Annotated in this window: 63 protein-coding genes, 1 tRNA gene, 1 pseudogene and 1 other annotated feature (1 of these 66 running past the window's edge); of the genes and pseudogenes, 5 read left to right on the top strand and 60 right to left on the bottom strand. The window is 30.5% G+C overall.

Annotated features, from left to right (window positions below; genetic code table 11):
- The 3 genes from ABV008_RS03620 to ABV008_RS03610 form a co-directional block, all read right to left on the bottom strand.
- Positions 1–13, bottom strand: partial view of a TIGR01906 family membrane protein gene (locus ABV008_RS03620; RefSeq protein WP_352418452.1) — the 5' end (the start) only. Its footprint begins 665 nt before the window's first position; only the first 13 of its 678 coding nucleotides appear in the window; it begins with the start codon at positions 11–13; its stop codon lies off the left edge, out of view.
- A gap of 14 nt (positions 14–27) precedes the next feature.
- Positions 28–648, bottom strand: coding sequence for a DedA family protein (locus ABV008_RS03615; protein WP_352418451.1), 621 nt, complete (start codon positions 646–648; stop codon positions 28–30).
- Positions 649–786: 138 nt separating this feature from the next.
- A complete protein-coding gene (locus tag ABV008_RS03610; protein ID WP_352418450.1) occupies positions 787–960 on the bottom strand; it encodes a hypothetical protein in 174 nt (57 codons plus the stop codon).
- A gap of 161 nt (positions 961–1,121) precedes the next feature.
- Between ABV008_RS03610 and ABV008_RS03605 the strand changes: the two genes are divergently transcribed.
- Positions 1,122–1,292 carry a hypothetical protein gene (locus ABV008_RS03605; RefSeq protein ID WP_352418449.1) on the top strand — a complete coding sequence of 57 codons (171 nt, stop codon included), beginning with the start codon at positions 1,122–1,124 and terminating at the stop codon, positions 1,290–1,292.
- A gap of 71 nt (positions 1,293–1,363) precedes the next feature.
- Here the strand turns inward: ABV008_RS03605 and ABV008_RS03600 are convergent, their stop codons facing one another.
- From ABV008_RS03600 to ABV008_RS03530, 15 genes are all read right to left on the bottom strand, one after another.
- Entirely contained in the window at positions 1,364–2,299 is a 936-nt protein-coding gene (locus ABV008_RS03600; RefSeq protein WP_352418448.1) for an aminoglycoside phosphotransferase family protein, read from the bottom strand.
- A 41-nt stretch (positions 2,300–2,340) separates the two neighbouring features.
- A complete protein-coding gene (locus ABV008_RS03595) occupies positions 2,341–2,799 on the bottom strand; it encodes a hypothetical protein (RefSeq protein ID WP_352418447.1) in 459 nt (152 codons plus the stop codon).
- Between the two features lie 89 nt (positions 2,800–2,888).
- Positions 2,889–3,902 (bottom strand): aspartate--ammonia ligase, encoded by a 1,014-nt coding sequence (gene asnA, locus ABV008_RS03590; protein ID WP_352418446.1) that lies wholly within the window; start codon positions 3,900–3,902, stop codon positions 2,889–2,891.
- Positions 3,903–3,966: 64 nt separating this feature from the next.
- Positions 3,967–4,219: a binding site (T-box leader), on the bottom strand.
- Positions 4,220–4,308: 89 nt separating this feature from the next.
- Positions 4,309–5,475 (bottom strand): CD0519/CD1768 family membrane protein, encoded by a 1,167-nt coding sequence (locus ABV008_RS03585; protein WP_352418445.1) that lies wholly within the window; start codon positions 5,473–5,475, stop codon positions 4,309–4,311.
- A gap of 150 nt (positions 5,476–5,625) precedes the next feature.
- Positions 5,626–6,351 carry an amino acid ABC transporter ATP-binding protein gene (locus ABV008_RS03580; RefSeq protein ID WP_352418444.1) on the bottom strand — a complete coding sequence of 242 codons (726 nt, stop codon included), beginning with the start codon at positions 6,349–6,351 and terminating at the stop codon, positions 5,626–5,628.
- Positions 6,344–6,955, bottom strand: coding sequence for an amino acid ABC transporter permease (locus ABV008_RS03575; protein WP_352418555.1), 612 nt, complete (start codon positions 6,953–6,955; stop codon positions 6,344–6,346). Before ABV008_RS03575 ends, ABV008_RS03580 begins: the two co-directional genes overlap by 8 nt.
- An 86-nt stretch (positions 6,956–7,041) precedes the next feature.
- Positions 7,042–7,875, bottom strand: a complete 834-nt coding sequence (locus tag ABV008_RS03570) for an ABC transporter substrate-binding protein (protein WP_352418443.1) — start codon at positions 7,873–7,875, stop codon at positions 7,042–7,044.
- 299 nt (positions 7,876–8,174) lie between these two features.
- A complete protein-coding gene (locus ABV008_RS03565) occupies positions 8,175–8,387 on the bottom strand; it encodes a DUF3006 domain-containing protein (RefSeq protein ID WP_502929738.1) in 213 nt (70 codons plus the stop codon).
- Positions 8,388–8,398: 11 nt separating this feature from the next.
- Entirely contained in the window at positions 8,399–9,469 is a 1,071-nt protein-coding gene (locus tag ABV008_RS03560; protein ID WP_352418441.1) for a ComEC/Rec2 family competence protein, read from the bottom strand.
- A gap of 26 nt (positions 9,470–9,495) precedes the next feature.
- Positions 9,496–10,014 carry a hypothetical protein gene (locus ABV008_RS03555; RefSeq protein ID WP_352418440.1) on the bottom strand — a complete coding sequence of 173 codons (519 nt, stop codon included), beginning with the start codon at positions 10,012–10,014 and terminating at the stop codon, positions 9,496–9,498.
- Between the two features lie 18 nt (positions 10,015–10,032).
- Entirely contained in the window at positions 10,033–10,647 is a 615-nt protein-coding gene (locus ABV008_RS03550) for a J domain-containing protein (RefSeq protein WP_352418439.1), read from the bottom strand.
- Positions 10,631–11,518: a DUF5685 family protein gene (locus ABV008_RS03545; protein WP_352418438.1), complete on the bottom strand. Its 888-nt coding sequence runs from the start codon at positions 11,516–11,518 to the stop codon at positions 10,631–10,633. The genes ABV008_RS03550 and ABV008_RS03545 overlap by 17 nt, the downstream gene beginning before the upstream one ends.
- A gap of 287 nt (positions 11,519–11,805) precedes the next feature.
- The gene (locus ABV008_RS03540) at positions 11,806–13,620 is read right to left on the bottom strand and encodes a putative glycoside hydrolase (RefSeq protein WP_352418437.1); all 1,815 of its coding nucleotides are present in this window, start codon (positions 13,618–13,620) and stop codon (positions 11,806–11,808) included.
- A 128-nt stretch (positions 13,621–13,748) separates the two neighbouring features.
- A complete protein-coding gene (gene rnhA, locus ABV008_RS03535; RefSeq protein WP_352418436.1) occupies positions 13,749–14,207 on the bottom strand; it encodes a ribonuclease HI in 459 nt (152 codons plus the stop codon).
- A gap of 21 nt (positions 14,208–14,228) precedes the next feature.
- Positions 14,229–14,450 (bottom strand): YdbC family protein, encoded by a 222-nt coding sequence (locus tag ABV008_RS03530; protein ID WP_352418435.1) that lies wholly within the window; start codon positions 14,448–14,450, stop codon positions 14,229–14,231.
- 139 nt (positions 14,451–14,589) lie between these two features.
- Between ABV008_RS03530 and ABV008_RS03525 the strand changes: the two genes are divergently transcribed.
- A complete protein-coding gene (locus tag ABV008_RS03525; protein ID WP_352418434.1) occupies positions 14,590–15,069 on the top strand; it encodes a hypothetical protein in 480 nt (159 codons plus the stop codon).
- A gap of 242 nt (positions 15,070–15,311) precedes the next feature.
- Here the strand turns inward: ABV008_RS03525 and ABV008_RS03520 are convergent, their stop codons facing one another.
- The 13 genes from ABV008_RS03520 to ABV008_RS03460 all read right to left on the bottom strand — a co-directional run bounded on the left by ABV008_RS03520 (position 15,312) and on the right by ABV008_RS03460 (position 26,005).
- On the bottom strand, positions 15,312–16,487 hold the full coding sequence (locus ABV008_RS03520; protein ID WP_352418433.1) for a class I SAM-dependent methyltransferase: 1,176 nt from the start codon (positions 16,485–16,487) through the stop codon (positions 15,312–15,314).
- 26 nt (positions 16,488–16,513) lie between these two features.
- On the bottom strand, positions 16,514–16,825 hold the full coding sequence (locus ABV008_RS03515) for a DUF1294 domain-containing protein (protein WP_352418432.1): 312 nt from the start codon (positions 16,823–16,825) through the stop codon (positions 16,514–16,516).
- Positions 16,812–18,191, bottom strand: coding sequence for a CCA tRNA nucleotidyltransferase (locus tag ABV008_RS03510; protein WP_352418431.1), 1,380 nt, complete (start codon positions 18,189–18,191; stop codon positions 16,812–16,814). Before ABV008_RS03510 ends, ABV008_RS03515 begins: the two co-directional genes overlap by 14 nt.
- Entirely contained in the window at positions 18,188–18,463 is a 276-nt protein-coding gene (locus tag ABV008_RS03505) for an RtcB family protein (protein WP_352418430.1), read from the bottom strand. The genes ABV008_RS03510 and ABV008_RS03505 overlap by 4 nt, the downstream gene beginning before the upstream one ends.
- 133 nt (positions 18,464–18,596) lie before the next feature.
- On the bottom strand, positions 18,597–19,082 hold the full coding sequence (locus tag ABV008_RS03500; protein ID WP_352418429.1) for a YcxB family protein: 486 nt from the start codon (positions 19,080–19,082) through the stop codon (positions 18,597–18,599).
- Between the two features lie 46 nt (positions 19,083–19,128).
- The gene (aroQ, locus tag ABV008_RS03495; RefSeq protein ID WP_352418428.1) at positions 19,129–19,569 is read right to left on the bottom strand and encodes a type II 3-dehydroquinate dehydratase; all 441 of its coding nucleotides are present in this window, start codon (positions 19,567–19,569) and stop codon (positions 19,129–19,131) included.
- Positions 19,570–19,587: 18 nt separating this feature from the next.
- Positions 19,588–20,088, bottom strand: coding sequence for a shikimate kinase (locus tag ABV008_RS03490; protein WP_352418427.1), 501 nt, complete (start codon positions 20,086–20,088; stop codon positions 19,588–19,590).
- A 70-nt stretch (positions 20,089–20,158) separates the two neighbouring features.
- Positions 20,159–20,437: a chorismate mutase gene (locus ABV008_RS03485; protein ID WP_352418426.1), complete on the bottom strand. Its 279-nt coding sequence runs from the start codon at positions 20,435–20,437 to the stop codon at positions 20,159–20,161.
- Between the two features lie 12 nt (positions 20,438–20,449).
- The gene (gene aroC, locus ABV008_RS03480; RefSeq protein ID WP_352418425.1) at positions 20,450–21,526 is read right to left on the bottom strand and encodes a chorismate synthase; all 1,077 of its coding nucleotides are present in this window, start codon (positions 21,524–21,526) and stop codon (positions 20,450–20,452) included.
- On the bottom strand, positions 21,507–22,805 hold the full coding sequence (gene aroA, locus ABV008_RS03475) for a 3-phosphoshikimate 1-carboxyvinyltransferase (RefSeq protein ID WP_352418424.1): 1,299 nt from the start codon (positions 22,803–22,805) through the stop codon (positions 21,507–21,509). Before aroA ends, aroC begins: the two co-directional genes overlap by 20 nt.
- Before the next feature lie 33 nt (positions 22,806–22,838).
- Complete coding sequence (gene aroB / locus ABV008_RS03470) at positions 22,839–23,915, bottom strand: 3-dehydroquinate synthase (protein ID WP_352418423.1); 1,077 nt, start codon at positions 23,913–23,915, stop codon at positions 22,839–22,841.
- A gap of 30 nt (positions 23,916–23,945) precedes the next feature.
- A complete protein-coding gene (locus ABV008_RS03465) occupies positions 23,946–25,100 on the bottom strand; it encodes a DUF362 domain-containing protein (RefSeq protein WP_352418422.1) in 1,155 nt (384 codons plus the stop codon).
- A 77-nt stretch (positions 25,101–25,177) separates the two neighbouring features.
- Entirely contained in the window at positions 25,178–26,005 is an 828-nt protein-coding gene (locus ABV008_RS03460; RefSeq protein ID WP_352418421.1) for a DegV family protein, read from the bottom strand.
- A gap of 160 nt (positions 26,006–26,165) precedes the next feature.
- Here ABV008_RS03460 and ABV008_RS03455 point away from each other — a divergent pair, with 160 nt between their 5' ends.
- On the top strand, positions 26,166–27,326 hold the full coding sequence (locus tag ABV008_RS03455) for a YibE/F family protein (protein WP_352418420.1): 1,161 nt from the start codon (positions 26,166–26,168) through the stop codon (positions 27,324–27,326).
- Positions 27,327–27,356: 30 nt separating this feature from the next.
- Here the strand turns inward: ABV008_RS03455 and ABV008_RS03450 are convergent, their stop codons facing one another.
- From ABV008_RS03450 to ABV008_RS03385, 14 genes are all read right to left on the bottom strand, one after another.
- On the bottom strand, positions 27,357–28,550 hold the full coding sequence (locus ABV008_RS03450) for an NAD(P)/FAD-dependent oxidoreductase (protein ID WP_352418419.1): 1,194 nt from the start codon (positions 28,548–28,550) through the stop codon (positions 27,357–27,359).
- A 120-nt stretch (positions 28,551–28,670) separates the two neighbouring features.
- Positions 28,671–29,711, bottom strand: coding sequence for an ABC transporter substrate-binding protein (locus ABV008_RS03445; RefSeq protein ID WP_352418418.1), 1,041 nt, complete (start codon positions 29,709–29,711; stop codon positions 28,671–28,673).
- Positions 29,708–30,499 (bottom strand): ABC transporter permease, encoded by a 792-nt coding sequence (locus tag ABV008_RS03440; RefSeq protein WP_352418417.1) that lies wholly within the window; start codon positions 30,497–30,499, stop codon positions 29,708–29,710. Before ABV008_RS03440 ends, ABV008_RS03445 begins: the two co-directional genes overlap by 4 nt.
- Positions 30,493–31,326, bottom strand: coding sequence for an ABC transporter permease (locus tag ABV008_RS03435; RefSeq protein ID WP_352418416.1), 834 nt, complete (start codon positions 31,324–31,326; stop codon positions 30,493–30,495). Before ABV008_RS03435 ends, ABV008_RS03440 begins: the two co-directional genes overlap by 7 nt.
- A gap of 2 nt (positions 31,327–31,328) precedes the next feature.
- Positions 31,329–32,372, bottom strand: coding sequence for a spermidine/putrescine ABC transporter ATP-binding protein (gene potA / locus ABV008_RS03430; RefSeq protein WP_352418415.1), 1,044 nt, complete (start codon positions 32,370–32,372; stop codon positions 31,329–31,331).
- 18 nt (positions 32,373–32,390) lie between these two features.
- Positions 32,391–32,930: a helix-turn-helix domain-containing protein gene (locus ABV008_RS03425; protein ID WP_352418414.1), complete on the bottom strand. Its 540-nt coding sequence runs from the start codon at positions 32,928–32,930 to the stop codon at positions 32,391–32,393.
- 222 nt (positions 32,931–33,152) lie between these two features.
- Positions 33,153–33,605 (bottom strand): Fur family transcriptional regulator, encoded by a 453-nt coding sequence (locus tag ABV008_RS03420; protein ID WP_352418413.1) that lies wholly within the window; start codon positions 33,603–33,605, stop codon positions 33,153–33,155.
- Entirely contained in the window at positions 33,598–34,425 is an 828-nt protein-coding gene (locus tag ABV008_RS03415; protein WP_352418412.1) for a metal ABC transporter permease, read from the bottom strand. Before ABV008_RS03415 ends, ABV008_RS03420 begins: the two co-directional genes overlap by 8 nt.
- Positions 34,426–34,524: 99 nt before the next feature.
- On the bottom strand, positions 34,525–35,208 hold the full coding sequence (locus tag ABV008_RS03410) for a metal ABC transporter ATP-binding protein (protein WP_352418411.1): 684 nt from the start codon (positions 35,206–35,208) through the stop codon (positions 34,525–34,527).
- Position 35,209: 1 nt separating this feature from the next.
- Positions 35,210–36,163 carry a metal ABC transporter substrate-binding protein gene (locus ABV008_RS03405; RefSeq protein WP_352418410.1) on the bottom strand — a complete coding sequence of 318 codons (954 nt, stop codon included), beginning with the start codon at positions 36,161–36,163 and terminating at the stop codon, positions 35,210–35,212.
- A 198-nt stretch (positions 36,164–36,361) separates the two neighbouring features.
- Positions 36,362–37,144 (bottom strand): TPM domain-containing protein, encoded by a 783-nt coding sequence (locus ABV008_RS03400; RefSeq protein ID WP_352418409.1) that lies wholly within the window; start codon positions 37,142–37,144, stop codon positions 36,362–36,364.
- A gap of 12 nt (positions 37,145–37,156) precedes the next feature.
- Complete coding sequence (locus tag ABV008_RS03395) at positions 37,157–37,720, bottom strand: LemA family protein (protein WP_352418408.1); 564 nt, start codon at positions 37,718–37,720, stop codon at positions 37,157–37,159.
- Between the two features lie 114 nt (positions 37,721–37,834).
- The gene (gene thiI / locus ABV008_RS03390; protein ID WP_352418407.1) at positions 37,835–39,004 is read right to left on the bottom strand and encodes a tRNA uracil 4-sulfurtransferase ThiI; all 1,170 of its coding nucleotides are present in this window, start codon (positions 39,002–39,004) and stop codon (positions 37,835–37,837) included.
- Positions 39,005–39,009: 5 nt separating this feature from the next.
- Positions 39,010–40,167: a cysteine desulfurase family protein gene (locus ABV008_RS03385; RefSeq protein WP_352418406.1), complete on the bottom strand. Its 1,158-nt coding sequence runs from the start codon at positions 40,165–40,167 to the stop codon at positions 39,010–39,012.
- 450 nt (positions 40,168–40,617) lie between these two features.
- On the opposite strand from ABV008_RS03385, the gene ABV008_RS03380 reads away from it, so the two are divergent.
- A complete protein-coding gene (locus tag ABV008_RS03380) occupies positions 40,618–41,616 on the top strand; it encodes an asparaginase (protein WP_352418405.1) in 999 nt (332 codons plus the stop codon).
- A gap of 35 nt (positions 41,617–41,651) precedes the next feature.
- Here ABV008_RS03380 and ABV008_RS03375 read toward each other — a convergent pair whose 3' ends face one another.
- Complete coding sequence (locus ABV008_RS03375; RefSeq protein ID WP_352418404.1) at positions 41,652–43,010, bottom strand: hypothetical protein; 1,359 nt, start codon at positions 43,008–43,010, stop codon at positions 41,652–41,654.
- Between the two features lie 210 nt (positions 43,011–43,220).
- On the opposite strand from ABV008_RS03375, the gene ABV008_RS03370 reads away from it, so the two are divergent.
- On the top strand, positions 43,221–44,174 hold the full coding sequence (locus ABV008_RS03370) for a hypothetical protein (RefSeq protein WP_352418403.1): 954 nt from the start codon (positions 43,221–43,223) through the stop codon (positions 44,172–44,174).
- A 52-nt stretch (positions 44,175–44,226) separates the two neighbouring features.
- On the opposite strand, the gene ABV008_RS03365 is transcribed toward ABV008_RS03370, so the two are convergent.
- The 14 genes and pseudogenes from ABV008_RS03365 to ABV008_RS03300 form a co-directional block, all read right to left on the bottom strand.
- Positions 44,227–45,270 (bottom strand): HD-GYP domain-containing protein, encoded by a 1,044-nt coding sequence (locus ABV008_RS03365; protein WP_352418402.1) that lies wholly within the window; start codon positions 45,268–45,270, stop codon positions 44,227–44,229.
- A gap of 67 nt (positions 45,271–45,337) precedes the next feature.
- A complete protein-coding gene (locus ABV008_RS03360) occupies positions 45,338–45,796 on the bottom strand; it encodes a nucleoside recognition domain-containing protein (protein ID WP_352418401.1) in 459 nt (152 codons plus the stop codon).
- A 16-nt stretch (positions 45,797–45,812) separates the two neighbouring features.
- Complete coding sequence (locus tag ABV008_RS03355; RefSeq protein WP_352418400.1) at positions 45,813–46,289, bottom strand: nucleoside recognition domain-containing protein; 477 nt, start codon at positions 46,287–46,289, stop codon at positions 45,813–45,815.
- A gap of 101 nt (positions 46,290–46,390) precedes the next feature.
- Positions 46,391–47,371, bottom strand: coding sequence for an acyl-CoA dehydratase activase (locus tag ABV008_RS03350; RefSeq protein WP_352418399.1), 981 nt, complete (start codon positions 47,369–47,371; stop codon positions 46,391–46,393).
- Positions 47,346–48,455: an acyl-CoA dehydratase activase-related protein gene (locus tag ABV008_RS03345; RefSeq protein ID WP_352418398.1), complete on the bottom strand. Its 1,110-nt coding sequence runs from the start codon at positions 48,453–48,455 to the stop codon at positions 47,346–47,348. Before ABV008_RS03345 ends, ABV008_RS03350 begins: the two co-directional genes overlap by 26 nt.
- Positions 48,427–49,425 carry an acyl-CoA dehydratase activase-related protein gene (locus ABV008_RS03340; protein ID WP_352418397.1) on the bottom strand — a complete coding sequence of 333 codons (999 nt, stop codon included), beginning with the start codon at positions 49,423–49,425 and terminating at the stop codon, positions 48,427–48,429. The genes ABV008_RS03345 and ABV008_RS03340 overlap by 29 nt, the downstream gene beginning before the upstream one ends.
- Positions 49,426–49,583: 158 nt before the next feature.
- On the bottom strand, positions 49,584–51,029 hold the full coding sequence (locus tag ABV008_RS03335; RefSeq protein WP_352418396.1) for an S-layer homology domain-containing protein: 1,446 nt from the start codon (positions 51,027–51,029) through the stop codon (positions 49,584–49,586).
- Positions 51,030–51,117: 88 nt separating this feature from the next.
- Entirely contained in the window at positions 51,118–53,286 is a 2,169-nt protein-coding gene (locus tag ABV008_RS03330) for an N-6 DNA methylase family protein (protein ID WP_352418395.1), read from the bottom strand.
- An 82-nt stretch (positions 53,287–53,368) separates the two neighbouring features.
- A complete protein-coding gene (locus ABV008_RS03325) occupies positions 53,369–54,394 on the bottom strand; it encodes a ribonuclease H-like domain-containing protein (RefSeq protein WP_352418394.1) in 1,026 nt (341 codons plus the stop codon).
- Between the two features lie 190 nt (positions 54,395–54,584).
- Positions 54,585–56,255 carry an ATP-binding protein gene (locus tag ABV008_RS03320; RefSeq protein ID WP_352418393.1) on the bottom strand — a complete coding sequence of 557 codons (1,671 nt, stop codon included), beginning with the start codon at positions 56,253–56,255 and terminating at the stop codon, positions 54,585–54,587.
- Position 56,256: 1 nt separating this feature from the next.
- Positions 56,257–56,925, bottom strand: coding sequence for a response regulator (locus tag ABV008_RS03315; RefSeq protein ID WP_352418392.1), 669 nt, complete (start codon positions 56,923–56,925; stop codon positions 56,257–56,259).
- Positions 56,925–57,032: a PhoU domain-containing protein gene (locus ABV008_RS03310; RefSeq protein ID WP_502929739.1), complete on the bottom strand. Its 108-nt coding sequence runs from the start codon at positions 57,030–57,032 to the stop codon at positions 56,925–56,927. Before ABV008_RS03310 ends, ABV008_RS03315 begins: the two co-directional genes overlap by 1 nt.
- A 29-nt stretch (positions 57,033–57,061) precedes the next feature.
- Positions 57,062–57,277, bottom strand: a pseudogene (pstB, locus tag ABV008_RS03305) (phosphate ABC transporter ATP-binding protein); the annotation flags it as partial.
- 254 nt (positions 57,278–57,531) lie between these two features.
- Positions 57,532–57,607, bottom strand: a tRNA-Phe gene (locus ABV008_RS03300).
- Positions 57,608–57,671 lie beyond the last annotated feature (64 nt).

Here is a 57,671-nt window from a genome sequence, read left to right as displayed (position 1 = left end):
TAGCTTTTTTCATTTATATCCCCCATTTTAGTCAAGTAATCTTTTTTTCAATTGAAGCATTATTAAATATATAATTAAAACTACTATAGCTACAACAATTATATATCTATTGTATACATTCATTTTTCTAAAAATAATAGACCAATTTTCTCCAACTACTTTACCTAATAATATGAGAATAGAATTATGCAAAAAAGATATGACTACTATAGATAGGTATGCAAATCTTTTTCTTACCTTAAATACTCCAGCAGATAGTACTGCTAATGAAAAAATTCCAGGTATAAACTTGCTCATGATTATCACAAGAGCTCCTAATTTACTAAAGAGTCTATTTAACTTGTTAATCTTTTCAGTGGCAAATAAAAAAGTAATAATTTTAGAGTGCAAAATTCTCTCCTGTTTTCTTCTGCCTATGTTATACAAAAATATTGAAGAAAGGGATGTGGAGGCCACTGCATTGGCAACAACTAGATATATATTTAAATGAGCAACTTCTGATAAATAACCTTCTATTATCAATACCATATCTCCAGGATAAGGAGGAAACAGTATTTGAAGGCTCTGAGAACCAAAGAAAAACAGATAAGAAAATATAATATTGTCATTTACAATTCTTTGTGCAAAATCTATAATGAGGTTTTCCACAAACTTCACCCCTTTATTTCTACATATATCAGAATAATTTGATTACCTAAAAATATATTATAATATAAATATTATTACAATACCATAATATCATTATATGCTTTTTTCTTAACAAAAAAAACCCGAATATCGGGTTTTTTATGACATTGCTCTTTCTAATTTATCTAAATGCTGAATTGGGAACATTCTAAGTAGTTCCTTGAACTGCTCAACCGAAAGACCTTGTGTTGTAGTATATATCTCTATTTTTTCATTTAAATCTGCGCTTTGAAATCTTCTTTTTATGTCTTCAAAATTAACACCATTTTGCATAATATCGCTCCTTTTTATCTTATCATTTTAAAGCTTAAATTCATTAATAGTATGAATTATTTCTCTTCAAAATATTCTAAACAGCCATTAGTATTTTGTATTGCGCACACTATTTTTTTAATTTCATATTATATAGTGAATATATTAATGGAGGCGATACTATGAGAAGAATAATAAATAATGATCAAGAACATAAATATGAAAATGTCCATGAAATTGAATTTGTTGAAAGCATAGAAGAAAAAGTTTCTAATAAAGATAATGATTATTTTACAAACTGGTTTTTTATGATTGTAGTAATCATTTTTCTATTTTTGATAATAGGCTTTTAAAGAAAACTTATCAATATAAGCTGTTTTTATTAAACTACTTATAAAAAAAGTGGGAGAATAACCCCACTTTTTCATAATTTTTTATCTAATTTTTTTAATAGTTCTATCCCTTGTAAATAGTATTCTGGCGCTGCATAGTATGCCCAACTACAAATAAAAAGTCCTTTATTTAGTAGATAATAATTCATCTTTTGTTCTATGCTTTTTTCTTGAATATTCATATATTCACTATAGCCTTCAAAAAAACTCTTTTTTAACCATGGCTCATCTAAAAATACAGTATGATATAAGTCTGTAAAGTCTATATCAGAATCATCAGGATAGCAATGCTCAAAATCTATTATTCCGGATACTCTCCAAATATTATTTACCTTTTTGACTAATACATTTCTCGCTGAGTAATCGTGATGACATAATCTTGGAGAACATATAGATTTCAGATTCTCATAGTACTGAGTAAGTTTTTCATATGAACTATTTAACAACTCTTTAAAAGGTATGTCTTGTTTTCGTATATTTCTCATTATTGCTCTATCACTATCTTTCCTATACTCTAAGTAAATATGATGATTAAGTATAGAAGTTCCACATTTTTCCCAAATTCCATAGTAATCGTATTCGTAAAGACTGTGTATTTTACCTAAAATTCTACCCATTTCTTGCATAATGCGAATCTTATTTTCACTTGAAATCTCATTCCACACATTTTCAAGTATAACTCCATCAATCTTACTCATGAGCATCCACTCTAACTCAGTAAAAGCCTCTCCACTTTCTATTATTTTGGGACATTTTATTTTATCTGATAAAAGTTTAAGTCCAATTAACTCGTTACAAAACCTAAATGCCTTTCCGTATATTTTAAGAATAAAACTTCTGTTTTTTTCGTCTTCTATTAGAAACACTAAATGCCTGCCTAGTTTATGATGACCTATCTCAGTCACAGTATATTTACATCCAATATATTTATCAATTTGTTCAAAAACCTCACCTGTAAAACAAAGCATTTTTATTCCTCCAATATTAAAAACATTGGACTAGGATTAAACTAGAAATTTTTACCCGTTAGAACTTCAATTAAAAAATCATATTCCATTTTAGTTTCTAGTTCATATACACCATATTTAAATTTCTTTTGTATATCATTATCTATTACTTTTTTAGTGAATTCTTCCTTATCTTCTATTATTCCTTCTTTAAATAGTTTATCGACTATTTCTTCACTGTTATCACCTTTATTAATAATAAACTCAATAGTACGCTTATCCTCCACAAAATCAGAATCATTACTAGTTTTATTTGAAGTTTCTAGATTTTTTTCTTCTTTTTCTATAATAGATTCCTTTAAAGAAACCATTCCTAATTCTCTAGCTTTTTCAATTATTTGTGTTTCAGTATAAGAAATATACTTTGTTTTAGGATAAGCGATATTTAGCATGCTAGATACTAAAAGTCCTATTCCTATTCCCAAAATCAAGAAAAGCTTATTCATTTTATTAGTTTCCATAAGCATCTCCTTAAAATTAATAAATAATCTTACATATTATAATAGCATGAAAAAAATAAAATGTACATAAAGATGAGTTTATTGTGTTCTTATAATAAAAATATATTTGCAATATTACAATTTATTATCATATCATCTGGCCATGCAGATGCCTGTACTTCACCAATATGAGCTTTTTGAAGAAAAAACATGCATATTCTTGATTGTCCTATGCCTCCTCCTATTGTATAAGGTAATTTTTCATTTAAAAGCAGTTGATGGTATTCTAATTTCAGCCTTTCTTCACAATTGGATTTCTTTAGTTGTTCTAATAAAGCTTCTCTATCAACCCTAATACCCATTGATGACAATTCGATTTCTTGTTCTAATACAGGATTCCAAAAAATAATATCGCCGTTTAATTGCCAGTCATCATAATCCGGGGCTCTACCATCATGTTTTATTCCTGAATTCAACACATCGCCAATCTTCATTAGAAAAACTGCCTTTTTTTCTTTCGCAATAGCATACTCTCTTTCCTTAGGCGTAAGATAAGGATACATATCTTCAAGCTCTTGAGTACTAATGAATGTAATATTTTCAGGTAAAATCTTTTCTAATTGTGGGTAAATTCCTGTAATATATTTTTCTACTTTTAAGAAAACATTATATATTCTACCTACTATATTTTTTAAATAATTCTCTGTTCTTTCATGTTTTTCAATAACTAATTCCCAATCCCATTGGTCCACATATAAAGAATGAATATTGTCTAAATCTTCTTCTGGTCTAATAGCATTCATATCTGTATATAAACCTTTTCCAGGTTCAAATCCATATTTATCGAGAGCCATTCTTTTCCATTTTGCTAATGAATGTACAATTTCTAATTTTGCATCTCCATCGCATTTCATTCCAAACGAAACTGGCTTCTCTGTACCACTTAAGTTGTCATTAAGCCCTGTCTGTGGTTTAATAAATAGTGGTGCAGATACCCTAATTAAATTTAGCTCTTTAGCAAGCTCGCCTTCAAAATAATCTTTTAGTTTTTTTATTGCTATTTCTGTGTCAATGACATCTAAGCTTGATTTATAGCCATTAGGCACTTTTAATCCTTTTATCATAGGTTTCTCTTCCTTTCATATATATTTATTACTTAAAATCAAAAACAAAAATGCCTTTCATCCTAATAAGGACGAAAGGCATATGCTTCCGCGGTACCACCAAATTTAACTAGTATAATAGCTCACTTTATCAGTACAGAAATATTTCGATACTGTCCAATGTGTAACGGTATGGCTCCGTCTAAGCCTACTCTCAGTTAAGATTTCGGTTAGAGACTCATAGATGTTCTTCAAATAAAGAATTGTATCGGGCTCTCACCTTCGCCGACTCTCTTTGACAATTACTTTAATCCTACTCTTCTAATCATAGTCTTTAAAATATCTTATTTAACACTTTAAATCATTATAAGCTTATTATATTGAGTTGTCAATATTTTTATTAATTCATTTTCATTACTTAATAACACTAAATCAAAATTTCTAATAACAGTACTATATAATGAGCTGATATTCCAGCTACAATTCCACCAACAACATGGCTTCCTATAGCCTTTGAAATTAGTTTCCTATGTCCCAGTGCATCAAGCATAGCAACATGTGTACTTAAAAAACCACTCCAACACATGCCCATTGCAGTAAATACTGCAATTTCATTCGGTCCAATAATTCCATTTTTCAAGAAATTTGGAATCAAGCTTAGTGAAGCTCCTACTGCTCCAAGGGCAGTTATTGGAAAAGCTATTGCCTCAGGTCTTTCAAAACCAAATAATATTTTTGAAACTGGAGCAATTAATCGTCCAATTCTAGGTAATAATTCCACACCTTCAAAGGCTTTCCCTTGATACCCTACAGAAGGGTCTAATGGGCCGAAGGTAAGTATCATTATTATAGTGCATATTACAAGTACTCCAGGAATTATACTAAGTCCAATATCAACACCAAGCTTTCCACCTTCTAGAAAAGCGGTAAGGAATCTCTCAAAAAAACTACCTTCAGATTTTTCTATTAATGTATCTGACAAATCTTTATTTGCTTTGTTCTTATTAATAATAGTCTTATTGACCCCCATGGCTTTTCGAGTCCTATATGCCATAATCCTAACGCTTACTATGCTTCCTATTATTGCACCTAGGTTCCCTATAATCGCTTCTTTAAAATAACCTAATCCTATCATAAATGTAGTAACAATTAGTCCCATTCCAAAAGCTGTTCCAAGATTGCAAAGACAAGGGGTTTCATACTCTTCAAAATAGCTTATATATTCATCGTCTCTTGCTAGTGATATAATAGCAGGGTTATCCGAAAGATAAGTGGTTAATATCCCAAGAGAAGCAACTCCTGGAAGATTATATAAAGGTCTCATAAGAGGTGAAAATACCTTATTTAATATCTTAACTACTCCAAATTCTGTAGCTAGCTTGCCAAAGGCTCCTGCTAATACTGCGATTGCCATTATATACAGCACAGTGTCTACAAGGAGCTGATAAGCCGTTGCCATAATAGTTGAAAACATATTGCTTATTCCCATTTTAATGCCTATATAACCAAAGAATGTTAATAATAATACAAGGAAAGCAAGGGTATCTAAGTAAGGAATCCTCTTCCTTTCTTTGTTAACAATAATGTTCTGCATTATACCACTCCCTTAGACATTATATTCAGTCACTTTACATTATAACTAATTCTTCGTCTAATGAGCAATAGCTTAAAATCACATTTCAGATTAAATTTACTTAACAATCCTTTGACAATTATTTAACATCTTTTTGATGTGTTTCTCGCTCTATAGTAAAAGTTTTGCAAGAAAATCCTTTGTTCTTTGATTTTTAGGTGTTTTAAATATTTCCTCAGCTGTGCCTTCTTCGACTATAGAGCCATTATCCATGAAGAATACCCTGTCAGCCACTTCTTTAGCAAAACCCATTTCATGAGTTACCACTACCATTGTCATTCCTTCTTTAGCTAAGCTTTTCATAACATCTAAGACTTCTCCCACCATTTCCGGGTCTAATGCAGAAGTTGGCTCATCAAATAGCAATACATCTGGAGACATAGCTAAAGCTCTTGCTATAGCTATTCTTTGTTTTTGTCCTCCAGAAAGTTTTTGAGGATAAGTATAAGATTTATCTTCTAATCCTATTCTTTTGAGAAGTTTCATTGCAATATTTTCAGCTTCTTCTTTTGACACACCTTTTACCTTAACTGGAGCAATAGTTATGTTATCTAATACTGTTAAATGAGGGAATAAGTTAAACTGCTGAAACACCATTCCCATCTTTTGTCTCTGCAAATTAATATCATTATTTTTACTTGTAATAGATTTCCCTTCAAAAATTATTTCTCCAGATGTAGGCTCTTCAAGTAAATTAAGACATCTTAAAAAAGTACTTTTCCCTGAACCACTAGGACCTATAATAACTAGGACTTCTCCTTTTTCTATATTTGTTGTTATGTTATTTAGGACTTCTAAGTCTCCAAATTTTTTGCATAAATTTTTAACCTTAATCACTTGTTTTTAGCCTCCTTTCAAAGCGTCTAACTAACTTAGATAATGAATATGTCAGAACAAAATAAATTACTGCTGCAACCAAAAGAGGTTCAAAAGGCTTGAAAGTATTCCCTCTTACAGTTTCTGCATTATACATTATCTCAGGAATTCCAATTACGGAAACTATAGAAGATTCCTTTATAATAGTAATAAATTCATTACCTAATACAGGTAATATGTTTTTTAATGCTTGGGGCATAATAACATATCTCATCGATTCGATGTGATTCATACCAAGTGATCTTGCTGCTTCCATTTGTCCTTTGTCTACAGCCTCTATTCCAGCTCTAATTATTTCAGCTACGTATGCTCCACTATTTAAGGATAACGCCACAATTCCTGCTAATATTGCGGAAAGATTTATTGGTAAACCATAATATATTATAAATAACTGCACTAATAGCGGAGTTCCTCTAACAAATTCAATATAAGCTGATGAAAGACTCTTTAATATCCTAATTTTAGATTGCTTCATCAATGCTAATAGTGTTCCTAACACCACTCCAAATAATACTGAGAAAGCAGCTATTATAACAGTGTTTTTAGCACCTACTAGAAAAAACATATAATATTTGCTTAAAAAGCTAAAGTCTAACAAATTTCTACCTCCTAGTTAAAGGCTAAAGCTATACTTGATTTTTAGTCCTTTACTTATTCATTGTCCATCATTTCATTTGCGTTAATTACAAACTCTTCTATCTTGTTTTCTTTCATAAGTCTCTCTATAGTTTTGTTAATGGCTTCTAAAAGTTCTTCATTTTCTTTTCTAACTGCTACAGCTGAACCACCATCTTCGTCTTTAAATACAATGTCAGTGGCATGTAAAGCATCATTATTCTTTACATACGCCTGTGCTACAGGTTGCTCTACTACAACTGCATCAATTTTTCCTGTACTTAACTCAAGCATTAAATTAGATACTTTCCCAAGTGCTTTAATCTGTGGGGATTCTATCTGTTCTTTAGCAATATCTTCTTGTATTGCACCCTTCTGAACACCTATATTTTTTCCTTTCAAATCAGCTATCTCTTTATATTTGTCAATATCTTTTTTGTTTATAACAAGTCCATGCTCAGCATTATAATATATATTAGAAAAGTCTACTTCTTTTGCTCTTTCCGCATCAGGAGTCATTCCTGCTAATACAAAATCGACTTTGCTAGTCTTCAAGTCTGCTAATAAACCGCCAAACTCCATGCTCTTTATTTCCAGTTTCACGCCTAAATCTTTTGCAATTTCTTCAGCTATTGCTATATCGAAGCCTACTATGTTATCTTTTCCATTTATCTCTTTATGAAACTCATAAGGTGGATAATCTGGACTTGTGCCTAGCACAATCTTTCCTGAATCTTTAATTTTGTCTAAGCTAGTTTTAATCCCTTCATCTTTTACGCTACCTGTTTCCTTACTACATCCTGTAAATATAATTGCTATTATTGCTAAAACTAAAGTCAAAACAATAATATTTTTAATTTTTTTTGTCATTTCGACTCCTCCTTATTTTGTATCGATTTTATAATAATACATGTTTTTGTATATATTTGCAACACATTTTTTTCTATTTTTTATTTTGATCTTCCTAAGTCTACTATTTTTAGTATAAATATAATTATATAAAGGTTATATACATGTTTTGATAACGTTTTCTTTTGGTCTATTAACCTAATCTCTTTTCATATTATACCTGCATATTTTTTGCATAATGTATATATATTCTTTTTGACAATTTCTTAAAGAATCATTGAAATCATTGATAAAATAATAAAAGTCACTCATCTGAGTGACTACTTAAATAAATCTTCTAAAAGCCTATCTGCTTTTTTCTTTTTTTCTTCTGTATCCTTTTCATCAATATTTATATTCTCCTCATCAATTATAAGAACAGAACCTTCCTTTGCTTCTAAAGGTAATATTTCTTTGGGAATAACTTTCATTGTCCCATCCTCTAACTCTAATATTACAAAATTCTCTTCAATTCTATCTATTATACCTTTCAAGTTTTTCACCTCTATTTATTTATGCAGGTACTATGAGGCTTATAGCCTTCTTCTTCTGCATCTTCAGTTGATTCAAAAATAACTTGATTTTCCTTATTAGGTAAACTATTACAATCTGTTGAGTGATATACTTTAGTATTTTTGTTTCCAATATATTTTATCATGTTTTCTTTAGTATCTTCTTCTTTACTGATTTTAGTGCTATCTATTCCTTTTATGCTTGTATTAGTTCCATCTGAAACTAGTACAATTGTGCCCATTTCGTCAGTCCTTAATATATTAATTCCCTTTTTCTCTAGTCTTTCTATAGTTTCTTTATGTGGATGTCCATAATCATTGCCTTTTTCTACTGAAATAACAGCATATTTTGGGTTTACTTCATCTAAAAACACTTCTGATGTAGAGGTTCTTCCTCCATGATGTCCTACTTTTAATACATTTGCTGATAAGTTATATCCCTTTTTAATCATTTCGTCTTCAGATGGTTTTTCTGCATCACCTGTGAATATAAATGATGTATCTTTATACTGTAATTTTGTAACTATTGAGTAATCATTTGTTTCAATGTAGTCAGAAGAATTTGGAGCAATAATACTAAACTTTATTCCATCTTCATTAAGGATATCAATGCCACCTTTCCCTTCCGTAGCTTTTATTCCTTTGTGCTTTATTTCGGTGACAAGCTCTTCAAAAATCTTTGTAGTAGCTGACTTTTTAGGCATATATACATTTAATATGTCAAAACTTTTAATCACATCTGGTAGTCCTCCAATATGGTCTTCATGAGGATGTGTTGCTATAAGATAATCAATCTTCTGTATTTTAAGTCTCTTAATATAGTCTACTACCAATTGAGAGTCTGCTCTATTACCTCCATCTATAAGTGCTGTTGAACCATTTGGTAGCTGGATAAGTATGCTATCTGCCTGACCAACATCTAAAAAGTGTACCATCAGATTTTTATCATTTGAGTCATCTAATTCATGGTTACCTCCTAATATCTCTGGACTTGAGCAACCTGTATTGAATAAAATAATTGTAATAAGTATTGCCATGATGCTAATAAGTTTTTTCAAATTCATTGCTACCTCCTTTAATAATAGTTGTTTCATCTAATTTTAGGTCTAATTCTACTTCTGTAAAAGAATATACCCAGGCTAAAAGAATAATCATATATTAAGAAAGCCAATTGCATTAATAAAAATATTGCCCAGACTGGAAGCTTAATAATTATCTCTCCTAATAAAGCCTTACTAACAATAGAATATGTAACATAAGTAGATAAGTTGAACAGCATAAGCTTTATGAGCAATTCAATTAACAATTTATTTATTCTTTCAATTAATGATTTCACAATTGCATAATAGCCAAAGAAAAGGATATATGGTATTACTACTGTCTTGTTTGGTATTATGATGAAACTCAATACAGATGATGATAAGTATACTAATCCAGCAAACTTAATATTATCTTCAATAATAATTACCGAAAGAAAAAAAGTGCTTAAGGCAAAGAAAAATAAACGATTTGTTGGCAATATAGAAGATAAATATAGTGATACTGTTGATAAAAGAGTCACTATACCACCCAACGCAATTTTTCTTGATTTACTATTGTATCCTGGCATAAAAATATCCTCCTATAATTAACAGCAGCTTATTAAGTCTCCTCCTAAGCATTCGCATAGACAATCACTACATATCAAGCATTGACATACATCACAAAAAGATGGATCATTTCTATAACCCCTGTTTGCACCTATATCTCTATATGTATTTGCCCTTGAAGCCAAATTACTTAGTGCCGACCTATATTCTGTGTTAGATGGGTCAAGATTTACTGCTAATTGTATATGTTGGTATGCCATATCATACCATCCTCTTCTTAAAAGAATTATTCCTTTTAAAAAGTTCCACTCAGCACCTCTATTTGAAATGCCCTCAAGCATTTGCTCTGCTTGATTAATGTTTCCTCTTTCAATATATGTTCTGATTTGTGCATAAAGATTTAAACTATTATTATTATATTGTTGATTATTCCAATTATTACTTCCTTGGCCTCTATTGTAATTGTCGTTACTTTTCATCAAAAAATCATATGCTTCATTAACTTCTTTAAGTTTTTCTTCTGCTAAATCTGATAGTGGATTGTTGGCATACTGGTCTGGATGATATTTTTTAACTAATCTCTTATAAGCAACTTTTATTTCTTCCTCACTGGCTCCCTCTCTTATTTCTAAAACCTCATATGGATTTCTCAATTTTACAGTCCTCCCTTTTGTTTAATACTTCTTCCATTTTGTGCCTAGTTCCCATATATATTATGTTATCAATAATACCTTGATTTTTATTTATGTTTAGAAACTCAAAGCTTTTTGCTATTGATTCCAAAGACATAGTTAGAGAAAATTCTATTGGTCCGGATACTTTTTTCTTAAAATTATAGATTCCTTCATTATTATTAAAATTATATTGAAGGAGTATTGGATTGTAGTTCTTATTTTTAATATCTACTTCTAGATCATTAAATGCATCTAATATATATATCCATTTTCCAAGATTATATCCTATCCATCTAAGAACTCTTATAGTCTTTTGGTCTTCTATATAGTCTGGAACTGATATTTCTTCCATTAGTTTCGCAAACACATCTGCTACTTCATCTATTTTATTGCATTTATTTTGTTCAAGCGCTGAAAGTTTATATAGATATTTCTTTATTGCCAGTGCTTTATTATTATATGCCTTACTTGCTTTTTTTAGCGGTAACAGGAAAGGAATAGTTCCTATTAAAGATTTAAAAGATTTTTCATCTTTCCAATCATCTAGTAGTTTAAAGTATATTAATATTATACTGATATTTGAAGCATAGGTCAGTGATTTATTTGTGTTTACTATCATTTTCTTTTTTAATGGATTTGCAATACATCCTTCTTTAGTTATTACTTCTTTGTCTTCTTCTATTGAAGACAATAACAATGCTAGAAAAGTCAGATCATAATTTAAACCAAATCTAACTATTTGATTAAATTCTTTGCCAAGAGTTTTGCAAAGCCCACAATAATATGCCCTAAACATATCATATTCTCTTACTTTTAGCTCACTTTTATATGGCATTACGTATCCAAACAATAATATTCACTCTTTCATAAGTATTTATAGTACATATCTATTTTAATTTATAAATAAGTATATATCAATATAATAAAAATGAGGAACGGATTAATCCTTTCACTGCAAGACATAGAGTGAATTCAACTTTAAAACAAGAAAAAATAATCGACCCCTCCTTTCACCCAGATGATAAAAACAAGTATCACACAGACTCCAGGGAAGGGTCTTAATGACAATTTAATTATTTATTCTTAATTTGAATATGACTAAATGCAAAAAGATTTGTCCACCTTGTACCATTGCAATTAGTTTGAAGCTTTCTCTTCAATTTGAACTGGCTTTAATTCAGGCCTTATAACCTTCCATATTCCATGCTCTTTTTTTAGCTTCCAAGTATCTTCTTCACTAATTGCCTTTAACTCTTTTTCTTCAGCCTTCGAAGTGTATTCATAAGATAATTTAACTTCTGCATTATTATCATCGATTAAATTATATTCTTTTACCTCAAATTTGACTAATTTCAAATTGAGTCCTTCTATACCAGTTTTGAATTCTTCATAGTCATAAGGTCTATCCTTTATTGGTGTAAGAAGATACATCTTAGAAAAAACTTTATTTTTCTCTGCGCTTAAATAGTCTTTTAGTACACTTTCAGGTGTTCTACCTATTAAATCTTTTTCTTTATCTTGTCTTTTATCTGGAGTAACTACATCTTTTTCTGCTTCAGAAAGAAAATATGCTAATGGATCATAAGTATTTCCTGCGTTCCAAACTATATATTCATTAATTCCAAGCTCTTTTCCAGCTAATATCTGTTCTCTTATTTCTTTAGAAGTATAGTTAATATGCCCTTTAATCCATGGAGCAGTAAATCCTTGAATCCAAGGTCTGATAATTGGAGGACTCTCAAGTGAAGCATTCCTCTCGATAGCCTCTTTTAGTGCTCCTGCTAGCACTCCATAAGGTTCTTGATCTGGTACTTGGTATCCATACCATCCTTGGCCATAGTGACTAGGGTATATCATTGGACACATATAATCTATGCTTTTGGCCATTTTTCTCCAGGTTTGTCCAATATCTTCAGGTTTGTCATCCCAAGACTTAGTTATTACTCCAAATACATCGGCAGCAAGATTAACCTTATACTGCTCCAGCTCTTGTTTTGCATATTCAAGGAAATCCTCAACAGCTTCATCCTTAGCTCTTCCATCCCTCCCAGGAAATTCTGTAATAGGATTATATTTTTTTGCATTATCTGGGAATCGTATATAGTCAAACTGAATTTCTTTAAATCCATTTAAAATAGCTTCCCTTGCAATAGCTATGTCATAATTCCAGACAAATTTATCATATGGATTTACCCAAGCTACACCTTTGTTATCTCTCCATACACCACCTGATTTAAGTTGTATCGCATGATCAGTTCTATGACTTGCTAAATTCTTATCTTTAAATGTTACTATTCTCGCAATGGGATAAATATCATATTCCTTAAGCAGCTCCATTAGTGAATTAATATCTTTTATTCTAATGCTTCTATTAGCCTCAACCTGTTCAACTATTGGTATTTCACTTTTATAAGTCATTAGTCCATCATCGTCTTTTACATCAATAACTAATGAATTTATTTCAGTAGCCACTGCAATACCAAGTATTCTTTCAAATTTATTAAGTTTTTCTACCTTTGATTTTAGTTCATTTATTTTCGTGTTATCCTTTTCATGTAAAGCTTTAGCGTATTGTGCATACATTTCTACATTTGATTTGTCTATAGGCATGCCTGCTACGTGACCTGTTACGAAAAGTCCCTTAGCTTCTATCTTTTCTATTTTTCTCTCTTCATCTAAAGGTAGCAAAGGCACATAAAATTCTCCAAGCTCTTGTTTTCTTTGTTCCTCTAAGATTTTTCTTTCTTCTATTTTCTTATCAAGCTCTGCTTTCTTTTCTTCTTCTGATAATTCTTTGTTGTCTTCTATTTGCTCATCGTTATCAGTATCAATAGTATCTGCTTGTACAACTTTGCCATCTAATGGATTGTTAGAAACTTGACAACCTGTAACAAGTAATGTTAAAGCTATAATAAGTGCGGTTATTGTTAATAAGAATGGATATTTTCTCATGTGCTATGATTACCTCCAATAAATTTTTTAAAATAATATACTAATGCAGAAAAAATTAAACTATATTATCTATTCTACTTTATTTTTAAATATAAGGTGTTACAAAACTATTACACCTTAATCTTAATTTAATTTCCAATTTCAGTCATTCCTCTATTCGCTAATGAATCAGCAAGTTCATTAAGCTCTATTCCACTATGCCCTTTTACCTTTATGAATTTTATGCTATTAAAGCTATCCACTAGATTAATTAGTTCAACCCATAAATCCTTATTTTCAACAGACTCTTTTTTTGAATTTATCCAACCATTTCTCTGCCATTTTTCATACCATTTCTGATTAAAGCAGTTACATAAATATGCAGAATCAGTATGTATTTCTATAGGTATATCTTTCCTTTTAAGAACTTTAAGTGCTTCAATACAAGCCTTTAATTCCATTCTATTATTAGTAGTATTAACTTCTCCACCAAAAATTTCTTTTTTATTATCTTTATAAATAAGTACTGCTCCATATCCTCCGATATTTTCATCATGTTGATTTCCTGAGCAAGCACCATCTGTAAAGATAATAATTTTATTATTCATAATATCCCATCCCTATTTTAATTATAATTTTATCTTATTTAGCACATCTCTTAATTTAATTAGTTCTTCTCTTGTTAGAGTAATTCCCTTCCCCATTTTTTCTTTATTAGGTGCCCAATCTCTAATATCATATTTGGGTTCCCTCTCATTCCAGCTAATTAGATTTAATTCTTTAGTCCAACCTTTTGTTGATTCTGAAAAAGCAGAAATTTCCTCAATAATCTCATATTTAATTTCACCCATAACTTTTCCTCCTATTTCTTTAAAATATTTTTGTCCATTTATGTCTTATTATACTATAATAATAGACAGAATGAAGTGATATTGTTAGAATAAATAAGAAGTAAAATATGTTAATAACATATAGGAGTGTGAAAGTTATATGAAAAAGACTAATTTATTTAATAAAAAGGCAATTATTATTTTTCCTATTATTCTTGCTTTATTGCTAACTTCTTTTGGAACCATGAGCCTATTTGATAAGAGGAGCAATAATGAAGCACAAGACTCTCAACAGTATATTGAAAACATAGAGGAATTAGTAGATGATGAAACTGCTCTTAAGATAATTGACATTCATAAATATCCCAATACATATAAAGATAAAATAGAAACTTTTGATGCACAATTTTTTGAATTCGAAGATGGTCATTCTGTTGGAATTGAATATTTTTTTGAAAGCGGAGATTCTTTACTATTTGATATACCTGCAGATTTTAGCAATGTAGATCTGCCTCAAGGCATAGAAAGCTTTGATTGGATAAAAGTAACTGGAAAAATTGGAATAATTGAGGACCTACACGATGAACATTCGCATCATTTACCTATTATTTATGTTACATCCATCGATTTTGCAGAATAATAAATTTATATTATTAAGAAAAATCCAATAAAAAAATAAAATGCTTAGGAGTGGATAATAGTAAAATCTCTTCTCTATCACTCAGATACTATGGGATGGCAATTCTTTGTGTTAGAATACATCTCTTATATGTTATTAATAAATCTAAAGAAAAATAGAATATTTCAGTAATTAAAAAGCAAAAAACCGCTGATATTATTGTTGTCAACGGTTTGTTAAAAATATCCTTAATTCTTTTATTGTTAAATATCTAAATGTTTATTTAGCTTATCTATAAGTTCCTTTTCTATATAAAGTTCTTCTATACCCCAGAACTTTTTAAAATCCAAATATTGTTTAACAGCTTCTTTGTTAGTTTTATCTATTTTGATTGCTCTTATAAGAATGTTCTTTGGAGTATGTTCCATATCAATAAATTCTAATAGCTGTGTGGAATAACCTAATATCTCTAAGATATTTGCCCTAATACTATCTGTTACTAAGGATGATAGCTTTTCTTTTATTATGCCATGCTTCTCCATTGGTACCATAATAGGATTGTGTATAATATCCAAAAGTTCATGCTGGCAGCATGGTACTGAAAGTATTGCTTGTGCTTCCCAGTTTACTGCTTTGACCAGTGCAGCATCTGTAGCTGTATCGCAGGCATGAAGTGTCACTACAATATCTACCCTATCTAGCTCTGTAAAATCTTTGATATCACCATGAATAAATTTAAGTCTATCATAATTTAAGTCATTAGCTACTTCATTACAAAAACTGATAACATCATGCTTTAAATCTAGACCTATAATATTTACATCAATTTTTAGAATATCTACTAAATAATGATATAATGCAAAGGTTAAATAGGATTTCCCACATCCAAAGTCTACAATATTTAAGATTTTATCAGTCTTAATCTTAGGTATAACATCTTCAACCATTTCTAAGAATCTGTTGATTTGCCTAAACTTATCATACTTCTTGGAAAGAACCTTTCCATTTTCGTTCATTACCCCAAGTCTTATAAGAAAATCGCAAGGCTCTCCATCTTCGATGATATATGTCTTTTTTCTATTATGGCTTAAATCAATACTTTCTTTAGTAGGCTTCTTTTTAAGAATTGTAGCTTTACCTTTTTTACTAATTAAAATATGATAATCTGCCTCTACTGTAAAAATCATAGCCTGTCTAAAGTATTCGTTTAATAAGCCTTTAATCTTTTCTATACCTTCTAAAAAATCTAAATTTTCATGAATAACCTTTTTTTCATATTCAAAAGTTAATTGAAGTTTCTTCTCTTCTTTTATCAGTACTGGTTTTATGCTAACCTTATTAAAGGTAGCCTCACTTTTTTTCTTTACATTACTTAGTACTCCATAAATAAATTTTTCGTTCAATACTATATCACTAAGCAATAAAGATATATCTTCCACTATAATCTCTCCTCAAGCTTCATTTATTATTTAATTATATATACTGCTATTATTGTAGTCATTATTCTGTTTAATATGTAAATAGCTGGAACACCAATATAAAATTTTTGCTTTTTAGTTTTATGATTGAAAAATACCATCCCAAATAATACTCCAATAGCTCCTCCAATAAAAGCCAATATAATTAGGGTGGCTTCTCTTACCCTCCAATCTCCCTTTTTAGCCTTTGATTTATCTATTCCTACTACTATAAAAGAAATAAGGCTAATAACAATTCTGTAAACAGCAAATGCTATCTCCATATCTGTAAAATTGCTTAAAAAATTAGTTGCTGTCATTATTCTGATTCTCCTTTTGCCTGAAGTTTATTTGCTCTTTTTTCTGTTTTATAAACTCAGATAGTAGTTCCTTTCTGTTTAACTCAGGATTCTCTAGTACAATATCTAACAAATAATTTAGCATATCTCCTATTTCTTTTCCCTGATTTATGCCTAAGTTCATTATGTCATATCCATTAATATCCAAATCCTTTACAGACATAGGCTCTTTTTGGTTTATTATCCTTGTACATTCATCTCTAAAATGCTCTAATTTTGAAAAGTCATGAGGTGGCTTAGAACCTTTTATATCTGCAACCTGAAGTCTAAAAAGTCTATCTAGATTATCTATACCAATTTTATTAATAAATTTTTTTATACTCTTTTCCCTTAAAAATTCGTATCTAGACATATGCTCATTAACTAATAGCTTTACAATGCCTATTGTTTTATTATCAAATTTTAGTCTAGTTAATATATTTTCAGCTATTTCAGCACTTTTTTTATGATGCCCATAGAAATGTCCTTTTCCATTTTCATCTACTGTAAAGCATTGAGGTTTTCCTATATCGTGAAGTAACGCAGCAAGTCTTAGATAAACATCCTTTTCTGTATTGTCTAGAACCTCCATAATATGATTAAAAACATCTTTATTGTGGTTAGGATTTTTTTGCTCAAAACCTACACAATCTAATAACTCTGGCATAATATATTCCATTAATCTAAGATTAATTAGTTTTTTTATTCCCTCTGATGGCTTATCTGTTAAAAGTATCTTTATAAATTCTTCCCTAATTCTTTCTTTGCTGATGTCTTCAAGAAGAGCCCTGTTGCTAGTCATGGCCAAAGCAGTATCTTCATCAATTTCAAAGTCAAGTTGTGCTGAAAATCTTACTCCTCTTATAATCCGTAGTGCATCTTCGTTAAAGCGTTCATCAGCATTACCAACAGTCCTTAGTATCTTTTCTTTTAAATCTTTTAATCCATTAAAGCAATCAACAAGTCCGTCAAATTCATTATATGCAAGGGCATTGATTGTGAAATCTCTCCGTTTTAAATCCTCATAAATATTACTGGTAAACTCTACTTCTCTAGGTCTTCTATGATCAATGTAGTCTTTATCTGTTCTAAAAGTTGTGACTTCAAAATTTTTGTCATTTATTACTACAGTTATGGTTCCATGCTTTATTCCTGTGGGAATGGTATAAAATTCTTTAAAAATTCTTTGTATATCCTCAGGCCTTGCATCTGTACATATGTCCCAATCAAAGGGTTCTTTTCCCAATATGATATCTCTTACACATCCTCCAACAATAAATCTAGAATAACCATTGCAATTCAATTTTTTGAATATGATTTCTACTTCTTCTGGATATGTTATTTTCATATGGTATCCTCCAGCTTTCTAAACAGTATAATTGACCTATTATGACTCCTACTGCGTTGGGGGATAACTATTGCTTTGCAAGCAACTACTCCTCCAATAGGCATTCCAAAACCTGAATGGGTATCAGACATTAAAGCTACCCACTTATGTATAAATGGAAGGTTTGAAAGATTTAATGCCTGTTGCAAACAATCCCTATCTAATTGTTCTTCATTTTCTAGCCAAATCTTAACAGATTTCAACTGCTTTTCTTTGTCATATAAAACAAACATAACCATCTCCCCTAGCAAATCTATCCTTATTTATTTTTCATTTTATACTAATTACATTTCATGTCAAATAATAAAACATGGGAATTTTATTAAATAAATATTGAAGTCCCCATGTTTACTCTTTTGACTTAAACTAAATATGTTCAGACATTTTTTTAATTGATGCTATTTCATTGTCATTAAAATAATGTTTAGGCAATATAATTGCTTGACTGCTTCCTATGTATAGATATAAACATCTTTTTGTATCCTTTACATTATATAAATCAGACCATTTGATAATACTTTTACCTGTTTCTGTTTCAATAGTTATTCCTTCGTTTGCAAAAGTATAATTTTGCGTTCTATTAAGCAGTTTATTTGAGTTATAATCTTTCCTTGCTCTAAACTTTAAAGTAATTGGTAAAATAATTATTGTTACTAATCCAATTACACTTGCTATCTGCAAAATATTATTTATTAAAGTATCTTCTTTAAATGCTAAAGTCGCTATTAGTACTACTACAAAGAGTATTGTAGCACCAATATATTTATATTTTTTTCTAAATGTATGTGCAATATAAAAACTAAATAAGTCCTTTTCTTCTAATTTGATTGATTTTTCTATATTGGTGTTCATATTTTCCTCCGTATGTTTATATAATAATTTATTATAACTTATGTATCTATAATAAATTTTCTAGGTAGTTTTTCATCCCTATCATAGCCATAGTATAACCATATACTCCGAAGCCAGTGATTTGTCCTATACATGCAGGAGCTATAACTGATTTTCTTCTATATTCTTCTCTACTATATATATTGCTAATATGCACTTCTATAGTAGGTATGTTGACAGCCTTTATTGCATCGTATATAGCTATGCTATAGTGAGTATAAGCGCCTGGATTAATTATTATTCCATTGTATTTGCCTAGGGCATTTTGTATAAAATTAATTAATTCACCTTCTATATTGCTATGTGCTATATCAATTTCTAGAGGAAGCTCCTTTGCATTTACCTCTAATTCTTGGCATAGCTTTTCATAGGAAGTATGTCCATATATGTCCTTTTCTCTAATTCCTAATAAATTTATATTAGGTCCATTTACGATGAGTATTTTCATAAGTATCATCTCCTGATTTTACTTTATTATAGACACAATGTTAGCGACAGCATCATCTATAGTTCTGTCATTTATTATCTCATAATCGCAATACTTTTTATATAGATGTATTCTCTCGTCATAAAGTTTGTACAAATTTTCTTTCCTATTTTTAAGCAAGGGTCTTTTTTCTGCATCTATATCCGAAGCTATATTTTCTATAGGTCTATTTATGAACACTACTATTCCGTTATTTTTTAATGCCTTAATATTGCCGATATTCTTCACAACTCCTCCGCCTGTAGCTACTACAAAAGGTGTTTTTGAAGCTATCTCCTTTATAGCATCAGTCTCTATACTTCTAAAAAGCTCTTCTCCACTTAGAAATAATTCTGATATACTCTTACCTGTAATTTCTTCTATGTATTCGTCGCTATCATATAATCCAATTTCAAGTTCTAGAGATAGTTTCTTTCCTATAATTGTTTTACCACTACCTGGCATTCCTATCAAGACTATATTCTGATGTGAGGTCTTCAAATCTTAGCCTCCTTAACTCTTCTAAAAAATTTCAAAAATTCGTTATGATTAAGCTCAAAAGTTCTTAATATTATTTAGAGTTCTCAAGTACTTTTCTTTGAACTTCTTTGCTTAACTCAAGTATTGTCTTATAAAATGATTCTAGCTCTTGACTTAAGCTTTTATCCTCTAGTTTTTCAATGTTTTTTCTAACTACTGCATTTTCTCTGGCTTCATCATATATAGGTATATTTTTACTGCTTTTATATTGGGCTATTCTTTTTGCAATTCCCATTCTCTTTTCAAAAAGAGCTACCAGTTCATTATCGATTTTATCTATTTCTTCTCTAAATTTTATTAGTTCATCCATAACTATCCTCTCCTACTCCATTAGTAAATCTAATATAGATAAAGCTGATACAGCTTCAACTACAGGAATTGCTCTAGGTACTATACATGGATCATGTCTGCCTTTAACTTCTATTTCGCTATTTTTCATATGCTTTATATCTACTGTTCTTTGCTTAATACCTATAGATGAAGTAGGTTTTATTGCAGTTCTAAATATAACAGGCATTCCGTTTGTTATTCCGCCTAGAATACCTCCATTGTTATTTGTATATGTCATTACTTCTCCATCTTTTATATAATATTCATCATTTGCTTGTGAACCTTTTAGTCTAGTAATTTCGAATCCCTTTCCAAACTCTACTCCTTTAACTCCTGGAATAGAAAATAGCAATTGAGACAGCTTGCTTTCTATTGAATCAAAAAAAGGTTCGCCTAATCCAGCTTGTAGATTTAGAATAGCTGTTTCAATAATTCCACCTAAAGAATCTTCCTCTAATCTAACTTTCTCGATTGATTCCATCATTTCTTTTCCCCTTTCATCATTTATAACAGGGAAATCTTTTTTTATTAAATAATCAATGACACTGTCATCAATATCTACTAAGTCAAAAATGTCATCTTGAACATGACCAATGCTTAGAATATGGCTACCAAAACAAATATTTTTTTTTATCAAAATCTGTTTTGCAATTGCGCCTGCAAAAACTAATGGTGCTGTAAGTCTACCTGAAAAGTGTCCTCCCCCTCTATAATCATAGAAGCCTTCATATTTTATATAACCTGTATAATCTGCATGTCCAGGGCGTAGGAGATTCTTGATTTTATCATAGTCTTGTGATTTCTTGTCTTTATTATAAATAATAGCACATAAAGGTGTCCCTGTTGTTCTGTTGTTAAAATAACCACTTACTATTTCAAATGAATCCTCTTCTTTTCTCTGAGATGATATTTTATTTCTTCCTGGTGCTCTTCTTTTCATTTCTTTATCTACTAGTTCAAGGTCTATCTCTAATCCCATGGGCAGTCCATTAATTACTATCCCAATACCTTTGCCATGAGATTCTCCAAAAATGGAGAGCCTTAGATTATTACCCCATATTCCGCTCATCTATAATTCCTCCCAAACTAATAAAATCCTTCCAGAATTCTGGATATGATTTATTTACTACACTACTATTTCTAATTGTTAATGGCTCTTTACATTTAGTTGAAGCAACTGCTAAAGCCATGGCTATTCTATGATCATTCCAGCTATCTACTACTCCTCCATTCAAAGCATCTACACCATTTATAATGAGTCCATCTTTAGTTTCTGCTACATCAGCACCTAATTTATTTAATTCACTTGATATTGCCTTCAGTCTATCTGATTCTTTTATTCTTAATCTTTGTGCGTTTACTATTTCTGTTTTTCCTTTGCTTAAAGCTCCAAGAACAGCTAGAATTGGCACTAAGTCTGGACATTGGGAAGCGTCAATTTTTATTCCTTTAGTCTGAGAAAAAATTGTTCTTATGTACTCACCTTCATAAATAATATTAGCTCCCATTGAAGTAACTATATTTAATATTTCTTTGTCTCCTTGAAGTGAATCATGATTTAAATCACTTAAAACAATATCACCATTTAATGAACCAGCTACTATCCAAAATGCTGCCTGTGAGAAATCCCCTTCCACTTTATAATCCACTGGAATATACTTCTGGTTTCCTGGGATATAAAATCTATTATATTTATCATTTTTAATATCAATAGAAAATCTCTCTAACATATCTATTGTTAAGTCGATATATCTACTGGACTCAAGTTCTGTTGTTAACTCTATTATAGAATCTTCTGATAGTAAGGGCAATACAAACATGAGGCCTGTAATAAATTGAGAGCTTATATTGCCTTCTATTTCAAATTTCCCAGGCTTAAGGATTCCTTCAATATTAAGGGGAAGTCTACCTTCAGTATTTGAATATTTTATTCCTTGAGTATTAAATATTTTATAATAAGAAGTCAAAGGTCTTTCTATAAGCTTACCTTTACCTATGAAAGTCATCTTTTCTCCTATCAAAGATGCCATTGGTATAAGAAATCTCAAAGTAGAGCCAGATTCTCTGCAGTCTATTGTTTCTTTTATCTTTTTTAAATAGCCTTTACCTTCTATAGTTATACTACTTCTATTAGTATCTTCATTAGTACATATGTCTATTACTTCCATCCCATAGGCTTTCATTCCTTCTAAGGTAGCTAGTATATCCTCTGAGAATACAATATTTCTAATGCGGCTGGCTCCCTTTGCTAAAGCTGCACATATAACTGCTCTATGGCTTAAACTCTTTGATGGTTGAATAATAACATTTCCTTTTAAGGTCGAGGGTATTATTTTAATGTGCTGCATTCTAAGGCTCCTTTCTTTGAATAATCTAAAAAATTACATTTCATTTTGTAAAAATAAATGTATATCTTCTTTTTTTACTTTCTTCATAAAACTATTTCCTATCTCTCTCAGTAAAACAAGATTAATATAATCATCTTCACTTTTTTTATCTAAATTTATAGCTTCTATTAGTATATCACTATCTATTTGATATAATTTGTAAGGCAATTTAAATTTAACTAAAAGCTCTTTTATTGAGTCTGCAGTACCCTTCTTGGTTATACCCATATCTTCACTTTTCTTTGTAATACAATACATTCCTATAGCCACTGCTTCGCCATGTGTAAATCTTTCATAATTAAATGCTCTTTCAATAGCGTGGCCAATAGTATGACCAAAGTTTAAAAGCATCCTCTCTCCTGATTCTTTTTCATCATACTCTACTATTTCTTTTTTTATATTGCAACATCTATATATTATCTCATGGATTATAAAATCAAAATCTGTTTCTATGTCAACTTCCATTAACTTATTGAATAAATCTATATCTTTTATACAAGCATATTTGATAACCTCTGCCATTCCATCGTATAAAAATCTTCTAGGCAAAGTCTTTAACAAACTCGGATCGATAAAGACAGCTTCTGGATGATAAAAATTCCCGATTAGATTTTTACCTCTAGGAAGATTTACAGCAACCTTACCACCAATGCTGCTATCAATTTGTGCTAACAAAGATGTAGGAATTTGAATGTATCTAATACCTCTAAGGAAGGTAGCAGCTGCAAAACCTGCTAAATCGCCTACAACTCCACCTCCAAATGCTAATATTAGGGCTTTTCTAGTTATTCCAATATCTAGTAGTTGATTGTAGACATCAGTTAGCACCTTAATAGATTTGCTATTTTCTCCTGGTTCTATAAAAATAGTATAGACATCAAATCCATAGGACTTGAGATTATCCACTAGTGCTTTAACATATAATTTTCCTACATTTTGGTCTGTAATTATAGTAATTCTTTTACTGTTATAGATTTTATTTATTTCATAGCATATATCTTTAATAATATCTTTTTTTATTAATATAGGATAAATTTTTTGAGGTAGTTTGACTTCAAGTTTATATAACATTTTAAATCTCTCCTGTTAATTGCAATTGTTTTAAAGCTTTGACAATATCTTCATCAATATAGGTCTGTGAATGTCAATTGCTTTTTCAGGGCAAAGCTCTTGGCAACAAAAACATCTAATGCACCTCTCTAGGTTTACAACTGGTTTTTTATTTACCATTTCAATAACCTTTGCAGGACAGTTATTTGCACAGTCTCTGCAACCAATGCAGTCTTTATGATTAAATACTGGTTTAGGCTGCAATAGTTTATTGGATAAGGTTCTAACAAAAGAAGGCTTATTGTCTCTGATGAAATGAACACTTCTAATACTAGGAGCTTTAAAATCATTTATCTTAAAATCCTCAATATCATCTCCAACAAGTTCTATATCTTCTAGGTTTCCATTTATTATTTTTCTTTCTACAGCTCTTAAAATAGTCGGAACCTTTAATGGGTCTATATTAACTATTGTAGTAGCTACAACATCTAAATGATAAGGTGATGTAGAGGCTAATACTACTCCTATTTCTCTTGGTTCTCCTGCAGAAGGTCCTGCTCCTTCCATGCCTACTATTCCATCCATAAGTGAAAGTATTGGATTAGCATATAAGCAAATATCTAGTAAGGCCTCAGAAAAATCTTCTATATGAGACATTTTGAAATGGTATTCTGCTTTATGCAGTCCTGGAATAATGCCGAACATATTTTTAACAGCTCCTGTAAATAGCATCATACCATGAGTTTTAAGCTTGGAAACTGATATAACCTTATCAACATTAGTTACCATTTCTGCTACTTCCATGCTTTTTAGTATTTTTCCCTTTTCATTTTTTACTTCTATAGAATTTGTATTATAGTTTAATTCTGCACCTACTTCATTTGCGATTTCTTCTATTCCACAGTATTTATATATCCCTTTAAGTATTTTTTCGTTAAAAGGACCGCCTGGACTGTCACCTATAACAACCTTTGCACCATATTCTATAAGTACTTCAGCTAATGCCTTTACAAATATAGGATGAGTTGTAGTTGCTTCCTCTGGTTTCTTTTTCATTAATAAATTTAACTTTAATAGAACAGTTTCCCCTTTATTAATATATTTCTCTATTCCTCCAAGATTATTAATACTATTAATAATGGAGTCCTTTACATTATAATAATCATAAGTTCTACATTCAGTTAATGATACAAGCTCCTTAGCCATAATTCCAACCTCCTCTAAGTATGAGAATACCATATAAGCAAGAAAAAATCACTATATAATATAGTGATCTTTTCTCCCTACCAGCTTGCACATAGTCCTATAGCCTTTGGCCCAATATGTGAGCCTATTACAGGACCAAGTTCGTCTATTGTGATTATTGCATTTTTGAATCTCTTTTCTAATTCATTTTTATACTGCTGTGCTTCACTATCATTCTGTACATGTGCAATTGATATCCTTTTTACATTATCAGGAACCATAGAAATAATAGCTTCCATAGCCTTCTTTTTACCTCTTTCCTTTCCTACAGACACCAATCTACCGTCAACCAATCCAATTACAGGTTTAATGTTAAGCAAAGTACCAATAAAAGCAGTGGTATTAGATAATCTTCCTCCACGTTTTAGATATTCTAATGTATCTACTGTTAAATTAATACTCATGTTTTCCCTCTGCTTTATTATCTCATCTTCTATTTCTTTTCTCGAGAATCCTTGCTCTGAAAGTTGAACTGCTTTTTCAACAAGTAATTTTAGATTTCCAGCAGATGTCTTGGAATCTATTACAGTTATTTTTTCTTCATCTACCATATCAGCTGCTAGTCTAGCACTATTATATGTCCCACTTAGTTCAGAAGAAATAACTATAGCTATTACTTCTTCTCCTATTTCAAGTGCTCTTTTATATGCACAGGCAAAGTCTCCTACTGCAGGTTGAGAAGTTGTTGGAAACTCCTTTGTATTTTCTAACTTTTCATAAAAATCTTTAAACTCACCTGGAAATCCTTCTTTGCTTACGTCCCCACAAAAATGTACTGAAAGAGGTACAATGCCAATATTTTTTTTAATTGAATCTTCTTTTGCAAAATATGCGGTACTATCTGTTACTATATGAATCTTTCTCATAGAATCCCTCTCCCTTATTATAGTATATATTAATAGTACCAGATACTAATACCTGGTTCAAGTTTTTTTATGAACTAAATTACATATTGTAGCTAAGTAAAATGTGTTTTCTCATTCTTTATGATATAATGTAAAAAATGAACTTTAAGGAGGAATATTGTTGAAAAAAATCTTTTATCTAGTTCTATTAATACTCTTCGTTAATTCTTCTTTTAGTTTTGCCCAAGATGAATATGATGATTCAAAAGATAGTTATTTCTTTGCAAGGGGCAAAGTAATAGAAGTATTATCTGATTTACAAGGAACTAACGAAAAAAAATCTAGTGAATTTAGTATTGATACACAAGTCATAAAGGTTAGAGTCACTAGTGGAAAATATAAGAATGGTGAGTTCATCATTGAGAACCATGTTAGTGGAAATCCTGTTTTTGATATAATTGTTAAAAAAGGTGATAGTGTATTGTTAGATATAGAAGAAGATGAAAATGGTGTTCCCACAATAGCTATTTCTGATTTCACCAGAGATAAATACTCTGCTGTACTTTTAATTATTTTTGTGGGCTTGTTAATATTAATCGGTGGAATAAAAGGAGTGAAATCTGTCATTTCCTTAACTATAACTGCAGCAGTAGTAATGAAGATTATGCTTCCTTTAATACTCAGTGGATATAATCCCATTTGGGTTGCCATATTGTCTGCTATTATCATTACCTCAATAACTTTTATCATAATTGCTGGTGTTAATATTAAGTCTTTCTCTGCTATAATTGGTACTATTGGTGGTGTTGTCACAGCAGGAATCTTAGCATATATTGTTGGCTCCTTAGTTAAATTAACTGGATTAAGTAGCGAGGAAGCAAATATGCTTATGTTTATTCCTCAACAAATCAGCTTCGATTATCGAGGACTTTTGTTTGCAGGTATAATAATCGGAACCTTGGGAGCAGTAATGGATATAGGTATGTCAATAGCTTCTGCTATGTATGAAATGAAAAAACTAAATCCTGAGATACCTCCAAGCAAATTAATTGCATCAGGTCTCAATATAGGAAAAGATGTTATGGGAACAATGTCTAATACTCTGATACTAGCTTACACAGGCAGTTCTGTTCCTCTATTACTACTTTTTATGGCCTATGAAACACCCTTGATAAAAATAATAAACTTAGATATGATAACTACAGAAATTGTTAGAGCATTAGTAGGTAGTATTGGATTAATAGTAGCTATTCCTATAACAGCTATGGCCACAGGAGTAGTTTTAAAATACAACCATGTTTTCTTGAATTTCAAGAGAAAAATGACGAAAAATAAAGAATAGGAGATAGAACAATTCTATCTCCTTGTTTTATTAAAGTCTTTCTATAATATCTGTACAGCTGAGACCTTCTTTAATATATTCCGATATATCCATATTGTCATTTACAGCCTTTCTAACTTTTGACATTCTTGATATGTCCCCAAGAAGAATACTACCAGTTAACTTATTGTCAGTTAAATAAAGCCTGTAACGATTGTCTCCATCATCATATCTCAAAACATCAGTAAAATCTTTTATATTTCCAACTGAAAAAAGAGATATATCTCCTATAGATAATGTGGTAAATGGTTGTGCCATCTTGTATTCCTTGTTATTTCCTGCCATATTAGCACCAGCTATTTTACCTTGATCATTTGCAGCTGTCCATAGCCCTAATACCATGCCATTAACCTCAGCAATATCTCCTGCAGCATATACATCTTCTATGTTGGTTCTTAAATACTTGTCGACTTTTACTCCTTTATCAAATTCAATTGATGTGTCCCTTACTAAATCAATATTTGGCCTAATTCCTGCAGAAACTAGTATAGCATCTGTTTTAATTTTTCTACCATCCTTTAGCTTTAGTCCTTCTGCCTTAGTTTCTCCTAATATTTCTTCCGCTGCAGCGTCAAAATATAAATTTAATCCATTATCATTTAATTTTTGACTAACTATATCTGCTAATTCCCTATCAAGTTGTCTTGGAAGAAGGTAAGGGAAGAATTCTACAACATTTACTTTCTTTCCTAACTCTTTTATTGCCCATGCTGCTTCAAGTCCTAGCAGCCCTCCTCCAATTACAGTAACATCTTCACAAAGTTCAAAATACTTCTTTATATGTCTTAAATCCTTTAGTGTTCTTAAAGCAAATACTCCATCTTTAAACTTTCCACCAATTGGCGGTACAAATGGCCTACTTCCATTAGCTAATAACAATTTATCATATTCAACTATTTTACCATCATCCAATTTAACTTGCTTTTTCTCTGTGTCAATTTTCTCTACTATTTTTCCTAATATAACCTCAACATTGTTTTCATCATACCAGCTTTTTTTGTTGACTAAAAGCTCGTCATCGTCAAATGATTTGCTTATGTAGTGGGAAAGCTTTACTCTATAATATGTTAAGTACTCTTCTGATGTAATGATAGTAATGTTTCCTTCTTTATCAATATTTCTTATTTCCTTTGCAGCAGATAATCCTGCTATACCGTTTCCTACAATTACGTATTTTTTAATCACAAAATCCCTCCTAAAAGATTATGATGTTCCCTAACTTCTTTTCTTATTAATACCCCTTTGTTAAACTATTAATCATGTTCACGTATTATTGTCTACAAAAAAACCACGGAAATCCGTGGTTTAGCTTTTAACTTCAGTCCATATTCTATCGTATTCTTTTATAATTTCTCCTGGATCTAGGAAGACTTCGCAATTATTTATGATGTCATCACTAGGATATGCTACTTCATTGTTTATTACCTCAGGATCAAGTAGTTTCATTGTCTCTTTATTTGTAGTTGAATACCCTATATATTCAGTATTCTTTTTTGCGATTTCTGGTCTAGTCATGAAATTAATAAACATTTCTGCTTCTTTTTTGTTCTTACTTGTACTTGGTATCACCATATTGTCAAACCAATAGTTGCTACCTTCCTTCGGCACTACATATCTTAAATCCTCATTTTCTTCCATCATATATACTGCATCTCCAGACCAAACTACTGCTAAAGCTGCTTCCTCTCCAATCATCATATCCTTTACTTCATCACCTACATAAGCTAATAATAAAGGTTTTTGCTTTATTAACTCTTCTTTTGCTTCCTCTAATTCTTTAAGGTTTCTAGTATTCATTGAATACCCTAATTTTTTTAATGCAACAGCTATAGAATCTCTTTGACTATCTAGCATCAATATTTGTCCTTCATATTTACTATCCCATAATATATCCCAGCTATCTACAGTCTCATTAACCATCTTTTGATTATATAATATACCTACAGTTCCCCACATATAAGGAACTGAGTATTCATTATTAGGATCAAAGTCTAAGTTTTTAAACCTTTCATCAATATTTGCATAATTAGGGATATTATTCATATCAAGTTTTAATAATAAATCTTCTTTAATCATTTTTTCAATCATATAATCTGAAGGGAATGCAACGTCATAATCTGTTCCACCTGATTTTATTTTCACGTACATTTCCTCATTTGTAGCAAAATCCTCATAGTTAACTTTAATATTAAACTCTTTTTCAAACTCATCTATAACTGACTCATCTATATAGTCTCCCCAATTATATACATTAAGTACAGTCTGATTTTCATTGCTACATCCAGTGCTAACTAAAACTACAGTTAATATCATTATTGATAATAACATTTTCAAACTTTTTTTCACGCCACATCATCCTTTCCTTTAATTTCTAATGAACTTCTCCTATTTATTAATAAAAGAAGAATCAAGACACTTAAAAACATAAGAGTTGAAAGGGCATTTATTTTAGGATTTATTCCCCGTCTTGCCATTGAGAATATTTTTATGGATAAATTTTGCACTCCCGAACCAGTAGTGAAGAAGCTAATAACAAAGTCATCTATTGACATAGTAAAAGCAATTAAGGCGCCAGAAATAATTCCTGGCATTATTTCCGGTAATACTACCTTTCTAAAAGCATAAAAAGGAGTTGCTCCTAAATCCATTGCTGCTTCAGCTAAGTGTTTGTTTAACTGCCTTAGCTTGGGCAATACAGATAATACTACATAAGGAATATTAAAGGTAATATGAGCTAATAACATAGTAACAAATCCCATCTGCTTGCCAACAAATATAAAAAGTGACATTAATGCAACTCCTGTTACAATATCAGGATTTATTACGGGAATATAATTAAGATTCAACAATATCTTTTTCTTCAAATGTCCTGCATTGTGAATTCCAATGGCTGCTAAGGTGCCTATTACTGTTGCAATTGCTGATGAAAAAAAAGCAACTAAAACTGTATAATATAATGCCTTCATTATCTGACTATCTTTAAACAATTCTGCATACCATTTTAGTGTAAAACCATCCCAATTTCCTCTTGACTTAGAATTGTTAAAAGAATATATTATCAAAACTATAATGGGGGCATAAAGGAATAAATATAGCAAAAAAGCATAAAATCTTTTTATCCATTTTTCTACCATATTCTCCCCCCCTCTTTATCTTTATCGAATTTTTCCATGAAGGCCATGGCAATAAGTATCATAATCATCATTATAATTGATATAGCAGAACCGAAATGCCAATCATATACTGTTAGGAACTGTTGCTCTATTAGATTTCCTATAAGCATATATCGGTTCCCACCTAATAATCTTGAAATAACAAATGTACTTACTGCAGGCATAAATACCATAGTTATGCCTGAAACTACCCCAGGTATGCTTAAAGGAAAAATTACCTTTCTAAAAATGGTTACTCTATTGGCTCCTAAATCTTCTGCAGCCTCAATAATACTTTTATCAATCTTGCTAAGTACTGTATATATTGGAAGCACCATGAACGGTAAGAAGTTGTAGACCATACCCAGAATAACTGCTCCATTGTTGTACAGTAAATTCAATGTAGGTAGCCCTAAAAAACCTAAAAATCTATTTATTAGTCCTTGTTTTCCTAAAAGTGTCATCCATGCATATGTTCTCAATAAAAAATTCATCCACATAGGTAATATAAACAATAGTACCAAAATGTTTCTTTTCTTTGCTTCCATACCAGATAATATCATGGCCATAGGATAACCTAAGATAAAGCAAATCATTGTAGATACTAAAGCAAGCCCTGCTGAACGACCTAGTACATTTATATAATTAGGTTGGAAAAATCTTCTGAAATTATCTAGTGTAAATTTCATTTCTTTTATGTTCTCTACATTACCTTCTGTAAGACTAAAAAGTAGTACCAATAATAGAGGTAATACTGTAAACAAAATTATCCATATTAAGAATGGGAAAGTTGCTATACTCTTTTTCATATTTAAGCCACCTTTTTCATAATATGAATGCTCTCAGGTTCGAAAACCATGCCAATATTAGTGCCTACAGGTTCCATTACTGTACTGTGTATCATCCATTCTCTTTCTTTTTCTTGCACCATCATTTCATAGTGAACTCCCTTAAATGTAACAGATGTCACCATTCCAGTAAGCATTCCCTCTTCTTTAGGCACAACCTTTATGTCTTCAGGCCTAATTACAATATCTACAGGAGTGTTTTCTCCAAATCCTTTATCAACACAAATAAATCTTGTATCAGCAAAATCCACTAATAAGTCCTTAATCATAGTTCCTTCTATAATATTGCTTTCTCCTATGAAGTCTGCAACAAAGGCATTCTTAGGCTCGTTATATATATCTTCAGGTGTACCAATTTGCTGAATCTCACCTTTATCCATAACTATAATAGTATCTGACATGGTTAATGCTTCTTCTTGATCATGAGTTACATATATAAATGTAATCCCCACTCTTTTTTGCATATCTTTCAATTCAATCTGCATTTCTTTTCTTAGTTTCAAATCTAATGCACCTAGTGGTTCATCTAATAATAGCACCTTTGGTTCATTTACTAGTGCTCTTGCAATAGCAATTCTCTGTTGCTGACCACCACTTAATGAATCAACATCTCTTTTTTCATATCCACTTAAATTAACTAGTTTAAGAATTCTTTTTACTCTATCTTTTATTTCACTATCTGGGACTTTCTTGATTTTAAGTCCAAAAGCAATATTTTCGAACACATTCATGTGAGGAAATAATGCATACTTTTGAAATACAGTGTTTATTTGCCTTCTAAATGGAGGAACATCATTTATTCGCTTACCTTCAAACATTATGTCTCCTTTTGTGGGTTGTTCAAACCCGCCTATTATTCTTAATGTAGTGGTTTTACCACATCCACTTGGTCCAAGAAGCGTTAAAAATTCATTCTTCCTAATATAGAGATTAATATTTCTTAGTACATCTACTCCATCATATTCTTTTGAGATATTTTTCAAATCAATAATAATATTATTCTCCAATTGAATCCCCCCTAGTTCCTAGAAATTTGGTGGTGTACTCACCCACAGTACCTTTGCTTTTGTTTTTCCAATATTTTTTATATAATGGTTGGCATAAGCTTTAAAATAAAAGCTTTCTCCTTTTTTCGCTTTATATTTTTCATTTCCAATGTGTACAGAAATTGTTCCAGATAAAACATATCCAAATTCTTCACCCTCATGCGGATAATCTTCCTTAGAGCTTCCATCTGGATCTATTTCTAAAAGAATAGGTTCCATTTGATTCTTTTGTGCATTTGGAATTAACCAGTTTAAGGTGTACTTATATTCTTCATTTTCAGTAACAAATACATCTTCTTTTGAAAAAACTATTTTTTCATCTTCTATTTCATTAAAAAAGTCTCTTAGATTTGTTCCTAGGCCTTCTAATATATCCATCAATGTAGCTATTGATGGGGATGTAAGATCTCTTTCAAGTTGAGAAATAAACCCTTTTGTGAGTTCACATCGGTTTGCTAACTCTTCTTGAGTAAGAGAATTCTTAACCCTTAATCGCCTAATCTTTTCACCTATTTTCATGGAAAATCCCCCTCATTAAATTAGCTCTTTATTAAACTTTTTGTTTATAATTACTAAACTAATCTGCTAACTAGTATATTATAATCAAAAGATATTTGAAAAGTCAATAGAAATATAAAAATATTTTTTTGCCTTTAAGACGTAAAGTATCTGATTCTTTCTTAATAAAAAAAAGAGTTTCTTAATAGAAACTCGATAGATATAGATAAAATATTTTTTATCTCATGATTTTGTATTTATTCTTCTGTTAGATAAACATTCCTTACAAAGTCCGTAAATCTCAAATTTATGTGATTCCGGCAAGAAACCTCTTTTTTCGAATACAGCCATATCAATTTTCTCGAATGGACAAGTATTTAGTGCTTCAACTCTTCCACATTTCTTACATATCATACTATGTTTATGATCGGCTTCACAGATAATTTGATAAGAGCTTTTTCCATTTTCTAAGTTTATCTTTCTTACTACACCTATATTAAGAAAGATTTCAAGGTTTCTGTATATAGTTGAGAAATTAATATCTTTATTAATTTTAAGAACTTTTTCAAATAATGTAGATGGTTCTAATAAATAATCCTTATTTTCCATAAGTACTTTTAATATGATTTTCCTATGGTCTGTAAGCTTATATCCCTTTTCTAGTATTTTTTCGTATATACTATGTAATTTATCCATTATTAACATCTCCATCTAAGGTATTTGTTGCCCTTTTTATATATCGTAAATACACGCTTTTAATAATGATAACTACAAATAATATAAATAACGATACTGTTACTATTGCTCCACCTGGTGCCACGTCTATATAAAAAGACACTATTAATCCAATTATAACTGATAACATCCCAAAAATATTAGTATATATAAAAGCTTTTTTGAAACTTTTTGCTATTTGAATACTCGTAGCTACAGGAACTGTCATCATCGATGAAACTAATAATATACCAACTATTCTCATAGATAAAGTTATAGTAATTGCCACAAGCATTGCAAATAAAATATTTAATTTTTTTATTGGGATGCCTCTTAACTGTGCATCAGTTTCATCAAAAGTCATATAGAATAATGCTCTAAAAAACACAAGTATTACTGCGATTATAATAGTGCCTAATATTATAGCAATTTTCAAATCTTCTTCTGTAACTAAAGATAAGCTACCAAACATGTAATTCATAATACCTATAGTTTTGTTTTTTCCTATACTAATCAGCAAACTAGCTGTTCCTATTCCTGCTGCCATAACTATAGCAAGAGAAAGCTCTGCATATTCCTTGTACTCTTCTCGTAGCTTTTCAACTACAAATGACGCTACCAGTGTAGTAATTATAGCTGTATATACAGGATATATATTACTAATCATTCCTATGGCTACTCCACCTAAGGCGGTGTGAGAAAGGGTATCCCCTACCATTGAAAGTCTACGCAACACTAAAAAAAGTCCCATACTGGAACATATCAGAGATATGATTATACCAATAAAAAATGCTCTTTGCATAAAAGGATATGAAAACACACTCATTTTTGTTCTCTCCTCACTGTAAACTCTTTTCAAGCTTAAATAAAAGTGTTATATGATACTTTATTAATTTCGAATTCAATTTTTCAAGTCATCAATATTGACTTTTCCACTATCTAAATGAAAAATTCTATTTACTTTATGTTGTAAAGTACTGATGTCATGTGTAACTATAACTATGGTTATACCATAATAATTATTTAATTTATCTATCAAATCAAAAAAAACATCCTGAGATTCAGAATCTACCCCTATCAATGGTTCATCCATAAATATAATTTCAGGATTATTCACAAGAAGTCTTGCTAAAAAAACTCTCTGCTGTTGGCCTCCAGATAGATTCCCTATGAGTCTATCTTTGAATCCCAGCATATCAACAGCTTCTAGTGCAGACAAAGTATTTTTACTAATCTTTTTATTTAATTTTTTTAATATACTCATTTGTGAATACTGACTACTACCAACTATTTCTTCTACAGTTGCTGGAAATCTCGTATTAAAGTTTCTTGCATTTTGAGGCAAATATCCAATTTTGTTCCAATCTTTAAAGCTCTCTATGCTACTGTCATATATTTTTATTCTACCACCATTAGGCTTTAAAAAACCCATTATTAATTTTAGGAGTGTACTTTTAGCAGAACCATTAGCTCCTACTATTGCAATATAATCCTTTCTATAAATTCTAAAGCTTATATTATTAAGAAGTAGTTTTTTTTCATATCCAAAACTAAGATTATCTACTTTTACTATTGCTTCACTCATATTATTTCACCAAAGCCTTTTTTAAGTTTTCAAGATTTTGCTCCATTAGAGAAAAATAGTTTTCTTTCTTATCCTGCTGTTCCTTTGTAAGTCCAGCAATTGGATTTAGCTCAAGTATTTTTAGATCTCCTTCCTTAGCTAATAATTCCACTAACTTTGGACTTGCTAAAGTCTCTAGAAAAATAAATTCAAACTTTTCATTTTCTATTGTATCTAAAAGCTTAGCAAGCGTCTTTGGACTAGGCTCCTCCTGTGGAGTTATACCAGTAACTGCAATTTGCTTTAATCCGTATCTTTTTGCCAAGTAGCTAAATGCTTGATGAGAAACTAATATTGTGTCTCTATTTCTATTCTCAAGCTGAGAACTATATGCTAAGTCTAGCTCTTTTATTTTTTCTGAGAAATCAGCATAGTTTTCCTTATAAAAGTTTTCATTTGCTTTATCTAATTTTGAAAATTCCTGCATTATTTGGTATGCCATCATATCCATATTAATAGGATCAAGCCATATATGAGGGTCATATAATCCATGATCATGGTCATCATCTTCACCGTGTTCATCGTGTCCATCATCTTCTTCAGCTTTTATAAGTTCAACATGTTGACTCAAGTTTATCGATTTTATTCCTTTTTTCTCTAAATTATCGGATAATTTTTCTGCCCAAGGCTCCATTTCAGCCCCATTAAAAATAAAGATATCTCCACTTTCTACATCTGCGATTTCCCTCATAGAAGGCTCGTATTCGTGAGGCTCTGAACCATTTGGAATTATACTGTGTAATTCTATCCTATCCCCACCAATTTGCTCAGCTGTAAAATAGATAGGGTAAAAGCTTGTATAAACTTTTAGTTTAGCTTCGCTGGTTTTTTCCTGTTTTTCAGTTGCGCATCCATTTAACATAAGTATTAATACTATCATTATTGCAAAGATCTTCTTATTAAACCCTTTAGTCATTAGCTTTACCTCCTGTTAATGCAAATGATTTGCATTTGCTTTACTAAATTATTATTACCCATTTGATATTAATTATAACTTTTATTTTTTTAAAGATTTCATCAATAATTATAAACTTAATAAAAAAGCACTGCAACATTCATTGCTGCTCACTTAAATCAGTGAAAAGAAAAAAGCGTAGAAGTTATTATCTACGCCCTACCAGCCTCCACCAGCGCCACCACCGCCAGAGGAGCCTCCTCCTCCACGGTTCCCGCCACCTCTGCCACCTCTGCCTCCGCCAAATCCTCCTCTTGAAGAAGATCTAAGTAGCATCATAGTAAGCATACCGCCAAAAAATCTAAAGTCAATGAATAGAAATATTATTATACCAATAACTATTAGAATTGGTTTTATGCCACTTAAGTTATTCCTAGAATTTTCACTATAGTCATCATAATTTCTTCCAATTTCCGCGCTATCAAAGCTCCCTATATTATATTCTTTAACTACTTCAGATAATATAGAATCGAATCCTTTCAATATACCTGTATTATAGTCATTTTCTTTAAAATAGGGAAATATTTGTTTGTCTCTAATCTCTCCTACCTTTCCATCTGGTAAAGGTCCTTCTAGGCCATAGCCTACTTCAATCCATAGTCTCTTTTCATTAGGAGCTATGAGCATTAAAATACCGTTGTTTTTATCTTTGCTACCAATTCCCCATTTTCTAAAGAGCTGTACTGCTACTTCTTGTTCACTGTTCCCATTTAATGAGTTTAATGTAGCAACTACTATTTGAGCTCCTGTTTTATTATAGAGCTGTTCATTAGTATTTATTATATAAGCTTCTAAGTATTCATCAATAATATTAGCTTCATCATATACATAAAAGTATCTGCTTGGCTCCGGTAACTTAATTTCAGCTCCATAAACGTTAATATTTGATACAAATATTAAAATTATCAACAGAAAACAAAGAATTAATCTGTTTTTTTTCATCTAATTCACCTGCTAAAAATCTACTTTTGGAACTTCTTTAGCTTGCTCACTGACTTCAAAGTATTCTCTTTGGTCAAATCCGAACATTCCAGCAATAATATTTGTTGGAAATGATCTTACTTTATTGTTCAATATCTTTGCTGATTCATTATAGTCCATTCTAGCTACTGCAATTCTATTCTCTGTCCCTGCTAATTCATCTTGTAGTCTTATGAAATTTTCATTAGATTTTAACTCTGGATAAGCTTCTACTACTACATTTAATCTTTCTAATGCAGTTGTAAGTTGTGCATCAGCCTCAGCATATTCACCTGGAGTCCTAGCTGTCTCAAGTCTACTTCTAGCTTGTGTAACTCCTAATAATACATTCTCTTCCTGAGCTGCAAAGCCTTTTACTGTATTTACTAAGTTTGGTATTAAATCTGCTCTTCTTTGTAATTGGTTTTCAATCTGTGCCCATTTAGCGTTAGTTTCTTCATCTAATTTAACTAATCCATTGTAGCTACCAGCAATACTTGAACCAAAAGCTACTAATATTACAATTACTACGGCAAGAATAATTAATCCTTTTTTCATAAAGATATTCTCCTTTACAATAAAATTCTCTAGAATATTTCTTAGTTACTATTTAAATATCAGTAACTCTAATAATATAATACTACAAAATTGCAAATTTTTCTAATGTTTTCATTAAGATCTTATTTCATATATCTCCATTTTATCTATAGCATCCTCTATAAGCTTTTCAATGTCTAAGGAATCCTCTGATTCTTCAATATCTTCTAATTTAGGTCTTGTTACAGGATGTTTAGGTAAAAAAACCGTACAGCAGTCTTCAAATGGAAGTATTGAGGTCTCAAACGTTCCTATTTCCTTAGATATTTCAGTTATTTCTACTTTATCCATTCCAATAAGTGGTCTCAAAACAGGTAAACTAACAGAAGAATTAGTTACATGTATGCCCTTAATTGTTTGACTAGCTACTTGTCCTAAGCTCTCTCCTGTAATTAAAGCATCTATTTCTTCTCTTACAGCGATTTTTTCAGCTATTCTCATCATAAATCTTCTAGAGATAATAGTCATTTCGTCTTCAGGGCATTTTTCATTAATCTCTTTTTGAATGTTTAATAAATTTACGCTAAACAACTTGATTTTCCCGCAATATCTAGTTAGAATCTCTGCAAGTGCTTTTACCTTTTCTTCAGCTCTCTCACTAGTAAATGGATAACTATGAAAATGTACAGCGCTTATTTCTACTCCCCTTTTAGCTATTAAAAATCCTGCTACAGGGCTATCGATACCTCCAGATAAAAGTAATAATCCTTTTCCATTTGTACCTACAGGCAATCCGCCAAAAGCTTTGATTTTATCAGTATATATATAGCAATTACTTCTAATATCTATATATACAAATACATCAGGTTTATGCACATCTACAGTAAAACCTTTTGAATTATTCAGAATATATGCACCAACTTCTTTGGCAAGCTCTACTGAATTAGGTTGGAACCTTTTATCTGCTCTATTTACATCGATCTTGAAGGTTTTTATTCCTCTTATATTTCTTGTTTTCTCTAACAGCTCTAATGAATATTTTTTAATTTTATCAATGTCTTTTTCAATCCTATAGCAAGAACTAATGTTTACTATACCAAAAATTCTTTTTAATCTTTTTATTAATTCGTCATGATAATCTTCTTCTGCTTCAATATAAATTTTGCTTTGCTCTTTATAGACCTTAGTTAGTCCCATTCCTTTAGTAATTCTTTTTATGTTTCTTACAAGTTTGTTTTCAAAGAAATAACGATTTTGACCTTTTAAGGCAACCTCTCCAAAGCTAACACTTATTACTTTATCCAATATTCTCACCTCATAGTTATTCTTCTAATGTCTCTTACAGATTGTTGTATTTTTTCTATTGCATAATTGATTTCCTCTAGTGTATTATTATTTGAAAAGCTAAATCTAATTGCACCTTCTATTTCCTCTTCATTTAACCCTATAGCAGCTAGTACATGGCTCTTTTTTTTGCCATGTGAAGAACAAGCAGATGCTGTAGATACATAGATCCCATTGTCCTCTAAATAATGTAGCAACACTTCTCCCCTAACTCCATTAAATGAAACATTTAAAATATGCGGCGCGCATCGTTCATCTAAAAGGCTGTTTATTTTTATACCATCTACTGTATCTATTAATTTTTTCACAAAATAATCCTTAACTTTTCTGATATAGTCGGATTCTTTTTTTTGCTTTTCAGATAAAATTTCTACAGCTTTTCCAAGACCTACAATTCCTGGTGTATTTTCTGTCCCTGATCTAATACCTCTTTCCTGATTTCCTCCATAAATAATTGGCTCAAGGAGAATATCTTTTTTTACATATAATCCACCTACTCCTTTAGGCCCATGTATCTTGTGACTGCTAAATGAAAATGTATCTATATTTAATTTATTTACATCAATGTCTAGCTTACCAAAAGCTTGAATCCCGTCTACATGAATTTTTGTGTTTCTATTTTTGCTCTTTACTGTTTTACTTATATTATTTATTGGCAAAATAGTACCTATTTCATTATTTACCATCATTATAGCTACAAGAATAGTGCTTTCACTAATACTATTTTCTAACTGTTCAAGATTTATCATACCATATTCATCTAAATCCAAATAGGTTACTTTTAAACCCTTATTCTCATAATACTTTATAATATTTAATACTGATGAATGTTCATATTTAGTTGTTATTATGTGGTTTCCTCTTTTAATATTTTTATTTAATAAGCCTTGAACAGAAATATTATTTGATTCAGTACCACCAGCAGTAAAAAATATCTCATCTTTTTCGCAATTTATAAAATCTGAAATTATCTTTCTTGAATGCTCTAATCTTTTTTCAACCTCTAATCCCATTCTATGCAAAGAAGATGGATTACCATATTCAAATTTCAACATATTGCACATTTCATCTACTACTTCATCTCTAGGCTTAGTTGTAGAACTGTTATCTAGATAAACTATCATTAATTCACCTCATTTTTTCAGAAAAAATTCTCATATATGTAGTATTGGGTAAGAATTTGTTTTTTATATATTTTAGTTTACCACTAAATAAATTGATTTACATGATTATTATTATATAGGAATTTACTAAAAGTTAAAAGTCAAGTTAAAAATAAAAACTTTAATTTTTATTTTTAAAAGATTTTTCAATAAAAGTATTGCAGAAAGTGTCATATTTTGTTATAATTTGTTTGTGGTTATCCCCCTGGTAACCTCAAAATGAGATCTCTATTCCCAATACCCCTTTTGAACGGTTTTACTTTGCTTCCTAAATGTATAGGAGAGCACAAAAAGACCCTTAAGGGGTCTTTTTGTGCTTAATTGTTAACATAAATACATTTATTTTAAAATGCTTCTTTTTTATGTTAAAATTGTAATAGATTAAATTCTTTTCTGTAGGAGGGGCTAAAAGTGAAAAATAAAGTAGCTGTAATTTTCACTGGTGGTACAATATCTATGAAGGTTGATCCTAGATTAAATGCCGCTATTCCAGCTTTATCAAGCGAAGAAATAATGGGAATGGTAACAAACATAGAGAGGTTCACAGAAATTGAAACAATAAACTATGGCGAATATCCTGGTCCTCATATAACTCCTCAAATGATGTTAGAATTGTCTAAGCTTGTAAAAAAAAACATTGAAAGAGACGATATTACGGGGGTTGTAGTAACTCATGGAACAGATACACTTGAAGAAACTGCCTATCTCTTAGATTTAACAATTAAGTCAAAAAAACCAATTGTTGTTGTTGGTGCAATGAGAAATTTTTCAGAACTAGGTTATGATGGCCCTAGTAATTTGTCAGCAGCTATATGTACTGCTATATCTAAGGAAGCCGTAGACAAGGGAGTATTAGTTGTCATGAATAACGAAGTAAATGCTGCATCTCATGTCACCAAAACAAATACCCTATCTCTTGATACTTTTAAGTCACCTGAATTTGGTCCTTTAGGAATAGTAGATAATGATGAAGTTATTTTTTATAGAGATATCGTTAATCATCATCATATTGAAACTGAAAACATTGAATCTAAAGTTGCTTTAATTAAATGTGCTGCTGGAATGGATTCTGATTTAATTGATTACTGTATTGATTCTGGATACAAAGGTATTGTAATTGAAGCATTGGGACGTGGAAATGTGCCTATTGGAATGTTTGAAGGCATTAAAAGAAGCTTATATAAAAATATTCCTGTAGTTATTGTTTCAAGATGCCCTACAGGTAGAGTACTTGATACATATGGCTATCCAGGAGGCGGAAAAAACCTCAGAAATATTGGCGCAATTTTTGGTGATAATCTCCCAGGACAAAAAGCCCGCATTAAACTTATGCTAATATTAAGTATTACTAATGATATTGATACAATAAGAAAAATATTTGAAAAAGATATATATGATAAAAAGCACTAAAAAATTGGCTTGAATCTTCAAGCCAATTTTCTATTTTATCTAATAAATCCTCTCCTTCTTCTATTTAAATAATTTTCAATATCTAAGAGGCGTTTTTCTATATCTTCAATTTTTTCTATATCTTTTGAAGATTCTTCTTCCTGTATAATAGATTCTGATATTTTATTTTCTATTAATTCAGCGATGGTTTTTAAAGCTTTTTCCATAACTTCAACTTTTTCTTTCAACTCTTGTATTTCTTTTTTTACTTGTGAACCTTCTTCTATACTAATCACTTCCTTTTCTGAAGTGTCTTCCACTTCATTTATGTCTTCTAAATCTTCATCATCCTCTTTTTTTTTAACCTTTGATTTTAAAGGAACTTCTATTGCGTTTTCAATATCACCAAATCCAATGAAAGAAATGACTTCACCATATGTTCCAAATCCATAGTTGAAATTATATATATTTGCTATAGAGTTGTTATTAGTAGAAAACTTATATCTTGCAAAATTATCTTTTTTTGAACTCTCCCATGAATATAGTGAACTCCAGCTAATACCGCCATCATCTGAATAGCAACTCAATAATCTATTAAATTCTATCCATATAACCCATAAGATTTCTCCTGCATATATGAATGTTGGATACATACAATTAGCAGGATTTGATAGTGCATGCTCAATTGTTTTAGTGAAATTTACATCTGATAAATAATATTTTTCATATGTAATTACAAAATTATTCTCTACTAGTTTGCTATAGCATAAGTCTATTTCATTTTTATTATTACTAATCATATCTAAATATAGCTTCATAAAATTATCTGTAGTAAGTTGAATTTTATTGGACCAATTGGAATTAGCCAAATCATATACATTAATAAAAACCTGCTCGTAGTCATTTACAATATCGTAGTAGCCAATGATAAGCTTATCTTCTAATTGTATAAGATTTATTGGGTTCAAGATATCTCTTATAGTTATATCTGTTATTATATTTGTATCCCACTTATCACCTAATAAGCTATGATGAAATATTCTAAATCTATTATTGCTTTCTTGAGATTCTAAACAGTATATAATATGAATTGTATCGTTTATTACTCTAATGTTTAAATTTCTAAGCTTCCCTTCAAATTCTTCTGCAAGTATATTTTCTTCTTGTCTCTCTCCTTCTATCGAAGTCAATACAATACTTCCGTCTATCTTTTGACTTACTAAATAAACTATACCTGCTTTTGATATTGTGGCATCATACTCATCTAAGCAGTTATTGAGTATCAGCTTTTTATCTACTTTTCCGTTTTTTTTGTCATAGAATATCATCTTAATTTTTTTCTCGTACATATACAAGCTATATACATTTTCTTCATTATCCATTATTAGTACATCATGTATATTCATAAAACCCATCATGACACCTCCTATCAAAGATAATATTCAGTAACCTATTTAGGCATGTATTCATAATATATTGTATAAACATAAAATAGTTTTTCATATAATTATATTTTTTCTCTATTAAAAATATGACAGTATAAAGCATGAAAGTAACATAATTTTTAAAGAGGAATATATTGAAAATGAGAAGTGCATTCATATTTTAGAAAAGGAGGATTAATCATGTCTTGCGGTAATAAATCTGGACCAATTAACCTTAGCTTGCCTGATAGATGCTGTACAGCTACAACTGGTTGTGCTCCATTTGACGGTAATTTAAGAAAGGTTGTAACCGAGCCAATATATGTACAGAAAGTTTATGACGCTAAATTATTTAATCTTCAAGCTATAAGAACTGTTGCGAATCAAACATTTTCTCCAGCATTAGGTAGAGGGGCAAGAATAATTAGAGTACTTGATATCAGATGTAAAAAGTTCTTCAATCCAGGAAATATTAATGATCCTGAAAACCTAATAGCAAATCCTGACACTACTCTTTCAGGTGCTGAATTTGTTGAAACAGCAAATGGAATTCCTGTAACTGCAATAGGACCTGACGGGTTTGCTAGCGAAAGATTAGTATATGCAGATACTCAAGATTGTGATGAACTTGGCAGAGGAACACCTATTTTCGGAACACAAAATATAAGAATAACAGGAAACGTAATCATAGAAATAGATGTACTATTTACAGATGATTGTGATAAAGAGTGTGTGGCTACATTAACTGCAAATGTTCCAGTTGGATCAGCAGAAAATCCACTACTTTTGACAAATTTCTTTGAACTATGCTTGCCATCAGTTTTTGAAGGGGCTTTCCTTCCAAGATTTACAGAATTCTGTAATATATCTTGTGAATCAAGACTTGCAACAAATAGTATAGTAAGAGATATTATAGTCAATCCTACTACTGGAGTTGTAAGAGCTAGCTTACTAATTGCATTATGTGTAACTTGTGAAAAGAAAATTATAGTTCCTGTTCAGCTTTGTGTATTATCTACTGGATTCCCTGTATTATCTGCAGAAGAATCTCCAATTTGTAGTACTTTCCCAAGCCTATTTCCTAGACAAATTGATACTAAGAAACCACGCCATTGTACAGCAGAAAGCATCGAAGTAGAAAAAACCGAAGAGTAGTGTAACACAACATATAAAGAAAGCTCAAATCCTAAAGGGTTTGAGCTTTTTATCAATTGATTACCTCTAATATATAGTAGTCCTTTTCTATTAACAAATCAATGAATTTGTCTTCAACCTTTACTAATGGTCTTGTAGGCATTTCTTTATGAATGTAAATAATCTCACCAATATCCCCACAATTAAGCTTTACAACATTTCCTACATAAAAATTAGATATATTATTAGTAAACACCGATGCAATTCTAGCATCTAAGATTCCAAAGCTATTGCTTATAATGTGCTCTGCTACTAAAAAAGGCGATTGTTTCTTCTTATATACTCTTTCTGTTGTCATAGCATCAAATATATCACAAACAGCTACTATTTTTGCATATTCATGAATATTCTTAGATTTTACTCCTAGTGGATATCCACTTCCATCTTCTCTTTCATGATGTTGTAGTGCACCAAGAGCTACATTTTTACTTATACCAATAGTTTCATTTAATAAGTTATATCCAAAAATAGTGTGTTTCTTTACTAATTCGAATTCACTTTCAGTAAGCCTTCCAGGCTTATACATAATATTATCTGAAATTTTAACTTTACCAATATCATGGAATAATCCCGCTAAAGATATTTGTTTAAGTTCAACTTTTGAATATCCTAACCATTTCCCAATCATAGTTGCTAACATACTTACATCAAGAGAATGTTGAAAGGTGTAGTCATTATCTTCTTCTATTTGTCTTAATCTAGCTAAGATATTATTGCTTTTAACTATTTCTTCTACCATTTCATTTACAATCTCACCAATTTCACTTACTACTAACTTCTTACCAAACCTTGCATTGTTAAAAATCAATCTCGTTCTATCAGCAAATCTTTCATATTTTTCTAAAAATATATCATTATTAACAATCAGATAATCATTTTCGCTATTTATATTTTCGAATATGTCGATATATTTTATCCCTAAATTTCTTAAAATAAAAATATTATTTTTGTTTAATACTGTACCACTTGTAAGCAGTATTGCCCCTGTTTTCCCACTTTCAATGTCCTTATTAAGTACCATCCCAACCTTTACCTCATCGATGCTTAAAAGCGACATAATCTTCTCCCCTTTTCGGCTAATTATAATATTATATTCTATAAATACCGAAAAAATCCTCCTTTTTCTATATATGTCTTTTAGACAGTATTTTGTCAATATATCTTGCAGTCAGCGAGGTTAATACTAACGCTACTATAATTCTAGTTCCTAGCAATAACCAACCATTTGCTCCAATTGCAACAAACAACAGTGTATCTTCAAATACAGAATGGCAAGCAACCAAGAAAATAACCACGAGATAAAGGTCCTTTTTATTCAAATTTCCTTCTTTAGCACTATTTATTATTACACCAGCTCCATAGGCAAGACCTAAAATTAGTCCTATAATTAGAGGAAAAGTGGATTCCTCTGAAATACCTAAAAATCTAGCCAGTGGCTTCATTCTAAGAGATAACTTACCTAGTATATCCAAATCCTTTAATATTTGAATTACTATCATTAACGGAATAACAATCTTTGCTATGTTTAAAACTGAACTAACACTTCCTGTAACTCCTTCTTTAGCAATTTCAACAAAATCCATGTTTCTCCCTCCAGAATTATAAAAATATATTTAAAAGTAATCCCGATACAATTGAAAGACATAGTCTAATTAACAAGATGACTACTACATTTATCCCCGTTTTCTTTGCTACTGCAGTTTCCATAAATAAACTATGAGAAAATGAAAGCATAACAGCTATAATGGTTATTTCTTTTGAAGTTAATGTAAGAGTTGCTATTGCACCTAGAGCAGCATATAGATTTACCATATTCCCTAATACCAGTACAATTGCGGCTTCACCTGGAAGTCCTACAATATTCATGAATGGCATAAAAAGATTCGATATTGCATCTAATAAAAAAGTATGCTTTACAATTGTAACAATTAAATAAACTGGTACCATTATTTTAGCCAATACCCATGTAGTATTTATGCCACTTTTTAATCCATTGATAATGGATTGTTTAAAATCCCATTTTTCTTTGCTATTTTTAAGCTTTAAAGAGTCGTCTTTAATAAAGTTTTCACTCATAATGTTATCCCTTCCTCTATGAAAATCATAATGATATAATTATAGCACACAGAGCTTTGCTTAGTCATTAATATAAAAAACAGATACAAAAGTATCTGTTTTTAAGCTAAGTTTTTGTTTGTAGCTGAAAGTTGTCCTGTCCATTTTCCACATTTGTCTCCATATCTAGCTATTATTGAGTTATTGGCAACTATCTCTATTACTTCGCACATATTTGAACAATCTCCACATTCAAAGCCTTTAACCTTATAAGGTATATCAGAAATGCCTAGCCCTCTAAAGCTTGTTTTTCTCTTGAGTTTTATTTCTTCTTTAGCAAGTAATGCTACCCCAATTGCCCCCATAACATCAAAATTTTTAGGTACTATGACCTTCGTGTTAAGAACATCCTCGAAGGCTTTTTTAATTCCTGCATTAGCAGCTACTCCACCCTGAATCATAACTGTGGGAACAATTTCTTTTCCCTTCCCTACATTATTTAAATAGTTCCTAACTAATGCTTCACAGAGACCTTTTACTATATCTTCTTGGTTATGACCCAATTGTTGTTTGTGAATCATGTCTGATTCTGCAAAGACGGCACATCTACCAGCTATTCTAACTGGATTCTTAGACTTAAGCGCTAGATTCCCAAACTCTTCTATTTCAATACCAAGTCTTCCAGCTTGCCTGTCTAAAAATGAGCCCGTGCCTGCAGCACAAACTGTATTCATTGCAAAATCTGTTACTATGCCATCTCGAAGTAATATTATCTTTGAATCCTGTCCACCTATCTCTAAAATTGTCCTTACATTTGGAACATATTTTGTTGAAGCCACAGCATGAGAGGTTATTTCATTTTTTACTACATCCGCTCCTAATATCATATTAGCCAAGTACCTCCCACTACCAGTAGCTCCTACTCCATTTATTGGCAGTTCTCCTAGTTCATCTTTTATTTCCCCTAGTCCATTTTGCAAGATTTCTATGGGCTTACCTTGTGTTCGTACATATTTCTTTAAGATAATATTGTCATTTTCATCTATCAAAATAATATTTGTACTTACAGACCCCACATCAACTCCTAAATAATATTCTTTCATTATTTTTGTCCTCCCTTCTTCTCTTTAAAAGGTCTACGAATGCTTCCAGTCTAGTAAGATATCCAGCCTCACCTGTCATCTCATCTACTACTAAAGTAAGTATAGGTATATTATAATCTCTTTGAATGGCAGGGAGAATACTCTCTGCTACTATCTCAGGCATACACGTTAGCGGAAATATCTGTACTAGTCCATCAAAGCCTTCTTGGGCATATTGAACTGCACTACCTATGGTTTCTCTTCCATGCCCACCTACCAAAGTGCTTAAATATGGTCTAGCAGCCTTCCATTTGTTTTTCTCTTCCTTCGAACCAAATGGGAAGGAAAAAATATAATGCCTTGCCCAATTGCTTGGCGTCAATGCCTTTTCTATTTCTGCACCAAGATGTCCAAGTTTTTTTTCTATGTCTAAATTTACAAATGGCTCAATGATTGTATAAATTTCGCCTATTATGCCAATTCTAATTGGTTTTTTTTCAGGATCTATTTCCACTTCATTAAGCCTTGTTTTAGTTTTTTCAATAAGTAGTAAGATTTCTTGTACTCCATGTGTGTATTCTATATCTTTATAAAACTCCTCCATTATCATATCAACTTGGAAGCTATTTACTGCTATTGGTCGTTTTTTGTTAGCCAAATCAGTTAATTCATCAGCATCACATATTATTTTAAACGCCTTCCTACCACTTCTTATTATTTTATAAAGATTTGATGTGTTCATTGCCTCCATTATTCTCCTTATTAAGATCATTGGTTTACCGTCAGGAGGGTCAAGGGATATAATATTCACATCATATCCTAAATCATTTAATAGTGCCTGCTCCATAATAGGATAAAAACCAAATCTGCAAGGCCCACAACTGCCTGTGATTATAATAGTATCTGCGCCTTTTTCAATACTTTCAATATAATTTCCAATGTTTATTTTTAAAGGCAAACAAATTGATTCTGGTGAATATTTAGTTCCTAGCTCTAGAGTCCTCTTGCTACATCTAGGAGCTAAGACTACCTCATTTCCTAAATCTTCAAGTAATCCTTTTGCAGCAATATATGTATTACCCATATGTGGGAATGTTATTTTCATTTTTTTTCCTCCGTCTTATCATATCCATAAATGCTTCTATTCTAGTATTTATTCCAGCTTCTCCAGTATGCTCATCTATTGTTAATAATGTAAAAGGAATACCTTCATCTCTAGCTTTTCTCTGGACAAAATCAATTAATATTGAGTCAACACCGCACCCAAAGGAAGAGACATATATTATTCCGTCAATCTTTTTTCCATCAAGTAAATAAAATGATGACCCAATAATTCTTTTCCCGAAACTCCAAAATATTCTTTTAGGTATTTTTGAAGAATAGTAGTCTACTTTATAATCATCTACCATTTCTGGAGTTATAACTCTTATGCCATTATTCCGAATCTTTTTAATGAGATTCATATTTATATACTCATCATACAGATTATAAGGATGACCTACCAACATAAACATAGGACTATTATCGTCGATTGATCTTATTAGCTTAGTATCACTGTTATAAATCTTTAAGGCTTCAATTGGTATTACTCCTTTATTTATGAGTTTCCTATATTTTTGGTAATGGTTAGAAGCAATATTATAAGCTTTCATTATTTTAGAAAAGCTTGGAGTAAAATACTTACCTGTTTCCTTTATCGCTTCAAATAAGCCTAGATTTGACTTAAATAGATTAACATTTGCATCAATACATACTGGAAGATCTTTTACTGAATTCTTAACCATTTCAGGTAGGCCTAGATATTTTGGACATCCATATTCTCTTTTATGAATGCTTATTATTTTAGGTATGAATAAGTAATCTACCTTGTTTTTTAATTCCATCACATGCCCATGATATACTTTTACTGGAAGACAAGCCTCATCTACACAGCTAGATACACCATCATTTAATATTGATTTATTTGTCTTAGAAGATACAACTACTTCAGCTCCTAATTCATTAAAGAATTCCTTCCATAGAGGATAATAATCATAGAAAAATAGGCTTTGTGGAATTCCAACCTTGAAAGACATATAATCCCTCCAATCTCACTAGTATATTATGGTCTAAATATCTTTTTTTTATAACCTTCTTTGCAAAATACAATAAATGTGTTTTTATTAATTTTTGCACAAAAAAAATCCCTGTTTATATACAAGGATTTTCTTTGCTTTTTTATAATAAGTATTTATTAATTTTGCTTTAAACTAAGCACTTTTTTTATAGCACCAATAAACTGTTCATCATATATTCTACTATAATTTATATAGTCATTTAACTTTTTTACTTGGCCCCAACCTTCCCTGAGAATTTTTTCAGCAGAATCATATTCATTTAGAGTAATAAGTATATGGCTTTGGTTCATTAATTGCATAACACGAATTTTTGCATTTAAACTATTCATACCTTCATAAAGTTTAATTGCCTCATTAGCTTTTCCATCTATCAAATAAGCCTTAGATTTCATAAATATAGCATTATTCCTGACCTCTTCGCTTGATGCAGTGCTCTCCCAACGTTCTAGGGCTTTTAACATAATATCTATATTTTCTGCTAGATCAGAAAATTCATTTAATATTAGCTGAAGTTCATCATCACTAACTTCAGCACCATTTGCATATGAAGCAAAAATTTCATCTACAAGCTGAGCTTTATTACTATAGGTACTACTATCATTCTTTATTAAATAATAATTCAAACCAATAATGTTACTGTACTTCTTAGCCTTTAATTCCTCTATAGTTTTCATAGGATCTGAATCATATAAATGTTGTTCTTCAAATGGTATAATACCAACTAAGGATTTATATTCTAATGTGTCAATAGCTCTTTTATAAAGTAAATCATTAGTATTAAGTTTACTATTAGCATTATAGCTCCCAAATAACGGATACTTAGTAGTAGTAGTATTATTGTCTCCAACAAGTTTTATATCTTCAAGATATGACTTTTTCTCATATTCCATATCCTTATATAGTCTTTTAATAATAGTTACAGCCTCAGCTCTAGTAATATTATTTAATGGACTAAATGTTCCATCTGGATTCCCAGTTATTATTTTATTTCTAGCCAATGACATGATTTGACTATAATAATTATAATTATTATCAATGTCACCAAATGTTATATTTTCTGAATCAATTGGTGAAGATGAAAAAAAGAAAGTCAAAGCAGCTGCTTCTTCTCTAGTTATTTTTTTATTAGGAAAAAAATAATCTCCAGGGAATATGTCTTTAAACTTTATATCATAACTTTTATTATCAGTAAATGATATAACCTTAGAAATGTGGTCATATGCCCAATGTCCATATTCCAAATCCAAATAGCCTATATCCTCGGATTCGAGTTTCTGATTGCTTGTACCACTTTTTTTATCAGTGTCCTTAATCATTTCCTGCTTTTCAGCTGTTCTATAAAGTAAAGATACATATTCAGATCTACTAATATCGCCATCTGGAACAAAGGAACCATCATCATATCCATTCAACAACTTTACAGTATTTGCTCCCCACATTATTGATTCCTCTGCCCAATGGCCAAAAACGTCATAAAAATAAATTCTTGCATATGTCATATTTGAGCTAAAAAACAATATGAAGCATAAGAATGTTGCTATAATTATTTTTCTTAATTTCAATAAAATCCCCCCTAAAGATAATTTAAACAATTATGTTGAGAATCTGCTCTCTAACTAACTTAAGCTAAATAGACTAAGTATGTATTGGTTATTTGGTTTCAATTGTTCTTTCTATAGTTTCAATTTCATTTATATCGAGCCTATAAAGTCTATAAAAGTAATTATTTATATCGCTGATTATTATATCAATTTCTTTCAATATATATTTAACGTCTTTCTCTGACTTTTTGTTCCTGTCTACAGAACTTCTTTTCTCAATGCCAGTATATAAATCTGTAATCTTTTTTACTTTATTTTCAATTGATTTTCTATCTGTTCCTATTTTAATTTTTAAAGTCATTAACTTATTGGGATAATATTCATACAATCCTTCACTTAATTTTTTTGCAACTGATTTAAAATAAAATTCAAATAAAGAAGAGTTCAAAAATGCAGCTAAATATTCAAGTGATATTTTCTTCTTATATTCATCCCTTAGGCTTAAAATATACACATCAGCACTACAGCACACTTCTCTATATTCAATAGTAAATTCATTAGACATTGCTTTAAATGGAAATAATATCTTAGGCTGAGTAAAAATATTTATATTTCTTCCCCATTGAAGCTTATACCATTCTCTAGTGCCTGTTAAGCATTCTCTTCTATTCTCAAGTTTATCCCTAAAAGGCGTAATATGAGATATAGTATTACTATATTCATTTGGATTCTCAATTAAATCTGTATATAGTACAAATCTCTTACCTTCTGCATTTCTATATTTTCTTACTTCGCTATTCTTCACCCATGGCTTACAAATACTTTTTTCAAGACTTTTTTCTTCAATAGTATTACTGTCTACAATAAAGGCCTTATCACATCCTGTTATTATCCCTTGGTTACATCGGCAAATCTCATCTAATATATAGTCTCCTTGAGCATCGATTTTATAAAACAGATTTCTTTCCCCTGCCTTCAGTAATAGCCATCCACTATCTTCTAAATCTTCTTGGAGAACATAATATTTCTCAAAGTCATTACTAAGATCTAATGTAAAGTTTCTTGTGGAGTCGCTATTACTATACCTATAGACCAAAATATTATCTTTTTTATCTAGATTCTTAATGCTCTCTATTATTAGTGGACTTATCCCTATTCCTTTGAATATATTTTTTCCATAAAAATCTACTATCTTGTCTATTTTATATTTATTCACAATAAATTCTCTTAAACCTTTAGCTGATGGGGCCTCAAGAAAATATCTTGAAGTTATAAAAATTAACTTACCATTATCTTTTAGAAGCTCATAGCCTTTTTTGAAGAAACAATATGAAATATCAGCCTTATCTGAATAAACATCGTAATATATATATTGAAGTCTTTTTCTATAATCTTTATCAATACTTTTATGGCCAATATAAGGAGGATTACCAATTACTAAATCATATCTACCTATAGCCCTATCCTCTATACCTTTCTCTTCGCCATATTCTATTAAATCACTATTTTCTTCAATTAAAACATCTCTATTATATATATTAGTCTCAAGATAGTCCCCTATATCTCCTTTAAGAATTAGTGAAATTTTTGTCATAAAAACTGCAAAAGGATCAATGTCAAATCCAAAAATGTTGTTTTTTAGTATGAATAAAGGAATCCCTTTCCTCATCTCTTTCTCTATTTCTGGGTTATGTTGTACTATTAGAAAATAATTTTCTTCAAATATTTCTTTAATTCTGTCATAAGCTTCTAACAAGAAATATCCTCCACCACAAGCTGGATCAACAACACTGAAGTAAGGATTTTTAATTATTTCTTCATTGGAAATTCCTAAAGAAATCATATATTTTACTATATAATCAGGTGTATAAACTTGTCCTAGTAGCTTTCTTTGTTTATTAGTAATAAAAGTTTCAAACAATTTTCCTAATGAAAAGTTAGCTAATTCATCTTTGCTAATTTCTTTTAGGACTAAAAAAATATCATTCTTAAGATCTTCATTTAACAATTCATTGTCTTCATATATCTTCTCTTCTTCCCCGAGAATTTTAGTTAGTAACATTGAATAATTTTTATCAACTTCCTCTACATTTAGATTTTCAGAATTGATTTTCTTATTTTCTTTCAAATACTTAATACTTAATACTGATCTGCCTATAAAAAATAAAATACTCTTAACTCCATTAATATATCTGTCAATTTGCTCTTTCTCTATTTTTTCTAAAGCATCATTGGCAATATTCTTCAGGCTCAAAATATAGCTATTATCTATCCTCACTTATTTCCCTCTCTTCAAGTTCTATCTTAAAATTATTCTATAGCAGGCCTCTGAAATCATATTACTTAACAATCTTATGAAGTTACAACTCCATCTGTAGCTTATTACTACTGAGAGCTTGCCATAGATACTCTAACAATACTACAATATTATCAGTTACAATATTTCCGTCGTGATTGAGTATTATTATATTATCTGGTAATTTATAATTCAGCTTATTAATCTCCTTTATAAATGTGTCGTATATTTTTAGGTCAAAGTATATACACTTACTTCCATCTGACAGTTTTCCATTCTCTACTTGAAAATTTACCTGGAACCTGCCGCTTTGTGGAAACCACTTAAATATGTGAGCATTTCCGTAGTGAATTTCATCTGATAAATTCAAAGTATTGGTAAAACCTTCAATAAATATTATGTTTCCATTGCATACAATATTTTCAATGTTAATAGCTATATCTAAATCATAATTAATATATCTAGTTTTAAAATTAATTTTATTTTTTTCGTCAATTATGTCAAAGATTTTCATAACTTTAGGCAAGTTATATATATCTTCGTAGTTATGCTTCAAAATAGTGTCCTTAATACTATTGTTTTTGGTTTTAATATATTCATAATACATGTCAATACTTTCTTTTCCATTTATAGTATCTTCTCTTGCTATACCTAAGAACTTTTCTATACTTTTAAGGTTACATTTTTTTAATCCTAATAAACTTTTCTTGCTTCTAATAACTTTTAGTATATCTATTCCTTGGCTTTTGTCTAATTGATAGTCTATATGATGATGGCTAAGCCTAGAATTAATAAACGGAATGTCAAATGCCTCACCATTAAAAGTGATTAAAAACTCAAAATCAGATATAAAATTTTTAAACTCATATAATAGTATTTTTTCGTCTTTTTCATTTGCTGAGAAAAATTGTATAATTTCGGTTTTAGAATTATTGATATATAAAATTCCAATTAAAATAATATAATTGTACTTTCTACTAAATCCTGTTGTTTCAATATCCATAAAACATATTTTCTTATTTAATATACGATTTTTTAGAATATCTGGTATAATTATTTGTTCATCTAAAGTATGCTTAATAATTTCCATGCTTATCTCCCTTTCAAAAGAAAAAATATACTTATTCATAACATTTAGTATATTAATAAATTATATCAAACAAAGGAAGTGAATACTATGAAGATGTAGTACCATATTTATGGCATTTAAAAAAGCAAAATACTGTTCAATTACGTAAGTCGTTAATTGAGCAGTATTTTCCTATGCTAAAAGATAATAATTATACTTGAATAAATTTAATTGTAATTTTTGTGCCAATGTTAACGGTGCTTTTTATCTCTAGACTTGCATTATGTTGTTGCACAATATGTTTAACTATAGATAATCCTAGACCTGTACCACCTGTAGCTTTTAGGCGACTCTTATCCACACGATAGAATCTTTCAAAAATGCGACTATGATGTTCCTCTGGGATTCCAATGCCAGTGTCTTCAACTGATAATAATGTATGTTTGTCTTGAGTCCTTACTGTTACAGTTACGCTCCCATTAGGCTTATTATAACGAATAGCATTATCACATAGATTATATATAAGCTCTTCTATCATTCCTCTGTTAGCAAGTACATTACTTTGCTCCCCTATTAATTCCATAGAAACTCCTTTTTTGCGTGCAGGCACTAAAAGTGAATCTACGCATTCTTTTGCAATCCCTAGTAAATCTACTTGTTCAAATACCATACCTTTACTAGGTTCGTCTAGCTCAGATAATTTAATGATATCATTAATGAGCAATATTAGACGATTAGCATCGTTGTGTATTTTTGCAGCAAAATCCTTGATGTCTTCTTGCTTTGCTATGCCATTTTCAATTAGCTCTGCATATCCAGAGATAGAAGTCAAAGGGGTTTTTAATTCGTGTGATACATTAGCTGTAAATTCTCTTCGTATTTTTTCAGTCTCTTTTTTCTCCGTAACATCTAACAAGAAACACATGACGCCAATAATATCTTTATTATTGTATACTGGATTAGCAAATATTTGAAGGTATTTACCATCAACTAATATTTCAATTGTCTTACTTTCCCCTATAATTGCATAGTCAATACATTTATTTAGTTGTTCGTTTCGAGTCAGATATAAAATGTTTCTATTTATAAAATCTTTTCCCTTTGCTGAAAGCAATTGAACTGCACTATGATTAACTGTTAATATACTTTTATCATTACTTAAAAGTAAAAATCCTTCAGACATATTCTCCATTATCATTTGTATTTTATTTCTTTCCTGCTCTAAATGCTCCATCTGTTTAAGAATACGATTATTTTGTTTTTTTATAGTTTTAGCAAATGGAGCCAATTCGTCATAGATTATATTGTCCTCCAACGAATTCATATTTCTTGCCATTTGTTTAATAGGGTAAATAATACGCTCGGTCAAATTATTAGAAATTATGAGGCATAAAATAAATACTATTGCTGCAAGTCCAATAACAAGGGGTAATACACCTAAAAACAAAGTCAAAATGCTCTGTGTCTGTTTTGAAACACGTAGAATGTTTCCATCTTCTAATCGTATAGCATAATAAAAAGTATCATTTTCCAATGTATTTGAATAACGCACTGCTTCACCCTTGCCAGATTCAACTGCTTCTCTAATTTCTGGACGATTACTATGGTTATCCATTAAGTCAGCATTGGCATCACTATCAGAAATAACTTTACCATCAGAATTAACAAGAGTAAAGCGTATTCCATTTGCTCTAATTTGGTCAAAATCAATATCATAATTAGAAAGAACATAATTTTGTCCAAGCAATTGTCCATAAAGTCTTAAATCGTTCTTAACTTGCTGTTCAAAAAGACCATAATATATAAGCATAGTAAATATAGTAGTAAGAATAATAGATATTCCACCAATAAAATATAAATGGAAGTTAATTCTTCTTCTCATTTCAATCTCCTATTTTATATCCGACATTACGTACGGTTTTAATTGCCTTTCCCCCGACTCCCAGCTTTTGTCGAAGGGTTTTAATATGCATATCCACAGTTCTGCTTTCTCCTTCAAAGTCAAACCCCCATACTTGATCCATTATTTTTTCCCTTGACAAAACAATCCCTTGATTATGAAGCAAGTATTTGAGCAGTTCAAACTCTTTAAAGGTTAGCTCACAGTCTTTTCCCCCTACAGTCACACGATGCCTCTCATCATCGAGTAAAATATCCTCAAAATGTAAAACTTTATTATTATCTAATTGATTAGTTCGCCGTAACACAGCTTTTACTCGAGAAATTAGTTCCATGACTCCAAATGGTTTTGAAATATAATCATCTGCGCCTGAGTCCAATCCCTTTACCTTATCAAGCTCTGTAGTTTTGGCTGTTACCATAATAATAGGTATATTCTTCGTTTTTTCCTGTTCCCGCAAATTTTTCAGTATACTTAGTCCATCTTCATCAGGTAGCATAATATCTAATAATACTAAGTCCGGTAATTGCTCTTTACAAGCTGAATAAAATTCCTTGCTACCTTCGAAAGACTTAACAGAATACCCACTATTTTGTAACGCATAGCTTTCTAATTCTCGAATGTTTTTATCGTCCTCTACAATATAAATCATTATAATATCCTTTCGTTTTTATGTTTTCCTGTTATAGAAAAAGCAACCCATTCTGCAATGCTTACTACATGATCACCAATACGTTCAAAGTATTTAGCAATTCTAATTCTTTATCAAATCTATTACGCATAGTTAATTAACCAAACTTCCCTGTAATATAGCTTTCGGTGCGTTTATCCTTTGGCATAGAGAACAAATCCTCTGTAACGCCATATTCAATTATCTCTCCAAGTAGAAAGAAAGCAGTTTTAACTGATATTCTAGAGGCTTGTTGCATATTATGCGTAACCATAATAATAGTATAGTTCTTTTTCAGTTCAAGTACAAGGTCTTCTATTCTATTCAATGTTATTATAAATTGTTAAAGTAAAATAAGAGATAAGACTATGTAAAATGTAAGTAAAATTTTTATAAAACAGTATTAAAGTATATACTAATAAATAAGGGAATAGAAATCTAATGAACATTCTTTAGCAATTACATATAACAAAAAGTAATTGGAATTGTAATGTTATAATTAACGAGTTGAAAAGCAAGTAAGCAAGAAAACCAAGAAGTAGTCAAAAAAAGTTTAAGTGAGGAAAAATTTCCTCACTTAAACTTTTTTGGTGCCCAGAGGCGGAATCGAACCACCGACACGGGGATTTTCAGTCCCCTGCTCTACCTACTGAGCTATCTGGGCATATGATGGTGGGCCTTCAGGGACTCGAACCCCGGACCTGCCGGTTATGAGCCGGACGCTCTAA

Origin of the sequence: Proteiniborus sp., from assembly GCF_040308045.1 — a bacterium.
Lineage (GTDB): Bacteria > Bacillota > Clostridia > Tissierellales > Proteiniboraceae > Proteiniborus.
This window is presented reverse-complemented; position numbering and strand designations above follow the sequence as displayed.

Excerpts from the sequence above, each read along its gene's own strand:
- ABV008_RS03610 (WP_352418450.1), bottom strand. The coding sequence starts at position 960 with ATGCAAAATGGTGTTAATTTTGAAGACATAAAAAGAAGATTTCAAAGC.
- ABV008_RS03605 (WP_352418449.1), top strand. The coding sequence starts at position 1,122 with ATGAGAAGAATAATAAATAATGATCAAGAACATAAATATGAAAATGTC.
- ABV008_RS03600 (WP_352418448.1), bottom strand. The coding sequence starts at position 2,299 with ATGCTTTGTTTTACAGGTGAGGTTTTTGAACAAATTGATAAATATATT.
- ABV008_RS03595 (WP_352418447.1), bottom strand. The coding sequence starts at position 2,799 with ATGGAAACTAATAAAATGAATAAGCTTTTCTTGATTTTGGGAATAGGA.
- asnA (WP_352418446.1), bottom strand. The coding sequence starts at position 3,902 with ATGATAAAAGGATTAAAAGTGCCTAATGGCTATAAATCAAGCTTAGAT.
- ABV008_RS03585 (WP_352418445.1), bottom strand. The coding sequence starts at position 5,475 with ATGCAGAACATTATTGTTAACAAAGAAAGGAAGAGGATTCCTTACTTA.
- ABV008_RS03575 (WP_352418555.1), bottom strand. The coding sequence starts at position 6,955 with ATGTTTTTTCTAGTAGGTGCTAAAAACACTGTTATAATAGCTGCTTTC.
- ABV008_RS03570 (WP_352418443.1), bottom strand. The coding sequence starts at position 7,875 with ATGACAAAAAAAATTAAAAATATTATTGTTTTGACTTTAGTTTTAGCA.
- ABV008_RS03560 (WP_352418441.1), bottom strand. The coding sequence starts at position 9,469 with ATGAATTTGAAAAAACTTATTAGCATCATGGCAATACTTATTACAATT.
- ABV008_RS03555 (WP_352418440.1), bottom strand. The coding sequence starts at position 10,014 with ATGCCAGGATACAATAGTAAATCAAGAAAAATTGCGTTGGGTGGTATA.
- ABV008_RS03540 (WP_352418437.1), bottom strand. The coding sequence starts at position 13,620 with ATGAGAAAATATCCATTCTTATTAACAATAACCGCACTTATTATAGCT.
- rnhA (WP_352418436.1), bottom strand. The coding sequence starts at position 14,207 with ATGAATAATAAAATTATTATCTTTACAGATGGTGCTTGCTCAGGAAAT.
- ABV008_RS03530 (WP_352418435.1), bottom strand. The coding sequence starts at position 14,450 with ATGGGTGAAATTAAATATGAGATTATTGAGGAAATTTCTGCTTTTTCA.
- ABV008_RS03525 (WP_352418434.1), top strand. The coding sequence starts at position 14,590 with ATGAAAAAGACTAATTTATTTAATAAAAAGGCAATTATTATTTTTCCT.
- ABV008_RS03515 (WP_352418432.1), bottom strand. The coding sequence starts at position 16,825 with ATGACAGCAACTAATTTTTTAAGCAATTTTACAGATATGGAGATAGCA.
- ABV008_RS03510 (WP_352418431.1), bottom strand. The coding sequence starts at position 18,191 with ATGAAAATAACATATCCAGAAGAAGTAGAAATCATATTCAAAAAATTG.
- ABV008_RS03505 (WP_352418430.1), bottom strand. The coding sequence starts at position 18,463 with ATGTTTGTTTTATATGACAAAGAAAAGCAGTTGAAATCTGTTAAGATT.
- ABV008_RS03500 (WP_352418429.1), bottom strand. The coding sequence starts at position 19,082 with ATGAACACCAATATAGAAAAATCAATCAAATTAGAAGAAAAGGACTTA.
- aroQ (WP_352418428.1), bottom strand. The coding sequence starts at position 19,569 with ATGAAAATACTCATCGTAAATGGACCTAATATAAATTTATTAGGAATT.
- ABV008_RS03485 (WP_352418426.1), bottom strand. The coding sequence starts at position 20,437 with ATGGATGAACTAATAAAATTTAGAGAAGAAATAGATAAAATCGATAAT.
- aroC (WP_352418425.1), bottom strand. The coding sequence starts at position 21,526 with ATGAGCGGAATATGGGGTAATAATCTAAGGCTCTCCATTTTTGGAGAA.
- aroA (WP_352418424.1), bottom strand. The coding sequence starts at position 22,805 with ATGCAGCACATTAAAATAATACCCTCGACCTTAAAAGGAAATGTTATT.
- aroB (WP_352418423.1), bottom strand. The coding sequence starts at position 23,915 with ATGTTATATAAACTTGAAGTCAAACTACCTCAAAAAATTTATCCTATA.
- ABV008_RS03465 (WP_352418422.1), bottom strand. The coding sequence starts at position 25,100 with ATGGCTAAGGAGCTTGTATCATTAACTGAATGTAGAACTTATGATTAT.
- ABV008_RS03460 (WP_352418421.1), bottom strand. The coding sequence starts at position 26,005 with ATGAGAAAGATTCATATAGTAACAGATAGTACCGCATATTTTGCAAAA.
- ABV008_RS03440 (WP_352418417.1), bottom strand. The coding sequence starts at position 30,499 with ATGGTAGAAAAATGGATAAAAAGATTTTATGCTTTTTTGCTATATTTA.
- ABV008_RS03435 (WP_352418416.1), bottom strand. The coding sequence starts at position 31,326 with ATGAAAAAGAGTATAGCAACTTTCCCATTCTTAATATGGATAATTTTG.
- ABV008_RS03425 (WP_352418414.1), bottom strand. The coding sequence starts at position 32,930 with ATGAAAATAGGTGAAAAGATTAGGCGATTAAGGGTTAAGAATTCTCTT.
- ABV008_RS03420 (WP_352418413.1), bottom strand. The coding sequence starts at position 33,605 with ATGGATAAATTACATAGTATATACGAAAAAATACTAGAAAAGGGATAT.
- ABV008_RS03415 (WP_352418412.1), bottom strand. The coding sequence starts at position 34,425 with ATGCAAAGAGCATTTTTTATTGGTATAATCATATCTCTGATATGTTCC.
- ABV008_RS03410 (WP_352418411.1), bottom strand. The coding sequence starts at position 35,208 with ATGAGTGAAGCAATAGTAAAAGTAGATAATCTTAGTTTTGGATATGAA.
- ABV008_RS03405 (WP_352418410.1), bottom strand. The coding sequence starts at position 36,163 with ATGACTAAAGGGTTTAATAAGAAGATCTTTGCAATAATGATAGTATTA.
- ABV008_RS03400 (WP_352418409.1), bottom strand. The coding sequence starts at position 37,144 with ATGAAAAAAAACAGATTAATTCTTTGTTTTCTGTTGATAATTTTAATA.
- ABV008_RS03395 (WP_352418408.1), bottom strand. The coding sequence starts at position 37,720 with ATGAAAAAAGGATTAATTATTCTTGCCGTAGTAATTGTAATATTAGTA.
- ABV008_RS03385 (WP_352418406.1), bottom strand. The coding sequence starts at position 40,167 with ATGATAGTTTATCTAGATAACAGTTCTACAACTAAGCCTAGAGATGAA.
- ABV008_RS03375 (WP_352418404.1), bottom strand. The coding sequence starts at position 43,010 with ATGGGTTTTATGAATATACATGATGTACTAATAATGGATAATGAAGAA.
- ABV008_RS03370 (WP_352418403.1), top strand. The coding sequence starts at position 43,221 with ATGTCTTGCGGTAATAAATCTGGACCAATTAACCTTAGCTTGCCTGAT.
- ABV008_RS03365 (WP_352418402.1), bottom strand. The coding sequence starts at position 45,270 with ATGTCGCTTTTAAGCATCGATGAGGTAAAGGTTGGGATGGTACTTAAT.
- ABV008_RS03360 (WP_352418401.1), bottom strand. The coding sequence starts at position 45,796 with ATGGATTTTGTTGAAATTGCTAAAGAAGGAGTTACAGGAAGTGTTAGT.
- ABV008_RS03355 (WP_352418400.1), bottom strand. The coding sequence starts at position 46,289 with ATGAGTGAAAACTTTATTAAAGACGACTCTTTAAAGCTTAAAAATAGC.
- ABV008_RS03350 (WP_352418399.1), bottom strand. The coding sequence starts at position 47,371 with ATGAAAGAATATTATTTAGGAGTTGATGTGGGGTCTGTAAGTACAAAT.
- ABV008_RS03345 (WP_352418398.1), bottom strand. The coding sequence starts at position 48,455 with ATGAAAATAACATTCCCACATATGGGTAATACATATATTGCTGCAAAA.
- ABV008_RS03340 (WP_352418397.1), bottom strand. The coding sequence starts at position 49,425 with ATGTCTTTCAAGGTTGGAATTCCACAAAGCCTATTTTTCTATGATTAT.
- ABV008_RS03325 (WP_352418394.1), bottom strand. The coding sequence starts at position 54,394 with ATGGAAATTATTAAGCATACTTTAGATGAACAAATAATTATACCAGAT.
- ABV008_RS03320 (WP_352418393.1), bottom strand. The coding sequence starts at position 56,255 with ATGAGAAGAAGAATTAACTTCCATTTATATTTTATTGGTGGAATATCT.
- ABV008_RS03315 (WP_352418392.1), bottom strand. The coding sequence starts at position 56,925 with ATGATTTATATTGTAGAGGACGATAAAAACATTCGAGAATTAGAAAGC.